Source organism: Zhouia amylolytica, from assembly GCF_900116365.1.
GTDB classification, from domain to species: Bacteria; Bacteroidota; Bacteroidia; order Flavobacteriales; family Flavobacteriaceae; genus Zhouia; species Zhouia amylolytica.
The window spans coordinates 173,014-220,632 of sequence record NZ_FPAG01000009.1; the positions used below are offsets into that span (position 1 = coordinate 173,014).

A 47,619-nucleotide genomic window follows, 5' to 3' on the forward strand; every position below is an offset into this window, starting at 1 on the left:
ATAACTGGCTCACCATGGAATTATCGGGATTAGCAGTTATTGCTGCTCATTTTCCAGAATTTAAAGGTGCAGATGAGTGGTTGGATTATGCCATAGATAAAATGGGCAAGAGCATTACGGAACAGGTATATCCTGATGGAGTGCAAAAGGAACTTAGCTCTCACTATCATTATGTAACCATCGATAATTTTGAACAGTTTAAATCCACATGTGAGATCGCTGGTAAAGCCTTACCGGAATTCTATCATGAAACATTGCAAAAAATGTATAATTACCTGGCCCAATCCATTCGACCGAATGGTTATGGGGTATTGAACAACGATAGTGACCTGGACTATAATTTCGAACGATTGGAGAAAGCCAATCAAAAATATGATATCCCTAACTGGAAACATCTCCATAAACACACCGATAAATACATAAGTAACCCGGACGAGGTTTCATTTATTTTCCCATGGGCGGGTCAGTTTATATCCCGAAATCACTATGGTATTGATGCCCACTGGTCGTTCTTTGACATTGGACCCTGGGGAACAGGGCATCAACACAAAGACAAACTCCATCTATCGGTGGCTGCTTTTGGCAAGGACTTTTTAGTAGACTCCGGAAGGTTTGCCTATACGGGAGCGGTGGCAAAAAAATTCAGAAAATATGCGCAAAGCAGTGCAGGACACAATACATTGTTGATCGATGGTCAGGGACAGGCTCCGGGGCCTAAGGAAACGGAAAATCCTTTATCGGCGTTGCACTATAAGATCACCGATGTCTATGATTATGCCTGGGGTTCGTTTGATCAGTTTGACGATCTCGAAGGGACGGCAGAACACCAACGGACTATGCTATATGTTCGCGATGAATTTTGGATCATTACAGATCGTGTGGTTAGTGATCAGCCCAGAAGCATCGAAACCCTTTGGCACTGGCATCCGGAGCATCAAATTCAGGTGAAGGATCAAATCGTTTCTACAAATAATTCAGGTGGTAACCTGGCTATTATTCCTGTAAATAATCAAGATTTCGAAATCTCTAATATCAGTGGTGCTGAGACGCCAAACATTCAGGGTTGGTATAGTTCGGAATACAATAAATTTCGACCTAACACGACCACCATTTATAAGACTACGGTCAGGGACGCTCAACCGCTTGTTTGGATTCTGTACCCATTTAAAGGTGAGAAAAATGAATTAAAAGCTAAAATCAAAAAAATTGACAAGAACGGGGTGTATCTTAAAATAAAAACCAATAATGACCATTTCGATATTTACGTTCCGTATACAGATAGCAATAAGGTCGATTTTAAAAAGAAATGATTCCAATGATTACTATTTAAATGCTTTATAATTTTAGATTAAATAACAAAGCCCGCTATTAAAGCGGGCTTTGTGGTTTTTAAATCTTATAGTTATTTACTGCATTGTATCTTTAGGAAACACCATCAGATCAAGAACGTCTGCGTCTTTTAAAAAGGTTTTCGCTGCGTTTTCAATATCCTCGGGCGTTACGTTATCTATAATATCATCATAATACGATGATGCCAGCATATTTTCACCATTTCTATAATACGTTCTCAGGGCATTCATCCAAAAACGGTTACTTTCCGTACTGTGTTCTGAATTTTTCTTCATGTTAAACGCTACCTTATCCAGATCATCTTGCCTTACATGCGTTTTAACTTTTTCCAATTCATTATACACAAGAGATTTTAGATAGTCTGCTCTATCCGGATCGCATTGAAACGATATATCTAGTGATAACATACTTTCCGGAATACGGGATCCTCTTGATTTAACACTCACTCCATAGGTACCTCCTTCTTTTTCTCTAATATTCTCCGTAAAACGTAAATTCAAGATTGAGCCTAAAATAGAATGATAGATGATTTTTTCTCGGGAGTATTCTATATCGGTTCGCATTTTTATTTGAACCCCTGATTTAGGTGTTCCCATTTTCACCATAATTTTATGTTCGTTCTTCCCTTTAGGGAAATAATTACCGTGATTGATTATAGATTCATTCCTACCCATATCGGAAATGGCACCAATGTATTTTTCCACAAGAGGCTTAATAACCTCTTCCTGTACATCTCCAACTATAAAGAAGGTAAAATCACCCGCATTGCTAAAACGGTCTGAGTAAATTTCTTTTAACCGATCAAAAGATATCTGATCCAAGTACTTTTCATCAAACTTCAGCATTCTTGGATTCCCATTATTAACGATGTTATTTACCGTATCTTTTACGAAAGAGGTTACACTTTTTACAGCATTTTTTACCGATGCCCGGTTTCTATCTAAAAGTTCATTAAATTTTTCTTTATCAAATCTAGGCTCTTCAAAGCGCATATACACCAATTTCATCATAGTTTCAACATCTTTAGTTGTTGAATATCCTGAAACTGATTCTGTAAAGTCTCCTATGGAAAAGCTTGAGCTTGCTGTTTTACCTGCCATGACCTTTTTATAAGTAATCGGATCTAACTCACCTATTCCAAAATACCTTGTGTATTGCGAAGCGGCACTATAGGAAGGTATATCTTCAATTCCATAAACTGAAGCACCTCCTTCACTAGCTGCGTATAGTGAAACTGAATTTTTTTGATAATCAGCATATCGATATACCACTTTGGCTCCGTTAGAAAGTATCCACTCTGTTGCTCCGAAAGCATCTACCGGCTTTTCCGTAATCACCTCTCCCCCTATAGGTTCATTTGCCAGCAAATTATCTGCTATTGGGGCACTATCGGTAAAAGGCAACAATTTCTTTTTCTGAACAATTGATGTAATTTTTTGTAGTTCGTTTAAGCTTGGCAGATCATTTTTCTTATTACTCGGACCTGTAACTATATAGACCCTGTTTTTTTCCGTTAACAGATTAACCATGAAATCGTTCACTTCTTTTAAGGTAATTCCGGGTATTATAGATTTAGCAAATTCATAATTAAACCTCTGGTTTGTTAACGAGGCTCCATCTAAATAAACAGATTTCAATGCTTTGGCATAGGAATCGGAACTTATTTTATCGCCCTTTAAATAGTTATTTTCGACCCTTACGAGCATATTTGCTTTCAACCTTTCAAATTCTCCAGCTGTAAAACCATGATTAACAACACGTTGTAATTCCTGATAAACTGCTTCAAAGGCTTCTTTAGATTTTGAAGGTTCTGCAATAGCAGTAATCTTAAAAGTTTTATATCCTCTTACAAAATTCGTGTACTTAACGCTTCCGGATAAAAAAGGAACATCCTCCTTTGCTTTTATTTCGCTATATCGGCCTGCCATCAAAGCATTGAAGAAGCGATTGATGTATTTATTCCGCAAGTCATTTAATGTATTACCCGATTTTTCAGGATGTCTGATATTGAGGGATATGTTTACATTTTTAAGTTCCTTATCGGTTCCCAATGTGTAGAGTGGGCTTTTATTATCCGGAATGTTAATAAACTTTCGTTTTTTAGGATTATCAACGGCCGGAATAGAAGAAAACAGGTCTATCACTCGTTTCTCCATTTCATCTACATTGAAATCCCCTATAATGGCTACCGCCTGGAGATCTGTCCGATACCAATCGTGATAAAAATCACGTAAGGTTTCAGGATCAAAATTTCTAACCACATCCATACTTCCTATAGGAGGGCGATTTGCATAAATAGTATGGTTGTATTTGATATCATTCACCTGCTCGGAAATTCTTGTTCCCAAACCTAATCGAGAGCGCCACTCTTCCTGGATCACCCCACGCTCTGCATCTATTTCTTTTGTTGTCAAGGTCAGTCCGTTACACCAATCACGTAAAATATACAAACAAGAATCCACTACCTTTTCATTAATAGTAGGTACTTTACTGATGTTATAAACTGTTTCATTATGTGCGGTGTAGGCATTAATTTCCTTACCGAACTTAATTCCGTTTCGCTCAAGAAAATCAATCATACTATTTCCAGGAAATGTTGTCGTACCATTAAAAGCCATATGCTCTAAGAAGTGAGCCAAACCATTCTGATCATCATTCTCTAAAACAGATCCAACATTTTGAATAATGTAATAACTGGCTCTGTCTTTAGGGACTTCGTTATGTTTTATATAATAGGTAAGTCCGTTCGGTAAAACTCCTTTTCTAACTGACTTATCGAATGGGACTTCCTCAGATAAGTTATGAAAATCCTGAGCTAAACTTAAAGAAGTAGTAGCCAGCATAGCCAATAAAATTATTGATAGTTTCTTCATGATTTTTGTATCTAAGAATAAGGGCACAAGAATTAGGGTTAGGTTTTACTTGTTTTGCTTAAAGCAATATGAATTTATGTGCCCTTAAGTTTTAATTATTTGTAGAATGCTTACAGGTATTCTGATTATTACAATGTAATCGTCTCACCTGCTTTCATTAGGTCTAAATCTGTCTTTATCGTTGAGAGTCTTTTAAGTTTTTCTTTTTCACCTAGTTTAAGGGCTGCTTCTTTTAGTTCTATCGCCTGGCTCTTATCGCCTATCAAATAAAGTATGTTTGCATAATTACTTGTATTTCTTGCTGATTCGGGCCTGATATAATAGGCAACCTCCATCCAGGACAACACTTCCTTTTTCTCCTCTTCAGTATTTACAAAAGCCACATAATCTTTAACCATTCTATAGATATCCTCACTATAACGTACGGAGTTAGGTCTAATCAATCTTAAGGCGTCGGGATCTCCTGCCGCTCTTTTTTCCAACCAATCGATATAAAAATTCCTTAAATGTTCCTTATCTATCGATGCTACATATTCTACTATATCATCATGTACCAAAGACTTATATTTTTCACCCTGCCCTGTATTGTAATAATAATAGGTATATGTTCTCTTCTTTTGTTCCGCATTAGAAGCAAGACCCACATCTTTTGCGTGCTCCAATGCTAACTCGAGATAGGATGTATCGCGCTTTAAAATGGCATACGCTATAGTTGTACCAATCATTTCTCTTGGAATTTTTTGATAAACTTCTCTGATATCCTTTCTCACATACTTTTTCCAGGCCTTGGTTTTTATATTTCCCTCAATAATTCGGTCAGCCCTACCACCTATAATAATCTGCTTATAGTGATTTGCCAATAATCTTACCATTGTCTTACTCGAATCCGGAATACTTTTTTGAACACTCAAAAAATGCTCTAATACATCGGAATAATTTTCTTCAGTTTTTACCTCGAGTAACTTATCTAAATACTTGGAAATTAATGCTTCGTCATCCTTGTTTTTAATATACAGTTCTGACAAGCGCCCTAAACTATTAGGGTCATTTGCAGAAGCTACTGCTAATTTCGCTTCATTCATAAACTCATCAGCAGGCATTGCTCTTGATGATCTGTAAACCACTTCATCATTCGCATCGATAAACACATAACCAGGGAGGCCATTTATTCCATATTTTTCTTTGAGTTTCGGGCCATTTCCTTTTTCAATATCCAATTTAAACGACACAAAATGCTCATTAAAATATGCGCCTACTTCTTCTTCCATAAAAACAGTCTTAGCCATTTTTTTGCATGGGGCACACCAATCGGCATAACCATCTACAAACAAGATTTTATTTTCTTTTTTGGCCTTGTTAAAAGCTTGTTGAAAATTCCCTTTTTCAAAATGAATACCTTGTGCTACAGCCAAAACAGGTAACAGAAGCAGTATATAAAAAATTGTTTTTCTATTAATCATGAACATATTTTATTAGTTTAAATTGACTTTCCTTTTTTCATTTGTTCAAGTTCATACTCCTTATTTACAAACTTCTTGTCTCTCCTGGGCCAATTCTTAATCGCTCTTTCTTTAAGCTTTACTGCTTTTTTAGACTTTCCATTTATATAGTATACTTCAGCTTTAAGATCGTCCATAAAACAGTTTTCTTCCCTTAGGTCATAACCGTATTCAATCCATTTATTTAGCTTTTTAAATTCTTCTTCAGAAGTAATACGATCTAAATATCCCTTTCCCTTTGAAGCTACCTCTTTAAGAATTTTTGTAGCGCCAAGACCTTCTTTGGTTGCCAAAAGCATACGTTCTCTTTTTTGCACAGGATCTTTGTCATAAGCTTCTTTATATCGCTGGTACATTTCTGCATCTGAAGCCTGAGTTTCGGCAATTGACTTCTCATTTAACAGGCCATTTATATAGGTCTCGGTGAGTTCTTTATAAGCAGTATAATCCTTAACCATATCAAAATAGGCTAACTGCGCATCAATTAAATCCTCTTTATTAATACGTTTTTCAGGTTGTTTTTGATAAGCTTCTATATAAGCTTTCATCAGCTCTGGATCATGTCTCTCCCAGGCTACCTCTTTTGTATTAATAAGTATTTGTTTATTTAACCTTGGTAGTACTTTTGCCTCGTATGGAGAAGCATTTTTCATGTAGGTTTCCAAATTTTCATTGAGGATCTGCTCTCCTTTACTTCCCACAACAAAGTTTCTCACATTATGAATCACATAATCTTTCATTTCGGGGCTCGATTCTTCCATTTCTGTTTGCACCTTTAACCATGCCTCAATAGGATCAGTTAGGTCCTGGCCAAATTCCTTCATTTTTACGATATACATTTTAAGGAACTCTTCGTCATTTAACCTTTTTGGGTATTCGTTTTTAAGATTTTCTAAACTATACCTGCTGTTGATTGATGCTACAGCTCTTTGTCCGGATTTTAAAAACTCATCTTCTGGATTAAATGCTGTGTCTTTAAGAAGTACCTTACCATCAGTATCTAAATACAATAAAGTTGGGTACCCCGTTACGTTATACTGATCGGCAACAGTTTTACCTTCTTTCTCTGCATCTAATTTTAAATTAATAAAGTTTTTATTGTAAAAATCTCCTACTTTTTCGAGTGGAAAGACGATTTTTTCCATTTTTTTACACGGACCGCACCAAACAGTGTAAAAATCTATAAATACCAGCTTATTCTCTTTTTTCGCTTTAACCAATGCTTCCTCTAAGGTTATTTTTTCAAAATTAACGCCTTGAGCAATAGCTATTACAGGCAAGACTAAGAGGCTTAAGAATATTATTTTTTTATTGATCATGAATTCTGAGGTTTAGTAATTAAAGTAATTCTCCTTTTTTCATTTGCTCTAACTCATATTTTTTCGCAGACAATTTTTTGTCATTTTCAGGCCAACTTTCCAAAGCCATTTCCTTAAACTCTATAGCTTTTTTGGTTTTACCTCTTTTATAATACATTTTCGACTTGAGGTCGTCGATTAAGTACTTACTTGAACCTAATTCATAACCGTAACCTATCCACTTTTCTAAAGTTTTGTATTCCCTTTTTGTATTTATATAATCGAGGTATGCCCGCCCTTTTTGGTGAATCTCTTTAGCAATCGATGCTCCTTTTACTCCATTTTTATATGCTTCCAGCATACGTATTGCTTCAGGGGCTTTATTCCCTTCCAAAGGTTTGGCACGTTTCTCATAAATCTTTTCATCTAAGGCTTTAATCTCAACTATAGATTTATCTGCCATCAAACTATCAACATAGACCTCCACAACATCTTTGTATGCGTTCTCATCTTTAAGCATTGCGTAATACACCATTTTATACTCTAATAGATTCCCTCGCTTCTTATAGTTTTCCGGCAACTTGTTAAAACTCTTCATAAAAGTCAACCATAACTCCGGACTTCTGGACTCATAGGCAAAGTCTTTAGTGTTTTGAACAATCTGAACCTGGAAACGCTCCAAATCTCCTTCTTCTTTCCTGGTTGCAATATCCATGTACTCTTCAAAATTTTCATTTATGATATCTTCTCCTTTGGATCCTGCTAAAATGTACTTTCTATATTTTAATAAAAACTCCATCATATCGACATCATCTTCTTCTATCTCATTCTGGACTCTTAACCATGCATCAATCCCTTCGGATGGGTTTTGACCATATTCCAATAATTTTGTAAAATAAATCTTTAAGAAATCAGCATCATCTTGCTTATCAGGAAAATCAGTCTGTAGTTTTTCGAGGCTGTATTGACTATTTGCCGAAGCTACGGCTTCCCGACCAATTTTAATAAAATCATCTGCCATTCGTGCTCCAGACTCTTTATAAACAAGATTGCCATTAGGGTTTAAATATATATAGGTAGGATAACTGTTTACCTTGTATTTTTTAGCTGCCTCAAGACCTTCTTTTTCGGCATCCAGCTTAATATTGATATATTCTTTATTGTATACTTTACCAACTTCCGGTAAAGTAAATACATTTTTTGCCATAGCCTTACAAGGTGCGCACCATGTTGTGTAAAAGTCTATAAACACTAATTTATTTTCTGAGTTAGCTTTTTTCAAGGCTTCTTTTAAGGATATATGTTGAAATTCTATACCCTGTGCTGCTGAACTAAAAACAGCAAAACTGACAAGGGCAATAATCATTAAAACATTTCTTTTCATATATTTTTAGTTTAGTTTACGGTTAATCTATGGATAACTTACTACTATGTAAGACGCGTGATTTTTGTCTAAGAGTGACAACCGGATAAAAAAAAGCTGTTATATTTTAATAACAGCTTTTAATTTTATTACAAAAAGATCTTTACAACACTAATTCCCTGAAAACATTACTTTTGCTGTAGCAGTATGATGTAATTATCCGGGTTGATTAAACGTCTCATTTGATCTTCAATATCTTCTTCAGTTATTGTGCGTATTATTTTTTGAAAATCTTGCATGGTATATAATTCACCATAGTCTAATCCCCATTTTAAATAGTCTGAACTTACTCTATCTGTTTCATAAAAAGAAGACACATAGTCCTTTTCCAGTAACGCCTTAATCACCAAAGCATCGTGTTCAGATAATATACCTTCACTCATTGAAGGTAGGACTTCTTCAAGCATAGCCCTTTGTGCTGCATCAACATTCGTTTTATCTTCCACGATATAACGGATACTAACCGCTGATAAGTTCTGTGACACATTAGCATACCCTGAAGCTCCGAGAGAATAAACAAATCCATATTTTTTCCTTAAAATCTGAAACATCCTTTTATAACCGTATTCGGCTATGCCTTCACTTATCAATTTATCTTTAAAGGAAACTGGTTTATCCTTTACATTTGAAAACATAAAACTAGATTTGGCTGAAGTCTTTCCCCAGGCTATTTCTTTTACAGTTGGTTTTTCAATAAACAAAGGTGATGCTTTTTCATTTACTGAAGTATTAAATCGGACCGGCTCAATACTTGCTATGTAAGTGGAGATTAAGTCATCTACATTTTCAGGTAATTCTCCTCCAACATATACATAAGCGTCCTTTAGACTCCGTTTGAACATATTATTATATTCAAAAAACCTGGCTACAATAGCATCATCAATGGGTTGACTTGTTAATGCAGGCACTTCTAATCCCTTCCCTAAAATATAGTTTGAATACTGATCATATTCATCCTTATTCTGTGTTACACGCTTTAAATAGCGCTTGAGACTTTCAGACAACTCCCCTGCTTCGGGTTTTGAATTATTCGTAATGATGAGGTTGAATATTTTTATAAGTTGCGAGAAGTTATTGTTGTTACCTTTTAAACTAAGTTCATAATTATAATTACCAAATTCTACATCCTTATATATTCTTAGCCTACGCCTTAGATCTCTCGCTCCTTTTTCGGAATAGACCCCGAATTTTTCATCGAAGTGATCCACAACATATTTAAATAATGCCCGGTCTTCCTGTGGAATGTTGTTTAAACCATGTTTACTTACAATTTTAATTTGCGTATCTGATTTGGGTGCATTATTCACAACCACCTTAATACCGTTATCGTATTTTAGCACGTAGAGATAATCTCCGAGTTTTACCTTTTTTTTGATTTTCCCTGCCTCTTTATCCTCAATTTCAACCTCTGGCAAATCGTTAGTACTGCCTATTGCAAATTGACTTGATGGTTCCGAAAACTTATACGGCATAACCTTGGCATTTTTTTCAATATGCCTTAATGAAGCTAAAATATAAGATTCGTCAAAACCATCTTCAAATGCCTTTGCAGTATTATCAAACAAGATTGTTTTATTATATTCAGTAAAATGATTCAACAAGTCGGAAAAGTCTTCTGGTGAGATTTCATTTGAAATTTGTTGCGTGTATTTCACCTTATCTATCAATGATAACGGAACATCACCTTTAAGAAAATGCTTTTTAACATCACCAAGGTAATCTTCAGAACGAGTTGCAAGTCTTTTATAGCGTTTTAAAAAATCATTCACATAATAATCGATCTCTTCCTGTAAAAAACCAAAACGTCTGGCCTGTGCTATAACAAAATTGAAATTGTCAAGCATTGTTTTATAAGATGCTCCTTCCTTGGCTTCAAGCCTAAAATTAAACCACAAATTACCTGTAAAAGGCACTGCAGTATTTGCAGTAACTTTTTTAATATCAGAATCAGGTAATTTACTCAATCTATTACTCAGCATTTCACAAAACACTTTGTATATGAAATCCTTTTTAAAGGACGCTACCGTATTTACGGGGAAATCACGGGTTTTAAATCCTAAAACCAACATGTCTGCCCTTTTATTTTTATACTCACCACTAACAATAGTCTCCTTACTCAAGTCAAGATACTTGTTCCTATTGTCTGCTATGGTTCCAGGAAGTTCTCCAAATAATTTATCTATATACCTGATAATATTTTTCTCATCAACTTTACCATGAACAACCAATGCAAGTTGATCTGTAGTATAGTATTTTTTATAAAAGTCCTTTACATCTTTGGCAGTTACACTGTTTATCTGTTCAGCTGTACCTAAACCATTATGACCTTCTAAATAAGTACCAATTACGAAAGGGGTACCCCCTGAGCTCCTTAGTTTAATTTCTTCAATAACCACCTTTTTCTCTACTTCCAGATCATTGGCATCCATTTGAAGATTAAAACACCAATCATTCATCATTCTCAGTGTTTTCTCTAAAGTAACCTTATTATTTTCGGGTATAAAAACACGATATTCAGTAAAAATATCATTAACCGATCCGTTATAATCTCTACCAATCCGAAGTCCCAAACTCTCCAGAGTGTCTGCAGTTTTGTTTCCAGGAAAGTTCTTACTTCCCTTGAACACCATATGCTCCAAAAAGTGAGCTACACCACGTTCTTCCCTTTTTTCTACATAACTACCGGTATCTGAAAAAAGGTATAATCCAATTTTTCCAGGCTCCCCATTAGGTAGAATGTAATATGAAAAACCATTATCTAACTGCTTATGGATAATATTTGATGGTATGGGTAGCTGTTGAGAACTCAAGTTTATTGAAAACATCATCAAATATAAAACTACAGCTACCCTATCAAATAACCTCTTAGACATCAATCTCATCTAATCTATCTTTTATTAATCAATATGATTACTCATAAAAAAACGAGTAAGAGGCTGATTTTCCTTTTACAAAAGAGGTTCCTGAGGTATACAGCTTGACAATTCTTGTAATATTACCATTATTGTCAGTTTCGTATGTATATGATGGCTCTCTTAAATAAGTTCCGCTGTAGCTCGGATCTGTCGGCACTGTTTTGGTCATTATATACTTATGCCAAAACAGGTCGTTAAACACTTCAAACAAAGCCGAATTACCTGAAACAAACGGTGGTAAACCTTCATTAAATGTTGGCATTAAAACCGGATCATAATCTTCTCTGTGCTGTCTTCTGATTGTATTACTTGACATATAGCTGGTGCTTTGCCAGAATTCACCAAAAATGTTTTCTCCTAAATTGAAGGGATCGCTATAATATATATTATCTACGGTTGAGTTGGTATTAAATGATAATACCGTGCCCTTTACAGGGTCATAAACAAAATTATCTGCCTCTACCTCGACATCTCCTATAACCACATTACCTTCTTCATACTCAAATGATTGAGATTCTATGTTTTGAATCTCTGTTGAACCCGGAATATAATTAATGTACCTGTAATTTTCGAAGGTAAAACTTCCATCAACCTCAGTGCTTCTGTACAACAGGGTATCGACCATTTTCAAATCGTTGTACCTGAATTCATGGTAATAATTTCTACCATTCGGAAATATATAATCCAGGGCTGTCATATTACCGTTTTCATCATATTGAAACTTAATTTGAATTAAAAGGTCACTGGTCGTCAGGTAATTAATCTGCACCGGTCTTTGTACTGATTCCCCTTTAAAAACTTTAATGGTGGTAGTTGACGTTTGTCCTTTTTCGTCAACAATGACAACATCAATGTGATATTCTACATCAAGTTCCAAATTCCCTAAAAAAACCAATTGTTTGAGAGGCATTTCATATAAGGGTTCTGAAGGATTGGATTCGAATAGATATTGTTCTTCACCTTCAAACAGAACCTGTACGGAACTAATTGCATTTAATCCTGTTGTGATTAATCCTTTCACGACATATGCCGGTGCTGCAACTGAAATATTATCTCCACCGACTAATTTAATCTCAGGAAAAGAAAACCCTTTAACATCAATTCGAATACCCCGGTTAAAACTACGATCGTCTGCATCCGTTACCTTAACAAGATAATTTAGTACCGTATCCTTTTCGAAGCTTGTTAAATCTACTCTATATTGAAAATCGAATTTTGTCCTGCCATTATATTCATCGATTTTCTCTAAAACTTCATAATTTGTAGCATCCAGTATATTAATAGAAGAAACTCCATTAGGAACATCCATTTTCAGATTAATATCATAGAAATCTGCGGTATCTCTTCTGATTTCAACACGCGTATCTTCTAATTCAAACCCTGGATCTGGGAATACAGGATCACTCTCACAAGATTGCAATGCAAAAAGGCCAAGGCAACCTATTAATAATATATATATTAAGTTATTTATTTTCATGACTTATAGATTTAAATTACCTGGTTTATTTAGTTGAGTACATTTAAGTCTGGATTAATACCGACTATATCAACTCCCCAGCTCATTAACAAATCGCGTAATAAAATTATGTTCTCCTGAATGTTTTCAGGATACTCTAAAAACTCAGCTTCATTTCTGTGAATCATCTCTGTTAGATAACTTCTTACATCTATGGCCTCATTTCCGACAAATTCATAACTCGGTCTTAATGCTTTGGGATGAATTATTCTTGTAGGCAACCTGTTTCCATCTTCATCGAAACTCTGATAATAGGTTCTTAAACCAAAGCTATTGAAGAAGTAATAGGCATCAATAAACCCTTTTGAATAAAACCAATCTTTATCAATAACATAAACATTCTTGTCTTCGGCTATATTAAGTTCTTCTCTGTAAACCACATCCATATTCTGATTGTAGTATGCACTTTTACCATTAAAAAAAGAAGCCGGGACCTCATCATATAAGTTATGCATTGACATAATTCTGGATAACAGGATATAGAAATTATCTTTTGTATACTCATCAATATCTTTAACGACCTCATCTTGATTTACACTAAAGACAATTGAATGTTCATTAAATACTGTTCTCTGCAGGTTTCTTGAGCTTCCCGAACGACTGAACCTGGATTCAGATTCAGTCATTACTGAACCCGGTTCTCCGGTAACCAGCAGAGGGGCAAAAACAGATTCACTCAACAATACCTTGTACGGCATTAAACCTGCAATTTTACTGTTAGGCTTAAAGTACTTGAATAAAGTAGTGTCTATAAAAGTGACTGCTGCCTCCGTATAGGCCTTATATGCTGGTATATCTTCCGCTGCCATTACGTCAAGCGTATCCGTAAATAAGGTTCTGATTTGCGGAATTTCTACACTTTCCCATAATTCTGCAATATTATCTGACGAAGCTACATATGCAAAATCAAGAATATTATCATACTCATAAAGCACGCCCGTATTAAAATCGGAATACAATCTGGCTATAGTTGCATTGTTTAAATCCAACTGCCCTGAAACTCTATCTTCATCTTTATTGGAAGGTCTTATTTCCTCTTGCGGCCTTTCACATGCATAAATAAACAATGCCGCAAACACAACGTATATAAGAAATGGATTTTTCATATTTAATAGTTTTTGATTAACTACTGATCTTTCTTTAATCAATAATTACTTCATTATTTATTTCAGGTATTTTCTCATAACGCTCATTATTTCTAATTAGCGGGTTATTTTGTCTCTCTTTAAGAGGAATTGGCAGTGTGTAGTTTAGATCATCTGGTAATAGGGTATAAGTTTCTGTTCCAAGTTTAGTACCATTATCTTCTATCAGAGAATAAACATGTTTAATTTCAGGCCTGTTCTTCATGCGTCTTAAATCGAACCATCTATGATGATCTTCAAAACAAAGCTCTTTTCGTCTTTCTTGCAAAACATAAGCTAATACCTCACTGGATTCACCAGGATAAACTACAGAAGATGCATCTGAATACCTGGCACTATGCAAGCTTCTAATATCATTCAATGCGTTTTCAACATCTTGTTTTTGAGCATAGGCTTCAGCACGATTCAAATAAGCTTCTGAAACTCTAAAATTGGCATAACCTAAACTAGTGTAAGTATCACGCTGATATTTTCTAGGCATATAGTACAGCTTCCCTGTACCGTTGTCAATTGCCGTAAAAAAGGCTTCTTTTCGAATATCATTATCATCGTAAAGATCAATCAATTCCTTATTTGCAATATACGGCTCCGTATCACCTCCAAATAATGGTCTTAATGTACTATAAGAATATAATAGTTCGCTATTGTCTTCTGTAATAAATGGAACATTGACAGATATTCTTGACAAACTAGCCTCAGCTATAACTTTATTCGAGTAGTCGATAGCTTCATCCCATTTTTCCTGGTATAATTTAACTCTTGACATTAGCAGATTACAAGCAGCAATATTTGGGTGCCAAATACTTTTCTCTATACCACTCATTGTGATGAGTTCGATTGCACTCATAAGGTCTGCTTCAATTTGCGAATAGCACTCATTAACCGTATTCCTGCTGTAAACCTCTTCCACCCCGATGTTATCTCTGACAGGTATTCCCAGAGCAACATCAGCACTTGAAGAATTATAAGGTTGACCATATAGATTTAATAAATTGAAATATGAAAACGCTCTTATGAAATATGCTTCACCTTTTACAAAATCTATTTCACTTTGATTACCTAAAGCATCATCGATAAGTTCAATTACATAATTTGAAATAGCAATATCTTCATATATATTTCCCCAGGTCTGATTCACAGAATTATTTTCATTTCCATCCTCATCTATTTCAATTTCCCGTTGCCAGGTATAGGTGGTTTTACTGCTAAACTTTTGTGATGATAATGCCTCAGGATTTTCGACAATATTATCAGTCATGTGATCTACAGTTAAGAAAATCGGATAATTCCAATTAAATTCCTGCAATAGCATGGCTGCATAGTGATCAGTTTTTTCAGGCACTAATTTATCCTGATCCACTTCATCAAGAAAATCACTACAACTGAAAGTCAATAAGATTATCGGTATTATTAAAAATAACTTTTTCATTTTTTTCTGTTTAGAATGACATATTTAAACTTAAGCTGTAGTTAGGCAAGGTTGGCATTCCTATTCCAGACACCTGCTCTGGATCCTGTCCTTTTAAATCACTGTCGAATGCAAAGAAACCAAGGTTACTTCCCTGAACTCCAATATTTAAGCTTTTTACCCCAGCTTTCCCAAAGAATTGGGAAGGAACATTGTAATTAACTGTTAAAGACTGAAATCTGAAATGACTTGCATCTACTGTTCGCTCATCGCTGTAATCGTACATCCACCATGCACTAGTTCCGTCTGGGACTACGGTTCCATGATTAGTCATATAAACTCTTGAATAACCATCGGCACTGGTTGAAGAAGTAAATGTCATATTATGATTAGATATGGCCGGAATACTTGTATTAAGTTCATCTCCAGGTTGCCTCCAACGCCTATTAAAATCGGCATGCATATTCTCATATGGAAGCGGCAAGTTTTGATTTCCGTTATAGAGGCTCAATAATCTTGTTTTATATCCTAGTTTGTAGGTAAAATTGGCTGATATTGTAAAATTCCCTGATTTTATTTGGGTACCAAACCCTCCATAAAATCTAGGTGTACGGCTCCCTTCGTAAACTAAAGCAGCTTCTAATTGTTCTTCAGGTGTCATATTTTCTTCTACCAAATGTTTAAAAGTTGGCAGTCCTTCTTCACTTAAACCATCAAACTGATAAGAAAAGAATCCACTGGTAGGAAAACCTGCCCGATAAATATTCCCCTGTAAATAGTTATACGCTGTTAGGTTTCTTTGTGAACCATCTTCAAATCCTTCAAGAACGCGATCTCTGTCGTGTGAAAAATTGAAATGAGTACTCCATGCAAAATCATCTTTCTTAACATTTACTGTTCGAATCGCGAACTCAAAAGTATTCACATCCTTACTACCTGAATTAAAAAGCTGAACTGCAGTTCCGTTTACTAAAGATACCGGGCGAGCCTGTAACAAGTCTGTACTCTTAGAGTAAGCATAATCAACAGCTCCACTTATTCTTCCACCAAGAAAACTATAATTCAATCCAACATTTGTAGTATTTGTTTTTTCCCAACGTAAATTTGCATTTGGAAGCGCCGATAAGTCTGCTGTATTTTCAGGATAATATATTGAATTGTTCTTCCCATAATTAGCTATTACGAGATAAGGGCTACCATTCGGCATGGTTCCACGAATACCATAAGATGCTCTAAGGGCAAGTTCATCCAAACCTCCTGCATTCTTCAAAAACTTTTCATTGTGAATATTCCATCGTGCAGAAGCAGACCAGGTAGGCTTAAACTTATATCTTTCGTATTGTCCAAAAGCATTCGAACCATCGCTTCGCATATTGAAATTCAACACATAACGACTATCGTAAACATAATTAATTATTCCAAAAAACGACATTGTATTTTGCAGTCTGTCTGTAATGTTCGGATAAACGGATAACCCTCCTCTATTGGTAAGCCAATAGAACATAGCATCGTAATCATACTCACTAAAATCAATAAAACTATTACCGTCTTCTCTGCCTATACCAGGATTCGGAAGGGCTACAAACCCTCTTCCCTGGTAGTGATTATATCCTGGCACTGTAAATCCTGTAGCCCCCCAATATTGGATAGACCTTGCTTCCTGACCTAAATTAACATTGAACGCATGACGATTTCCAAATACGCGGTTATAGTTTAACTGATTGGTAATGGTATAAGTATCCTGACTTACCATACCTCCATTGTACACACCTCCAAATGGTAGGGTAGACCCTACATTTTGTCTATCCTCTATTAAATTTTCAAATGCATCATATGTACGTAATTTTGCTGCATAAAATGAATCTTCAGTGATCCACTCTTCCGTTAAATTGGTAGTATTACGGTAGCTACCCTGACTGGTAAAACGAAGGTTTTTCATGAAATCCCAGCGTAACTGAGCAGATACGGTAAAATCTTTATTGGTAATATTTCTTTCAGAATTATTCATTTCATGCAGAATATTATAGCCTGCATATTCTTTTCCATAACCATCTGAATAAATTTCCTGTGGCTGGAAAAAGTAATCACCATTTTCATCATAAATCGGAATTGTTCTACTGGTGTTATAAGCTGTATCGAACAGGTTTATTGAACTGTGATTATATTTTCCTTTCTGTACAGATCCACTAAATCTAAAAGACAGTTTAATATTATCTCTGATATCTAAATCAACATTTGAACGGGCAGTAATTCTATTCAGATCTACGTTATTTTCTGCTCCTCTTTGATCATCATAACCTAATGAAAAGTAGTAACGTGACTTTTCTCCACCTCCGGATGCACTTACTGAATGACGTTGACTGAATGAATTACGATATAACTCACCAAACCAATCTGAATTCAATGTTTCTAAATACCCGACTCTATCTTTAAATTGTTGATAATTATATGTTCCGTCCCACAAATTCATTAAAGCTCCTTCGTACCCTAAACGACCTACATTATCATAAAAGCCACTATATCCAAGGTTCTTTTGATACATTTCTCTGGAAACATCTATACGCTCCAAAGATGTCATTAAATTAAAATCAGAATATCGTGGTGCCTGAACGAAACTATAACCACCTGAATAGGTTAAGGAAGGCTGTCCTTGCTTTCCTCTTTTTGTAGTTATAACAATAACTCCATTTGCAGCGCGAGTACCATATATTGCGGTAGCTGACGCATCTTTCAGAATGTCAATTTTAGCTATATCTGAAGGATTAATACCTGTTATTGCATTTCCTATAATATTGATATTATCAAAACTATTTATCTGATCTGCACTAAGTGGCACCGGGTCTTCATAAACAACTCCATCAACCACCCAAAGAGGACTCTGATTTCCTGTAAACGTACTTCCACTTCTAATTCTGATTTTAGCAGCTGCACCAGGAACTGCGCTTAGATTACTTACTAACAATCCAGTCGCCTTACCCTCTAGCATTTTATCTACACTAATAGCTCCAACTATGTCCAAATCTTCCGAATTAACCTCAGCAATTGAGCTGGTTAACTCTCTTTTATCGATAGTCTGATACCCCGTAAGTACTACCTCTCCCAAATCTAATGTTTCCAACTCCATTTTAATTTGAAGTTGCATTGATTTAGATACTTTTATTTCTTGTGTTTTATATCCAATGTAAGAAATAACTAATATGGATTCCTTGGGCGGTAAATTCATACTAAACTTACCGTCAAAATCTGTAGAGGTCCCGAGCCTGCTATTTTTAACCATAACATTTACACCCGGAATCAAGGCATTACTTGTAGCATCAATAATGGTACCTGAGACGGTAATCGATTGACTCTGGTCTACCTTATCATTTTCCTTCTCTACAATTATTATTACTCCGTCTACCATACGATATGATAAACCGGTTCCGTATAGCACCTCATCCAATAATTGATTGACAGAAATATTCGTTTTCTGCACAGATACTTTCTCTAATTCGGCAATTTTATCCTCATTAAAGAAAAAGCTATAATCTGTTTGCTTCCTTATTTCTTCAAACAAATACGAGAAGCTTACATCTGTTAAATTTAGACTCACACGCTTAGACTGCGAATAGGTGGCAGCATTGAGCGTTAAAACAGCACTTAAAATTAATACAATCGACATCCTCATAATCAACTCTCCATTTTATATAGCTTCACATTACCATGAAAAGCGGTTAATAACTTTATTCTCATAATTATTTAATTGATTTGATTAGTAATAAAAAAACACTTCTAGAAGATATAATCATCAGGAAAAGTTGCGCTTTTCTCTTCCTTTTAGTTAGTTAATTAATTATTTATCAGACACATATACTTTCTTGTTGTCCTTGATCTGTATATGAACAGACATTTCAGTCTCAATAATCTTTAAAATGCTAGTCATATTATTATACCTGGGAAGGTCTCCGGTGAACCTGATATTTTTAATTGAATCATCATTAAAAATAACCTCGACATCATACCATCTTGCAACTTTTGAAAGGAATTGCTCCAGAGTTACGTTATTAAACACAAAACGCCCTTCCTTCCAGGCTATATAAGGATACACGTCTACATTGCTTTTTTCCATAAAAGCTGTATTTGTATTAAATACTACCTGCTGGTCTGGGACTAAATATTCAGCAACATCCGATTCATCGGCGTTTACTTTTACTTTTCCTTCTACCAAGGTGGTGGTTATTGTATTATCTGCTTCATATGCAGAAATATTAAACTCAGTCCCCAACACAGTCACCTCCTGATTTCGTGATGTTACTACGAAAGGAACCTCTTCATCCGGAGCTACATCGAAGTATGCCTCTCCTTTAAGTTCAACCCTTCTTTTTCCACCCGTAAAGGAAACCGGATATGTTAATTCAGTTTCAGCATTCAACCATACTTTCGTACCATCAGAAAGAACAAGTTGATATTCAGCTCCGCGAGGCACTCTTAGTGTATTCTTTTTAACTTCTATTGCTGACTTTTTTTCAATATCACTATACTGTAGCGTTCCATTAATATTTTCTGCAGTAACAGTTCCCTGACTAATCTTATCTTTTGATTCCGTTTCTAAATCAACGACCTCTCCGTCAGACAACACCAACTCAGCATGCGAAGATCCTGGTTGAATATTTGCGTTTTCTACAGACTCATACCCTTGATCGATACCTGAAGTCTGAAAAACAGAAAACAATACAAATCCAACAAGAAATATGGCAGCAGCCGCAGCAGTCCATTTTACAGCTCTCATTACTACTACTCTACTGCGTTTTTCTGGTTTTTGCTCCATTTTCACCAAAAAAGAGCTCCACTCCTTTTCAGTGTCCACACCATCTATCTTTTGAGTCCATTTCTCAAAAGCATCGGCATCAAGAATTTCATGAACCAACTTTTGATGATGAAGTTTCTTTTCAAATGCTTCCAGTTCTTTTTTCTGATCTTCCGTTAAAGACCCTAAAACTTTTGCAGCTAAGAGTTCTGAGTATTCTATTTGACTTTTAATTTCGTCCATTTAACCATTAATTTACAACATATTACGATGCTGCTTTTATTAAGGACGCAAAAATTTGGAAGGAGAGTGACAAGGAATGTTAAAAAATCTAAAAAAAATCGAAAAAGTTGGTTAACAGAATCGCTATAAATTGATTCCCAAGCTTTGTCCTTAATGCTTTATACGCTCTTTTTTTAACAGTTTTAACGGTATTAACAGTAACATTTAGTTCGTTAGCGATATCCTGATTTTGATATCCCTGTAATGTTAACTTTACAACGTTTTCTGCTTGAGGTGAAAGTTCTTTTATGGCAATATGCAAAAGCTTATAAGTTTCTTCCCTAAGTATTTCATTTAAAAAAGCCTGTTGACTAATGGTAAGTCCTTCTTCTAAGATTGTGCTCTTATGCTTGGCTTCCTTTCGAAGTTCACTTATGCATGCATTTTTTACTAAAACATATAAATAAGCCTGTAAGGCTTTCTGATCAGTAAACTCTTCAGTATCCTTTCGCCATAATTTCACAAAGGCCTCCTGAGCGATATCCTTTCCTTTATCTTCACTCTTTAAAATACGTGAAGCCAACACACACATAGATGGAAAAAGATGCTCAAATATAGTTTTGAACTCTGCACTATTATACTGAATAGTTTTACCTGATACCTTCATCACATTTACTGCCAGTTACTTACATTAATCGGATGGAAACCAAATTTAATTTCCATAATTGCTTAACCATTAATTAATTCAACCTTAACGACTACGTAAGATGACTGCAAGTTTAACAAAGTTATATAGAATATCATGAATTTTTGCTAAGTTTCTTGATATAAAACGCTTTATATTCAAGTCAACCGTATTAAAATTATATTTACTTATTTTCATTAATCCGTATATAAAAAGGGCCTACTTTCCAAGTAGACCCTTATACAAAAATCAATCAAAAAACATCAAGGTAACCGGGAGTATCCGTGTTTGGTTTTCCACAGAAAATATTTCTCAAATAAGACCTTGTTGAAGTCGTAAAATATGTTTGGGATCATGATGGCAAACTTTCTGGGTTTAAAAAGTTTATCACTTAAAATGATTACCTCTTTTTTACCGGCATCCATGATACAAATACCTGGTATTTTACCCCATCCTTTTTTCTTAAGTTCGTTTTTGCCTTGTTGTACTCGAATAATATTTTCTGCTACAATCTTCCCGGTCTCATCGGAAGGGTATCCTGTTTTCGGTCCGGAGAATGGAACTTTTCCTGGTTCGAACGGGAGTTTTACATCGACGGCAATTCCGGCAGCCCATACATTAGGCAGTGTTACATGTCTATAATCGTCAGTTACGGGTATATATCCCGCTGCGGTAGCTTTAAGTCCCGGTGAATTCTGAACAAAATCAACCCCTATGAATGGAGGCATTAACATGGTAAAGCTACTTGGTAATTCTTCTCCACTGCTTAGTTTCACCTTATTTTCCATTACTTCTTCCACCCCTACTTCAGTTCGGTAATGAATATTAAACATCTTCATAAACGATTTCAACATGGTCTCACCACCTTTAATCCCATCAATCCCAAAGTGTCCTAAGAAGGTTTCAGGGGTTATCCAATACAGGTCAACCTTCTTACGTATGTTTTGTTCTCTAAGCCATTTCTCTATATTGAATAAAAATTCGTAAGCTGCGCCCATACATCCGGCATTTTGCGTAGCGCCTATCACAATCGGTCCGGGGTTCTTTTTAAATTCCTCCAGTGCTTTTCTAATTTTCATTGCCCCGTTTGGGGTACCTACATAGTGAGCGTATTTTTCTACTCCGGGAGCCACATCATATTTAACTTTTGGTCCGGTTGCAACAACCAAATCATCGTAATGAACATCCCCCTTGGTAGTCTGAACAATTTGCAATTCCGTATCGACCTTCAAGGCTTCTGCCTGCATAAATTCCACTCCTTTTTTCTTCAATATTTCATCTTTTCTAAAAGAGATATCCTTAACCTCTCTTCGGCCAAAAGGCACCCAGATCAGGGAAGGAATAAATAAGAATAAAGGTGATTTATCAATCATAATGACCCTTTGTTGGTCTTTCCCTTTACGTTTAAGTTCTAGTGCAGCGGTCATCCCTGCAAAGTTGCCTCCTATAACTACTGATGTTTTCATGACTTATTGATTTTGAATACTTAAAGGTACTACAGAACCCCATGTTTATCAGTAACATAAGTTACAGTTAGTAAAAATAACATGTAACAATTGGAGTGGTTTTGCGTTATATAATTAAAGTTGGTTAGAGTTTCATTGCACGATCACAATTTCAAATCGACAATTCGAAATATTTTCTAAAGAAAATGGTATCCGGAATAGCTATGTTTTTGGATAAGCTTCATGTTTTCGATTCGATGGGTAGGAGTGCATTTCTTAAACCGGCGGATAGATCAATCAAAAAACGTGTTATTATGTTAAAGCAATTCTTCTGGATGTGTTCCGGCGCTGATACGGACCTCCTTGAAACCTGTTCAAAATCTGAACAAATCAAGCAGGCCGGTATAGGCGGTACTGTGTTTTTTACAGCCGTTATGGCTTTTATCGCTTCTTCCTATGCCTTGTATACGGTGTTTGACAGTATATATCTGGCTATTTTCTTTGGATTAATATGGGGACTGCTTATTTTTAACCTGGACAGGTTTATCGTTTCCACAATAAAAAAGAGCGGGAGCTTTAAGAGTGAATTTATCCAGGCGGTACCAAGAATTCTATTGGCCATTATCATTGCTATTGTTATTGCCAAGCCATTAGAGCTAAAAATATTTGAAAAAGAGATCGATCGGGTTTTACTTGAAGAAAAAAATGAACTTACGCTTGCCAATCAAGAACAAATCGGACTCCAATACCAACCGGAAATTCAGCTATTGGAAAATCAAATCTCTGCACTGAAAAAAGAAGTCACTGACAAGGAAGCGGCAGTTAACGAATTATACGACACTTATATTGCAGAGGCAGAAGGACGTGAAGGTACTTTGAAAATAGGCAAAGGTCCGGTATACAAAGAGAAACGTGAAAAGCACGACGCGAGCTTAAAGGAACTCCAAACACTACGTGAGAACAACACTGCTAAAATAGGTGAGTTAGAGGGGCAGATCGCCACCTTAAAAAGCAACTACGACAAGAAGGTTACTGAAACACAACCCGTTATAGACGGATTTGATGGTCTTATGGCACGGGTAAATGCACTTGATAAGTTACCCTGGTTACCTTCATTCTTTATTTTTCTATTATTCTTTGCCATTGAAACTGCCCCTATTTTTGCAAAATTAATGGCTCCCAAAGGAGCCTACGACATCAAACTTTCTGATGCCGAAGATGCCGCTAAGACCTGGGCCCAACAAAAAGCCTACCAGCGCAAAAAACAATTGGCCACTGATGCTGTTATCAATGATAAGGTATATGAGGACTTAAGTGAAGAAGACGAATTATACACTTATAAGCGTAAATCTGCACGTGAGATCATGCAACTACAAGCAGACGCTTTTTACAAACAACAGAAAAACATACTGTAGGGTTTTGATTGTCTAATACATCTAAATGTTTCTATATTACTCAAAAATTCATCTGTTTTAGAAACATTTACCCTTTAAATTATGTCTAAACTTTATTTACCCATTCTTGTTTTAATTGTTCTTGTGAGCAGTTGTAACCCAGCGAAAAATAACGAGGAATTACAGACCCTGAAACTTTGGTTTGATGAACCTGCAAATGCATTGCAGGCAGACCCTGAAAACGGCTGGAAAAACAATCCTGAATGGATGAAAGCTGTACCATTGGGAAATGGTAGTCTGGGCGCCATGGTTTTTGGCGACGTACATACCGAACGCATACAACTCAATGAAGAGAGCATGTGGTCGGGGAGTCCCGCTGACAACAATAATCCTGAAGCTCAAAAACATCTGGATAGCATTCGAAAGTTATTGTTTGAAGGCAAATACAAGGAAGCCACCCTCCTCACCAACCAGACTCAGGTATGTAGTGGGAAAGGATCAGGACATGGTAATGGGGCTAACGTTCCTTTTGGATGCTTTCAGACCTTAGGAGATCTATGGATAGAGAATCATTCAAAGTCACCATATACTGATTATTATCGCGATTTAAACTTGCACAATGCGATCGCTACGGTTAAATATGTACAAGACGAAATAAGCTATACCAGAGAAATTTTAACCAGTCATCCGGATCAGGTATTGGCCACTTCATTTAAAGCAAGTAAGCCGGGAAGCATCTCATTTGATGTTAAAATGAATCGCCCGGAGCATTACAAGACTTATACAGAAGACCATCAGCTTATCATGACCGGTGAACTACCGGACGGAAAAGGAGGCACTAATTTAAAATATATAGCCAGGTTGCAAGCGGTAGCTAAAAACGGTACTGTTTCTTACGCTGATGATGGCATTGAAATTAAAAATGCTGACGAAGTAACACTCTACCTCACCGCATCGACTGATTACGTATTGGAGCATCCACATTATACCGGTCGTGATTATAAGAGCGTTAGTTTAGCAAACCTCAACAATTCCGTTAAGAAGGGTTTTGGAGCTATTAAAGCTGATCATATTAAAGACTATAAACAATATTTTGACAGGGTTCAACTTGACTTAAGTCAGGGTAAAATAGCGAACATCCCCACTGATGAACGCGTGGAACAATTCAAAGATTCATTAAATGATCTACACTTAACTGAACTGAGCTTTCAGTACGGTCGATATTTATTGATCTCATCATCGCGACCGGGAACGCTTCCTGCTAACTTACAAGGTATCTGGGCCAATCAGATACAGACCCCATGGAATGGTGACTACCATACTGATGTTAACATTCAAATGAATTACTGGCCTGTGGAAACCACCAACCTATCAGAATTACACCTCCCCGTTTTCGACTTATTACAAAATCTCGTAAAACCGGGAAGTGTTACCGCCGAGGTACAGTATGGGAATAATGGCTGGGTCTTACACCCTATTACCAATGTCTGGGGGTATACAGCTCCGGGAGAAATGGCTTCCTGGGGAATGCATTCGACAGGTGGGGCCTGGTTGTCTCAACATATCATGGAACACTTTGAATTTACCAGGGACACCAGTTTTTTAAAGAAAATGTATCCTGTTTTAAAGGGATCTGCCGCCTTTTATAACGATTGGCTTACTGAAGACCCAAAGACGCAGAAGTTGGTTTCGGGACCGGCAGTTTCCCCTGAGAATACTTTTATTACCGAAGATGGTACCACCGCTCAAATCAGTATGGGACCATCACATGATCAACAAGTAATCTCCCAGCTTTTTAAAGACCTTATCAAGGCTTCAGAAACACTTAAAATTAGTGATAGCTTTACCGCTATTACCAAAAGCAATTTAGATCGATTAGCTACAACGAAGATCGGAAGTGACGGAAGGCTTATGGAATGGGCTGAAGAATTTAAGGAGCGAGAACCTGGTCATCGCCATATTTCCCATTTATTTGCGGTTCACCCGGGGGCTGAAATCAATTTAGTCGATACGCCTGAACTTGCAGCAGCAGCTAAAAAATCATTAGACTACAGGATTGAAAACGGAGGTGGCCATACGGGATGGAGTGCCGCATGGCTTATTAGTCAGTATGCTCGTCTGGGTGAAGCTAAAGAAGCTCATAATGCTTTAAATACGGTTTTAACTAAAAGTACAAGTAAGAATCTATTTGGGTTACATCCTCCATTTCAAATTGATGCTAATTTTGGAACTACGGCCGGAATTGCTGAAATGCTACTTCAGAGTCACACAGGTAAAATAGAACTGTTACCAGCCCTTCCTGAAGATTGGCAAAGCGGGAGCTTCTCAGGTCTTAGAGCCAGAGGTGGTTTTACAGTTGACCTAAGCTGGGAACAAGGTAAACTAACGTATGTTAATATCAGGTCTGATTACAATCAACCGTGTAAAGTTTCATATAACGGACAAGATATAACCTTTGATGCAAAGGCTTCCACTGATCATGAAATCATGGAATTATATTGAAAAAAGATGTTAACACAATTGAATACGGGGATCATCATTGACTAAATCTACCGTGTTTATTCAGATCGAATTCATAGGTAAAGATGCTTGCTCAAATTTAAAGTTAAGCCTCTTTACCTTTTTTTATAAGCATATAAAGAAGTCCGATGAAGGCTATTGCACTGATGGCATACATTACCACAGGTATATTTCCGATGTTTCCCTGGTAATACCAGCCCGAGAACAATGCTCCTAAACCAATACCGGCCTCTAAGGCTATATACATGGTCGCCACGGCTTTTCCCCGGGCATGTTTCAAACTCATATCTATGGTCCATGCATTTAAAGAAGGTGATAGTATTCCCATTGCAATACCGTACAGAACGGCTCCGATAATAAAAATGAGCACCGATGAGGCCATACCAAGCAGCAGCAAGGCAACAATCAAAAACACCAATCCTATAATGATTAGTATTTTTCGTCCGTAGGTGTCGGAAGCTTTGCCGGCAATAAACCGAATCAACAGAGATGAGACGGTGAATACGATAAAGAACATTCCTTTATTAGCAATCCCTAAGTGAGCTGTCCAATCGGGTATAAGGGTTAAAATGACCCCAAATGAAACGTAAACGAGTAATACAACGAAGGCGGCCGGTAACACTTCAAATGCAATAATATCACTGCGTTGAATTTGCAGAAGGTTCCATTTAAACTTTTGCTTTGACTCTAAGGTTTCTTTCATGTTTAAGATTACCAGCATAGAGAGTAACGCACAAACTGAGGAAACATAAAACAATATATTATATGAATAATTCATTTTTATCAGGCTTCCCAGAGCGGGTCCTACAGCCATTCCGGTACTATAAAAAAGACTTTGCATACCAATGGCTGTTCCCCAAAATTTAGCCGGTGTGATATCTGCCACATAGGCTGAGGTGGCTGTTGGTTTAAAACCGGTAGAAAATCCATGCAACAATCGCAAGAGTAAAAATCCAAAAACGGTGTGAAGTAAAGGATATAATAATCCACAGATCACACAGACCACCGTACCAAATATCATTATAGGAATTCTGCCAACGGTATCGGTCAGCTTTCCACTAAACGGCCTTGACACTCCTGCTGTAAGGGTAAACAATGCAATAATAAGTCCTATATACCTGGCTCCTCCTAATGAGGTAAGATATGCCGGAAGTTCCGGAATAAGCATATTATAGCTTGCTGAAAAAAGCAATGAACTCACACATACCAATCCTAGTTTAAGGTTATAAACCGGGTGTGAGTTATTTAAAGCAGGTATTTTTTTCATTGATATTGACTACTGATCTCGAACTATTTGTTTGAATAAAAAATTATTCGACCTTTATGCAGGCAAAGTAACAATAATACCCAAAGCTCTAAAAGGACATTTGTCCCGGTAAAACAATGATTCGTAAAAATCCAAAATTATTACATTACTTAACAGAGACTCTCATCCAAGAGATTCCAGTTGATATTATGGTTAATACCTATAAAGCCGGAGCAGTCATTCTCGATCAAAACAAGCGTGTATCCAATGTATATATAATAAAACAGGGAGTCACAAAGTGTTATCTTACCGAGGATAACGGAACTCAATTCATACAGGAATTTTTTGGTGAAGGTGAACTATTTGGTGAAGTTGAAACTTTAAAAGGTGGCTTAAGTTTTTGTTGTATTGAGGCGATCAATCCGGTGGAGATTATACAAATCCCTGCAAAGGTTTTTATGACATTATTGGATACGGATAAAAAATTCAATCGTCTCATTTTGGAAGCCTTGACCAATAAAATACAGTACAAAGCCATACGACATGCCTACAACCAATCTCATACTATTGAAGATAAGATCCAACGTTTAGAAAAAGATTTTCCTGAATTATTTCAAAAACTTGCTAAGCAAGACATCGCAAATTACCTGGGCATTACCCCCAGAAGTTTAAACCGTGTTTTGAATAAAACTAAACTCTAAAGTTCTTTAGTCCATTGAAACCCCATTATTTTCAATGCTTCAAAGTAAGACTTGCCCTCTACAAATTCGTAGCAAACTTTCGATAACAACCATCAGTGCCTCCCACTACTAAAAACATCTACTCATCACACTATTAACAAGTTATCGTTAATAACTTTACAAGCGACATCAAATTAAGACTCTAATTAATCGAATATTTTCCCTACATTTATCATCCCCAAGCATCGTACACAAGACCGACCAAGTCTAAAAAAACGAACTAAACTATGAACATAGACTACCTAAAAGAGCGAAACTCATTGGTGATTCATCACGATCTTACGGCTCAGTACAAAATTGTATTTATCATCTTTATTTTAAACATCATCAATGCTAGTATTAATCTATACATTCTAAAAGATAACCAATGGGGCGTATTTGAAATGTTATGGGTAACTATTGCCACTTCATCTGTTATTATGCTCATTTATTATAGTTTTTCCTTCTTTCAGAAATCAAAAATTAATTATGTGGAGCTCAATGATATTGAGGCCTTAATAGAGTACTCCGTATTAGGAAGAAAAAAATATAGTTTACTTCTTGTCGATGGCAGCAAACGACATTTTTCTAAACTTGTTAAGGCTCATGACATGATTAAAACCAAGGAACTTTTCAAAACTATTGGTGTTAAAACAATTCTTAAATAAAACGCTTTTAGTAAATATTATCAGTACAACTTTCCTGGTCTAAACATAGCTTTTTTAGTTCATCTGAATAAGTTTCATTAACTTAGAGTATCTATTCAAAACTCAAAAAAAGCTGTGAATCAACCAGTTTAGTCATGGAACCGACGACACCGCATGAAAAGATCAGAAAAACTATTTTATGGCTGGCGCGGATATCTGCCGCACTGGTCATTGCATTTATTTTATTTTTTCTACTTACTCATTTATCTAACCAGGGCAATACAGATAACCATGCCATTCCAACCAAAGATATCTTTGCATTTATTTTATTTCCCGTAGGCACTTTATTAGGTCTTATTGTGTGTTTTATTCGGGAGCGAACCGGAAGTATTATTGCATTGATGAGCATGATTATCTTAATGATCATTCGACCTGACCTGGTTTCCAATCTATTATTATTAAGTCTTGCATTTATTCCCGGGGTTTTATTCCTTATCCATTCTTTATTACGCGAAGAAGCTAAATTCTAAGTTTCCTTAGCTAAAACAATTTACTCCGAATTTGTAACTAGCTGATTTTTAATGTATTTTAGTGTACTCTGAAGAGATCACTTTACCTACACAAACATCTCGTCTATGAATTCTAAAATCATATTATCCGTTATTTTTCTGTTTATTATTTATCAGGTTTCAAGTGCACAGGTCATTGATGTTCATATGCATAGTTATACCCAGGAAGATTATTGGGGAGTTAATGGGCATCCCTCAGGGGTAACCGCGCCTAAAACGGCTGCCGAGCACCTTAGAGAAACCATTATGCTAATGAATAAGCATAATATTAAACATGCTGTAGTCAGTGGATCTATAGCAAGTATCAAGCTTTATTCGGCGGCTGATCCAAGATTTATTCCCGGATATTCCGATGAAGAAAAACTCATACCCATAGAAACTTTTGAAGCCCTCATAAAAGACGGAACCATTAAAGTTTTTGGTGAAGTGGCAGGCATCTACTATGGCCGCAGTTTAAACGATCCCATTTATGCTCCATATCTGGCCATTTGTGAAAAATATGATATCCCGGTAGCCTACCATACGGGTGGAGGCCCTCCAATGACCCCATACAATTGCTGTCCGAAGTTCAGAATTGCTCTGGGTGATCCATTACTCATAGAAGATGTTTTAGTCAGGTATCCGAAGTTACGTATATACCTGATGCACGGAGGTGAAGTTTTTTATGAACATGCTGTTCGGATGATGTCAATGTATAGACAACTCTATGTGGATCTCGGGGTTATGCTTTGGGTTGACCCTATAGTAAAATCATACGCTATAGACTTATTAAAAAGAGCCAAAGCAGCCGGACTTCTTGATCGGGTTATGTTTGGCAGCGATCAGATGGTTTGGCCGGGAGCGATTAGCAAATCGATTGAATTCTTAAATAACATAGCGTTTCTTACGGCTGAAGAAAAACAGATGATACTGTACGACAATGCTAAAAGATTTTTAAAATTACCTACGGAATAGCAATTTCTGCCAAAGTATTTATGAATAGGGTATGCTATGGGGCTTCAGATTCAGATTCACAAAAAAATAAATTCAACTACACTACAGTGATTTGCATAGTTGCGTATCTCATTATCTATGCATAATTTAGATATAAATGTCTAATACTGAATTACCGAAGTAAGAAGCAATTAACTATAAAATTTCCAGATACAGCATGCTTTCCATTAGAAATATAAGGTCGAATAAAAAGGTTAAGAAAGCTTTGCTTGTCCTTTCTGGCCTTGTGTTATTCTTTCTTTTGGGAGTATCGATAGTCATTAACTTCATTATCACCCCCGGTAAATTAACCCCGAAAATTCTAGATATTATTAACTCAGAATTCAACACAACCACAACTATAGATCGTGCTGAATTAACATACTTTTCAAGTTTCCCGAATTTTGCCTTAAAACTATCGAACGGAACTTTATATGCCAAAGACAGTATTGCAAATGATACGCTACTTCATTTTAACACTGCCAGGTTGAAACTTAACCTTGTCGGAGTACTGCAAAAAAGTAAAAAGGCTATTAAAAAAATACAGATTCAGGAGGCAGATATAAATTTTAGTTTGGACTCTATGGGGGTTTCCAACTGGAGCAGTTTACAAAAGTTACCTCTTAAAACTTCAGATTCCTCTGGTGTTGTTGATAAACTGGACGCGCTTTACATCCCTCAGATAACTATTGAAAAATCGCATGTTAACTATTATGACCATTCTTCCGGACTTCAGGGTCAAATTGATAATTTCAATCTGGAGATCGATCCAAGTGTACGTAGAACTGATATAGATATACGTCTTAAAAGCAATAATGATAAAATCACTGTTTATCATAATTCTCTGGGGGCATTTACAGTACCCGAAATAAGTCTTGATTCAAAGTTGAAATTTTCACCAACGGACACGCTCTTGCAAATAAAAAAAGCGGATTTAAGCATTAAGGACATAAATTTGAGGAGTGAAGGTAATATTGAGCTCTTACCACAGAAAGAAAAGATTAGATTGGCTCTCAAAACCAAACTTACCACAAATTCATTAAAAGATTTAATGGCTTATGTGCCTGAGCAATATTTAAAGAAAAAAGGAATTCGCACCAGAGGGAAGCTCCTGATGGCCTGCGAAATTAATGGCGTATTAAGCAAAAGTGAACTTCCTGATATTACCACCGATATTGTGTTAAATAATGGCTCTGTTTCTTTTGCCGGGTACGCTGGAGAAGTTAATGACATCCATGGTGAAATAGCTGTTGTAGTCAAACCTAAGGAACCGCTAAATTCATATGCAAGTATTAAAAACCTCCAAATAAAGGGGACCGGTATTGATATTAATGGATCTGGTAGTATCCAGCAGCTTTTAAAAAAACCAATTATAGACATCGACTTACACAGTGCCCTGAATTTTAACACGATCTCAAAAAACTTTCCTTTAAGTGAGTCATTGATTTTACAAGGTGAAGTTACATCAGAATTATATTCAAATTTTAATGCCACCGACCTTTTAAATTTTCAATTTAATGAGATCCCAATGAAAGGCACCCTCAGCGTTGATAAATTCTTACTTCATTCAAAAGAAGACAGTACATTAATCGAAGTGGAAAAAATTGAAGGAAGAGCTTTTAACCATGCTCAAAATATAAAGGACTGGGACGCTCTTCTTTCTGTAAAGGAACTGGGAGTTCATACCAAAGATATTCATTTTAGTATTGCCGAACTAAGTTCGGATTTTAGTCCTTCGAAAAATACTGATCTTAATAGTTACAGGGCACAAACCAAAGTACATCATCTCAAATTCAGTGCATACGATTCTATTGTTGCCTTTAGTAATAAGTCTGAAATGGCTATTGTCTATTTCCCAAAAACTGATACTGCCCCTCCCGGCATTAACTCCATCCTAAGAGCAGATAGCTTGACCCTTTCTCAGAAGAAAGTCTTTTTAACCGTTTTAAAAGGTGAAACTGAAATGAAAATCACCCAAAGGGATTCCGTTTGGGAACCTTCAGGCACCCTTTACTTTGACAATATATATGCACATGCACCCGAGTTTCTTTATCATATTCAAACCCCAAAACAAAGTATTTCATTTATTAATGATAACCTCAGCCTGAACCAGACTTCTATCTCTTTTGGAGATTCTAATATGGTTGTTAGTGGTGACATTTACAATACGAAGGGATTACAGACGGGTGACCTGGTATCCGCAAGTCTTCAAATAGCTTCTTCTTATATGGATGCCAATCAATTGATTGATGTTATGGCCCCGATGGACAATGGAGCCATCGTTAGTTCAGATAATAAAGTCATTATTGATACAACTTCAATAGCATACAAAAACAGAAAACGCAAATTCCGATTGCCTGAGTATTTTAAGTTTGAATTATACAATAACATTTCCAGGTTCCAGATGGGTCAAATGCAATTAAATGGTATTACCGGAAATGTTAGTGTTGAGAAAGGTTTATTTAAAATGAAGGATATGCAGTTTAGGAATTTTGTTTCTGACCTGGATGCTGATCTGGCATTTAACACTCCAAAAAATGAAGCTGCAAATTTAGATTTTAAAGTTTATCTAAGTGAAATAGAAATGGCTCATATTAATGAAGTGGTACCTGTAATGGACTCCTTATTTCCGGCAGTTCATTCTTTTCAAGGGAAGGTGGATTTCAGAATAAAAGGAAACGTAGAACTGAATGAAGAGTTAAAGTTCAAACTTAAAACAGTCAGAGGGGTTGCAGCAATGAAGGCTACTGATATTTTCGTAGTGAATGACCCGGCATTCAAAGATCTGGCTAATACATTTAAATTTAAACACAAGCAAAAAAACCCGATAGAAACCTTAGAGATGCAAATGGCATTTAAGGATCATGGTGTGGATATCTTACCTGCTTTGATTGAAATCGACAAATACAAACTTGTACTTGGTGGCACACAACAACATGACATGAGCTATCATTACCATATTTCCGTATTAAAATCTCCTATTCCTTTCAAGACAGGTGTAGATATTACCGGTGAAAATTTTAAAGACCATCACATCAAACTATCAAAGGCTAAGTATAAGTACTATTTTACAGATAAAGAACGTTTACAAAAAAAGGCTGATTCTTCCATTGTGAATGAGAGGCTGGCAATTCTTAAAACATTAGATTTTTAAAAACCAAAAAAATAGCAATTATGAACCCCAAGGTGGATTTCTTTTTTAATAAGGATACAAAATGGCAAACTGCTTATGAACAATTAAGAACCCTGGTTCTGGAATGTGGTCTAACCGAGAATTTAAAATGGGGCGTTCCGTGTTACACTTATAAAAACAACAATATTGTCTTAATACATGGCTTTAAAGATTATTGTGCTCTTTTATTTCACAAGGGTGCTTTACTACAAGACACGGATTCCATATTAATTCAACAAACCAAAAATGTACAAGCAGCGCGACAGATCAGATTCACAGATGCCCAACAGATAGTTGACATGGAAGCTACCTTAAAGACCTACATATACGAGGCCATTGAAGTAGAAAAAGCAGGGCTTGAGGTTCGTTATAAAAAGACTTCAGAATTCGATATGCCCGAAGAATTTCAAAATAAACTTGATGAAGACCATGCCCTGAAAATAGCATTTGAAGCATTAACACCTGGCAGGCAACGTGGTTATTTACTTCATTTTTCAAGCGCCAAACAATCTAAAACACGTGAAGCACGTATTGAGAAAAACATTCCTAAAATAATGGATGGTAAAGGGCTAAATGACCGCTGATTTTAACTTAAAGCATTCGGCTTAACACCTGAAGGATATATTGAGGTCTTTATGACTTCTTTACATATTTGGTTAAAATTACAATATGCTGTCCGTCTACTTTCCCTTCAATATGTTCCGGGTTATCATGGACCAATGATATCCTGCGAACCGCAGTACCTCTTTTGGCAGTGAAATTCGCCCCTTTAACATTCAAGTCTTTGATCAGTACAACGCTATCGCCGTCTTTTAATTCAGCGCCATTGCTATCTTTATGCTTTGGCTTATCGGGGTCTTCTCCATCCCCCATAGCTTTAGCAATTTTTAATTCATCTTCTTCCAGATACATCATATCCAATAAATCTTGCGACCATCCTTCACCTCTTAACCTGTTCAGCATTCGCCAGGCCATTACTTTTACCGCCTGGTGTTCGCTCCACATACTATCGTTTAAACATCGCCAGTGATTGGCATCTATTGTATCGGAATCATTCATTTGTTCGATACATGTAGCACACGCAAGAAGACTGTCATCTATGCCCTCTGAGGTTGCAGGGGGTACGGTGTAAACACTTAATTGTTCTTTGGCTCCGCACAGTTCGCACGAAGACTGACTTCTGTCCTGTAGTGATTTTAAAACGCTCATATGTATCTTGAATTGGCTGCAATATTACTGCTAATCATAACAGTTTACAAGTATTACATATAAAAAGGAGGCTAGCGCCTCCTTTTTTAATTCTGATTCGGCATAAAATTAATTCTTAGAAAGCTCAGGTACCGAACGATACAAGTAATCTTCGTGTTTTCCTGTAAAATATTTCCCCATCTTCTCCCCAAATTCTTTACGGGCGTCTTCGGTGGTAAAATGTGCTTCAAAGAGTTCTCCATTCCTTTCCAGAGCTGCTTGTACTCCTGCTAAATCTTTTACGACAAACACTTCTATAAAGTCGGTACGATCAGAACCCCAGGCGTGCATATGAGGGTAAAAGCCTATAACATGTTCGTTTTTCATCACTACGTTATCGAACCATTCTTTATAAAGGTCATTAAATTCCTTCATGGTACCATTTTCCGGAAATGCACCATGACTCACCCTTACATAAGATACTAATGATTCTTTTGCCTTTTCAGGGTCTTCAGGTTTCATATATGGAAAACTAACGTATATCTCGTCGGAGTGCGCATTCATATAATAAGAATTCCTTTTCTTAAAGTATTCCTTACGTGCATCACTATCTGGCCATGCCGCTTCAACTAATTCGTCATTTTTATCCTGTGCTTTTTCAATATTTTCCCAGGAATCATAGACTGTTACAAAAATTACCTCAGAATTATCAGGAGTAAAATAATGAGTGTAAACCCCTGCATCAACAATGAGGTCGTTTTTTTTGATTACATTTTCCAGGTACTCTTTTTCAGTGGCAATCCAATCTTCCATGGAGCCGCCATCTTTATCAAAATTCCAGTGGTTGGTAGTGACAGTAAGGTAATACTGTGAAGGTTCTTGTGCTTGGATAGTGAATGCATACAGACATAATAAACATGTCCATAAGATCAGGATCGGTTGTTTGGTTGTTTTCATTGTTCCAAAATTTAGTTAGTGAATAATTTCCACAGCAGTAGCTTCACCTAAATTTGGAGTATGCACTAATTTGAGTATAGATTGTGTTAGAAGTAATACAAATATACAATTAATTAACATATCTTTTTGTTTTACAACTACTTATACGCTATTAATTGGCAGAACAATAGGGTTAAAATTTCGTAAGAACCCTTACTAAATTAAATAATTCTTTTCCCTATATATTTGGAATTAAGCAAGGTTAAGGCTCCCATATAGTCTACCTTAAAACTCACTAAATCACCTACTTTAAAATTGGCCTTATTTTCATCGACATCAATAACAATCATATCGGAACTGCTCCCTACTAAGCCATATTTATCGTGATCTTCATCTATAATAGTGAGGTGCTTTGGATCTACATCAAGCAAGCCGATATCTAAAATAGCCCGATAACTGGTTTCCTTATAATCCATGATTTCAAAACTTGGTTTTTCTCCGGCAACATTAACACCTACCAGGCCCGTTGGATTTTTTGGTTTTTCGATGATTTCAATAATCTCCGCCTTCAATAAAAACACATCCTGTTTCATTTCAGGAATATTGGTGTGTTCGACAATATCATTGCCAAAATACAGGGTTTCACCAATTCTGAAATGATTGACTCCCTCAGGCACCAGTCCCTTAGTTAACAATGGAAAACTAATCGAAGTACCAGCTGATACCCATTTTATTTTTTTATTAAACTTGGCTTCGATAAGCTGTTCATACAAGCTCATCTGGATTAATTTATCATGGGATGGCATGATGCCATTCATACAATTCAGGTTGGCACCGAGCCCCACAACCTCAACCCCTTTCAAATTAAAAACTTTATCATAAAAATCTATAAAATCTTCACGCATGACCCCTTCTCTCAAATCGCCCATTTCTATCATGATCACAATCTGATGTCGTTTCCCTAATTTTAAGGCGCGGTCGTTAATAGCTTTAATGGTTGAGAACTGGGTATTGAAACTAATATCAGCAAACGCAAGAAGATCATCTATACTTCGTTGGGGTACCGGCTTGATATATACGGTTTCTACTGATGGGTCTATCTCTTTAATTTTTTTCAGATTACTTAACCTGGAATCTAAAACCGTTTTTGGTTTTAACTTGAGAAGCTCTTTCAGGAATAGCTCATTACCACACAACAATTTGGTTACCACACCCCATTCTTTCCTGTCCTTTTTAAATATTGCATCTAAATATTTAAAGTTGTGTTTTAACGATTTCGTATTAAGCTGTAAATATGCCATGGTCTCTGCTTTGCTTGGATATAAGATAGAAAATAAAAGCCGAAAGTAAAATTCCCGGAAGTATTGGATCGAACCCAAATGGTATATCGATTTTTAAAAAAGTCAGCAATAAAGTAGATGCTCCACCAACAATCATCGACCATAGTGCTGCTTTTCCCGAGGGTTTCCTAACATAAAGCATCCCAATGACAGGCACAAATAGCCCCGATACCATAAAGGCATAAGACATTAACATCAATTCCAACACATTTTTCATCAATGTCGCTAATAAAACCGCAACAGCGCCAATAATTAATGTTGCGAGCTGTGAATGGCGAATATTTTTATTGTTCTGACTGTTAAGGCCCAGAATATCCGTTATAAAATTCCCGGAAGAGGCTAACAGGCAACTATCTGCTGTAGACATAATAGCCGAAAAATAAGCTGCCAGCATGAGCCCCATTAATCCGGCAGGTAAAATATTTTTAAGTAAGAGTGGTAATCCAATTTCCGGATCCATTGCTGTTGCAGATGCAAAACCATCAGCTAAAAACATACCTTGTTCTGCTCCTACCCTTGCAAATAGGCCGAGCAGCACACCCATAAAGGCCATGACGGGATATTCAAAAAGTCCGGCTGTGAACCAGGCTTTTTTCGCTGTCTTTTCATCTTTACATGCATAAATTCTCTGGTAGAGTGTCATTCCTATAAACCAAATTGGTATGATCGTTACTGCCCAATTAATAAGTTGTACCCAGCTTACACTTGTCAGGCTTAAAAAACCATCGGGCAAAACCTTTACGATTGCCTCATAACCGCCGAGCTCTACATACGAAATTGGAATGCCTATCAGAATGAGTCCTAACATTAATATCGCCCACTGAAATGTATCGGTATAAACCACCGCTTTAATACCCCCAAAAACGGTATACACTACGGCAATAACGCCCATCATCAATACAGCTTTGTTGACTGATAATTCAGGAAAAGTACCAACAGCTAATTTAGCTCCTGCCAATAATTGCGAGGAGGTAAACCCAAGGTATCCGATAAAGGATATGATTCCTGCAAGAAGGGCCACTCTGGCTCCATATTTTCTTTTTAAGAGTTCGGGAAATGTTAGTAAGTTAAACAAATGGCCTTCACTTATGACTTTAGGAATGAGAAATACGGCACTGAGCCATGCTCCTAACAGCCCTGTAAACAACATCCATGAACCGGAGATTCCCATAAGAAAACCTAAGCCCCCCAATCCAATTGAAAATCCTCCGCCCACATCGGTAGCTACAACAGAAAGTCCAATATGCCAGCTTCCCATTTTATTACCGCCGGTATAGTAGTCTTTGGCATCTTTATTTTTGTAGTGGAAATAAAAACCAATTCCGAGAACGACTATGATGTAGACAATAAAAATTGCTATATCTATCGTACCCATACTATTTGGTTAAGCGCATTTCGAGGTATTTATTCGTAAACCCTAATTTTTCATATAGTATTTTAGCAGGGTTATCGGGTTCTACATGCAGTGCCAAACCTCCTTCAATGAGGCTGATTGCTTTTTCCATAACAGCTTTCCCAACACCTTTACCCCTGGCAGTTGTAGCGACTGCTATGTAAACAAGAATGTTTTCTGGAATATAGCCAGACATTCCTGTTTCGTTAATAATGGTAATTCCAACAATTTTTTCATGATCTTTCGCAACCAAAGCAAAACCTCCATGGGCTGTAACTTCATCCATGACAGCATAGTTAAGACACTTTAGGATGTCTTCCTTTGGATCTCCATATTGTTCGAGGTTATTAAAAAGAAAATCGACGATAACAGATTTCGTTTTTTCGTCGGGTTTATTATTGGTATTATACAAGATAAAACTCAGCATACCTTTGGTTTAAATAAATTAGACAATTACTCTTCCTGACCTTGCAGATATATATTTCGGTACCTGGCTTTTTCTCTGGTCTTACGACGAGCCATTGATGGTTTGGTAAATTCTTTTCGATCCCTAATCTCTCTGATCATTTTGGTTTTGTTGAACTTTCGCTTGTAACGCTTTAAAGCTCTTTCAATACTTTCATCCTTTTTCACTATAATTTTTAGCATATCTTTTTTTTAATTATACAATCATATCCTATAATATAACTAAAAAAAATAATTAGAATGTGTGTTAAGGAAGTATTAATCTTGGCGATTTAGCTCAATTTACATGGATCGTAAAGCCTTCTGATCTTTTTTAGGAAGAGAGGCCACTATAAGATCGTAAGAATGATCAATAAGCTCTTGTAAAAATACATCAGAGATATGTGTGTCAGAAAGTGAAATGGTGTTCCAGTGTTTTTTACTCATGTGATACCCTCCCTGAATGCCTTCATATTCTTCACGCAATTCACGAGCCCAATCAGGATCACATTTCAAATTTATTTCAGGTGTTCCTTCCTCCCACTTCATTAAAGACGATAAGGCAAACATTTTACCCATGACCTTAAATACCAATACATCCTCATTAAAAGGAAACGCTTCGGTTACCCCCTTTTTTGAGATACAATATGCTCTATAAGCCTCTATATGCATAGTTATTCTTTTAAGGCTTCATTCATTAGAAGTTTTTCATTTGTTGTAATCTCCAAAGCTGAATAATCCAGTTTCCAACCTATGGTTTCAACAATGTTCTGAATGATCAGAATAGTTTCAAGGGCTTCCTTCCTGGCTGTATCCATAAGTCCACTTTCAGGAATCTTATCCATCACAAATTCGCGGGCTTTCTCATTTAACTGAGATATCTCATCTGGTTTAAATTTATTCAATACACCATCTTTGATATCATAAAATTTATAGTTCGGCTCGAAGCTCAACACCTCAGGTTCTGGAAACGCATGTAAAATAATTCGTTTGCGCTTATTATCAGCTTCCATTTTTAGTTTTTGAAGGTTAAATCCTATATGTACCTTGGCTTTCACGATTAATAAGGCGCGTTTGGTGCTGGAAATCATTCCAAAGAAATACCCTTTATCTTGCTGGTGATCATAAATCTCAGCAAATTCTCCTTCTACAACGACCAATTTACATACTTTCCTTATTTTCTCAAGCAGCACAACCGACTGTGTATTGGTCACTTCTTTACTTCGCTTTAATCGATATGTTGAGAAAAGCCAATACATACATACCGCTCCAACGAAAAGACCTAAAAATATTTGAATTATATCACTCATTCGTATTTCCTATTTTCCCTAAATGGGTGTCGTGAAAAGATGTTGGATACTTTAGTCCATAACCCAGTGCTCTATCGAACGAGGCATGCCCAAAGATAATAATCCCAATTAACTGAATGTACTCATTAGCAAGATACAAGCCTAAAAAGAACATCAACACCGCTACAGCTTTGTGATGAAAAAGGTTATAGGTGAAGGCTCCCGTTTTCGGGTTAAAGACATAACCCAGCATTCCGATATCCGGTAGTAATATTAAAACTAAAAACCACCACCAGGCAAAAGACAAAGTACTAAACAAATATATTGCCAGGCCCAGCATCAGGAGTTCTTCTATTTTGATACTATTTTTCATCAGGTATTATTTCATATAAAACAGGTTTGCTAGGAGCGGCATCATTTTCAAAGGGGGCTACCTGTAAATTTAAAAAATAAGTGCCATCTTTAACTTCATTGGGTACATATATAAATTCTGTGATGGTAGCATCATACCTTCTCAAGCCATCAAAATTCCAAAAAGCTTTATGTGCTAATAATTTTCCTTCATCTTTTTCTTTATCTACAGAGGGCAAATCGATTAATAAGTGCTTTACTCCTTTTTCTCTTAAAAATGTTGCAGCCTCCTCTTCCAGGTAAGGCGGATTGGTGTGCGCGTATTGCTTCGTTAATTTATCAGAATAGTTTGGGAGGGTTCTGATAACCACGGCATCCGGTCTTTTTCCGTGTAAGGCAACCTTTAATTGTTGGGCCGGAATTATAAAGTCATCCTCAATTTTTCCCGGTGCAACCGTTACCACTTCGGCCATGAAGAAATACTTTTTCAAGTGTTCATTAATCGAATGAAACTCATGTGTTATGTGTCCGAGGCACTCGGTATGTGTTCCATGAGCATGAGGTATAACGTTTATGGCGTTGAAGTTTGTGGAAGCTCCTTCAGAAACTGCACCTATAAAATCTCCATCCTGAACAGGTTGAATGGTGGGTGGCCCCACATACCAGGCATTTACATTTTCGCCCCCATTTTTAATGGGAATCGAAATGTCTATAGGGTTATTAAAATTTATAGGGTATTTTTTGTTTTTGTACTGAATTGTAGCTTTCAAGTTTATTTAGGTTTTTAGTGTTTACTGTAAATTTAAAAGAAATAAATCAGAAGCAATACCATCGGCTAAAAATTTCCCTTTGGCCGTCGTTTTCAAAACAGGCAAGGACGGGTTGGAATTATCGATCTCCAATAAACCCTCTTCTATATACTTCTGAGACTGCTGTATCAGGTATTCCAGATACTTTTCTCCAAAGCTCTCTTTAACTTTATTGAGTGACACCCCCCAAATGGTTCTTAAACCCGTCATTATGGTTTCATTAAATCGATCGACCGTTGACAGGGTTTCAACTTCAGATGGTAATATATTCTCCTGAAGGCTTTTAATGTATTTTGAATTATTGGCTACATTCCAACTTCTGTGAAGGCCATCATAACTATGCGCTGACGGACCGATACCAAGGTATTTCTTACCGAGCCAATAGGCAGAGTTGTTTTTACTAAAGTATCCTTCTTTCCCAAAATTAGACAACTCATAATGAATAAAGTCGTGCTCCTTTAGGGTATCTACCAGAAGTTGAAAATGTTGTTGAGCAATTTCATCATCGACTGGTTTAACAATTCCTTTTTCTATAAATTTTTCTAAAGCTGTTTTGGGTTCTACGGTTAAGGCATAACTCGAAATATGTGGAATATTAAAACTTAATGCTGTTTCGATATTTTGCATCCAGCCTTCATTGCTCATTCCCGGAATCCCGTAGATCAGGTCTATGGTGATATTATCAAAAATGGCTGTAGCTGCTTCAATACACTTTTTAGCCTCTTTGGCATTATGAGCGCGGTTCATCAATTTTAGGTCTTCCTCAAAAAATGATTGTATTCCAATACTCAAGCGATTGATTCCGATGCCTTTGTATGCTTCAAAAATAGTTTTCGACTGCTCTCCAACTAATGATGCTTCTGTTAGGTCATCAGGATTAGCTTCCAGCGTAATTTCGGGATCTGCAATCACCTTAAAATTTTCATAAACTGCGGCGATAAGGGATTTTAACTCTTGAACAGATAACAAGCTAGGTGTACCACCTCCAAAATATATGGTCTCTACAGGTTCATCCTGCAACTCGTTTTTACGCAATTGCATTTCTTTGACCAGTGCAATTACCAAATCATCTTTTTTCTTTAAGGAGGTCGAAAAATGAAAATCGCAGTAATGACAGGCCTGCTTACAAAAGGGAATATGTAAATAAATTCCAGCCATATTTAGTATTCAGTGTTGAGTATTCAGTGTTGAGCCTTATTATTTTGATGTTTTCACCCCAAATTTATGCAGGTTCAACATCGTGTAATTAATAAGCTTAATCACTTCATAACTTTCATTTATAAATTCATTATACAGATTTTCTGTTATATAATCACATCTAAATGAGAATTCTATCCAAACCTGAGTTTCAGAATTTTCTGCATCACTATCAGGGCATAAGTTTCCTCTTTAGGGAAAGCTTTGGTCTCTTCAAAAATTCTCATAGCCAATTCAAACTATTTCCTATACGAATAAAGATCTTGAAACTTCATGTTTAATCTTGGTTTTAGTGAGTTACTGCTACTGAATACTGCCAACCGCTATTTAATCTTATCCTGATTCTGCTTAACAAAAGACTCCCAACCGGAATAGCTTTTTGTTTGCTGGGTTTTTCCGGAATTAAAAAAATGACAAACAGCAGCTGCCAGACCATCAGTTGAATCTAAATTTTTAGGCAACTCTTTTATACTAAGTAAACTTTGAAGCATTCTTGCTACCTGCTCTTTACTTGCATTACCATTCCCGGTTATAGCCATTTTAATCTTCTTGGGTGAGTATTCTGTAACGGGCACCTGACGTGATAAACCCGCTGCCATGGCCACTCCCTGGGCTCTCCCTAATTTAAGCATCGATTGAACATTCTTACCAAAAAAAGGTGCTTCAATGGCTATTTCGTCAGGATGATGTGTATCGATTAGTTCGATCGTACGTTCAAAAATTAATTTTAGCTTTACGTAAGGGTCAGTATACTTTTTAAGCTGTAATTCATTCAACTGCAGTAAGGTCATTTTTTTATTAACGACCTTAATCAAACCAAAACCCATAATAGTGGTTCCGGGATCTATTCCTAATATGATCTTTTCTGTGTTCAAAATGTATAATATGAAGCGGTGTCCCTTTTCTACAAAGCTACACTAATCCGCCTTTAAAACAATAGGAAGTTTAATTTTGGTGCTCACCGGAATATCTCTTTTAATAGCAGGATATAATTTTGGCAATTGTTTTAAAGACTCATTGATAATACTATCGAGTTGTGGTATCTGTTTATTGATCACGTCTGTTTTCTCGATCCCCGTAATTTTAATGGTTCCGGTATTTGAGATCAACATATGGACCTTTACGGTATCATTCAGACTCTTATGAACCACTATGTGATTGTTTTGAAGGGTTTCAAAAACCTGATTCGTGAAGGTCGTCTGGAAACATCTTCGTTGCTGCGTTTTGTCAGCTGTTTCATCGCAGGCCTCAAAAAGAGGGTACTGATCTACTTCATTCCAGTTAATGCTTTGCATCTCTCTATTGACCAATTCTTCCTTGGAAGGCTTACCTCCAAAAATATCGCATGAGACACATAATACTATGAGTAAAAAAGCAGCTGTTAGACGCATGAAAATCAATTCTGTGACGAATTTACATAATTAATCTTTATCAATGAAAAATTACATTTTTTTCATCAATCAGCTGCAAGATGAATTTCGGCTTTTAATTCGGATATGCGTTTTTCTGCATGTACCCGATAACGTTTGCCAAACCTATGGCTTCCAAACTTATCCAGGTAGTTTTGATAGTATTTGATTTTCGTTTTTGGATCTTGATAATAATGATCACTTACAAAACAGATATTGTAATAAGTGATGTAATCATCAGGATTTTGTTCGTAGGTTAACCAATAGTAATCCAGGGCCTTTTTATAATCTCTTTTGGTTCTAAAGGAACTTGCTATAGCATGGTATTCTCTGGAGAGGTCTACTCTTTTCACCGTTATGGCTTCTTTAAAATAAACGATTGCGCTATCTGCCTGCTTTTCCTTTCTGTAAATATTTCCAATATTAAAATAAGCATCGCTATTGGCATTGTCGATGCCGATCGCTCCCAAATAACTGTCTATAGCCTCTTTATTTCGCCAGTCTTTTTCATAACAATGTCCTAAATACATAAAAATGTAGGTTTCCAAATAGCGTTGTTTGATAAGCTGTTCGAAATATGGAATTGCGCTGTTGTACTCCTGAAAATTATAATGAGCTAATGCCTTCAGGTTGAGTAATTGCGCATTTGTAGGAGCTACCTTCAGGCCTTTGTCTACCACGAAATGAACCGAATCCATATACTTTTTTTTAAGGTAATAAGCCCCTAATTCTTTAATGTTATTTATATGAGTGGTATCGAGATGAAAGGTTTTTTTAAAGCTGTCTTTGGCCTTATCACGTTTTCCCAAAGCCTCTACCGACAACCCATACCTATAATGGTTATCCGGATTCAATGAGTCTTTCTGTGTGAGTAGAAGGAAGGTGTTTTCGGCCTTTTCAAACTGTTTGGTTTTAAAATAAAGCTTTCCTAATTCTTTTTGCGGAAGCAACTTCTCCGGATTATTAGAAACAATACCTTCATATTGCAGGATCGCTTTATCCAGGTTTCCCAACGCGACGTATGCCTGGGCAATTTTTAACTGATTAGTATAAGATGGGTTTCGGGCATATAAATTAATGGCTTTGGTATAATGACCATTTTTAAAGAGGTTGTCAGCTTCATTGGAAACCGGGGCTTGCGCCCCGGCTACTAAAACCCAAAACATTACAATTAATCGAACAAAAGTTTTCATGAATTCAGATTACATTATAATCTTTAAAACATTATTATCAGCAATCTTTACTTCAGTATTTGGTAAACCTTTATATTGAAAAATCAGTTTTTGTCCTTTCTCTACCTTGATTGCAAAGTCACCATCATAATTAGTTACAGCTCCCTTGCTGGTACCTTCAATCACAATTGCCACGCCCGGTAGCCCTTTTCCATTATTAGATACATTACCCTTAACTATACCCGATTCCAATGAGGAATCGTACTCTTGGTAAACAGCACGAGCTCCTGCGTTAGGTTTTACCATTGAAGTTTGTTTATCTGACACCTTTGTAAATTTAGTTTGATCTGATAACCTAAAAACAATTGGATAAGCAAAAGTCACAGGCACGGCATTTCCATTATCATCTCTTCCTGGTTCAATTACCGGTAATGCATTAATGATTCTTTTGGCTTCAGCTTCTAATAACTCATGTGGCCCCCTGGTTCTCATTACCGTAGTAGATCCGTCAGGATTAATTTTAAACTGAACATACACTCTTCCTTGTACTCCTTGATCATGAGCTTTTTTAGGATAACGAAAATACTTTCTTACATGGGCATCGAGCTGGTCCTTAAAACACTGAAATTGTTCTTTTTCAATTATATCAATACAAGTTGGAAATGCCGGTTTTTGATAAGCTACGTTATAAGGCACCTCAGGTCCTCCATCTTGTTTATTCATGGGCTTATTTTCGCCAGGAGTAGGGGTGTCTAGACTAAAAGATATAGGATAAGCAAAACTTACAGGAACGACATTGTCGTTTTTATCTCTACCCGGATTCAGTTGTGGAAGCTTTTCAAAAATTCGTAGAGCCTCTCCTTCTAGTAATTTTGTTGGCCCTCTTAGGTTCAAGACGGTAATATTGCCACTTGTTTCAACTCTAAACTGAACATACACCCTCCCTTGCTCACCTTTTTCCTGAGCTTCTTCAGGATAACGGAAATTTTTTCGAATATGATTATCTAACTGTTCTTTAAAACTTTTAAATAGATCTTCATCATTTTCATAACCTTTAAAAGAAGGTTTTTGAGCTACAACTGTAAATGGAACATCCTCAGTATTCAGGACCGTATTCTCCGGTGTTGATTCTTCTTTAGCCTCTTTTTCACATGAAGTATAAACCAACATGCCTAATACCAAAGGTACCATTAGCAAATACTTTAATTGCCAGACTTTTCTAGATCTTGTTTTTTGTAACATAACGATTCGTTTTTTGATTAATGAATGATTAAAAAATTGATTGATGAATGATATATGTTCTGTATTGAACACTTGTTCCAATAACAGCTCATACGATTGTTTCTTTGATTTCTTTGCCGTGTGCGCATCGGCTATAAACTCATGCAACTCTGAAACTCGTGCCTGATAGATATAGATGAGTGGATTAAACCAAAATACGATGCGTAAGAGTTCGAACAGCATTAAGTCCCACGTATGCTTTTCTTTGATATGCACCAGCTCGTGTTCGATGATATGCTGATGATTCTTCTCTTTAATACTATCTCCGAGAAAAATATGCTTGAAAAAGGAAAAGGCGACTTCACTCTTGGTCAAGAGCACCTCAGTATATTCCTGATACCAGTGGATCTTTCCTTGTCGTTTTAATTGATATATCTTATATAACTTATATCCAAACCAAAGTACACTTAGCAAACTTCCTGCAAGCAACAACCACTGCCACCAGAATAAATCTGGCAACAAGGAGGCCTGTGCAGCCTGGCTCTCTGTAACCGTGGTTTCCGCTAAAACGATAACAGGTAATTGCATCGCATATGCCTGGGGCACTACTTCTTTAAAGGAATCCAACTGAATGAAAGGCAGTGCTAACGAAAGTAGTGGCGTGATAATTAAATACGCCCTGTTCCAGTTAAAAAAGGTTTCTTTCTTTAGCAACACATCGTATACTAATAGAAATAGCAATTGGAACGCTATGGTTTGGATAATGTAGTGTAACATGATTATTCGTCTTCTTTGTTCAACTCTTTTAAAATGGCTTCCATCTCTTTCAGGCTGATGTCATTCTTCTTGACAAAAAACGAAACCATACTTTTAAAGGAACCCTGAAAGTAATTGTCCATTAGCTTATTAAGCGATTGATTGCTGTACTCCTCTTTCTTTAACAGCGGATAATACACATACCCCTTCCCTTCTTTTTCATGCCCTACAAAGCCTTTGCTTTCCAGGATTCGAATAATCGTAGAAACTGTATTATAGGCGGGTTTTGGCTCCGGCAAATTCTCAATGA

The 47,619-nt window shown here is 36.5% G+C and carries 39 protein-coding genes (1 of these 39 only partly in view); 9 read left to right on the top strand and 30 right to left on the bottom strand.

Annotated elements, in window-relative coordinates; genetic code table 11:
* A protein-coding gene (locus BM361_RS15415; RefSeq protein WP_083425973.1) for an alginate lyase family protein crosses the window boundary here: on the top strand, window positions 1-1,310 show its 3' portion. 736 nt of this gene lie to the left of the window's left edge; 1,310 of the gene's 2,046 nt are visible here — the last part of the coding sequence; its start codon lies off the left edge, out of view; its stop codon occupies window positions 1,308-1,310.
* Between the two features lie 96 nt (window positions 1,311-1,406).
* Here the strand turns inward: BM361_RS15415 and BM361_RS15420 are convergent, their stop codons facing one another.
* The 12 genes from BM361_RS15420 to BM361_RS15475 all read right to left on the bottom strand — a co-directional run bounded on the left by BM361_RS15420 (window position 1,407) and on the right by BM361_RS15475 (window position 22,586).
* Entirely contained in the window at window positions 1,407-4,223 is a 2,817-nt protein-coding gene (locus BM361_RS15420; RefSeq protein WP_074979973.1) for a M16 family metallopeptidase, read from the bottom strand.
* 128 nt (window positions 4,224-4,351) lie between these two features.
* Window positions 4,352-5,683: a thioredoxin family protein gene (locus tag BM361_RS15425; protein WP_074979975.1), complete on the bottom strand. Its 1,332-nt coding sequence runs from the start codon at window positions 5,681-5,683 to the stop codon at window positions 4,352-4,354.
* A gap of 17 nt (window positions 5,684-5,700) precedes the next feature.
* Window positions 5,701-7,041 carry a thioredoxin family protein gene (locus BM361_RS15430; RefSeq protein ID WP_074979976.1) on the bottom strand — a complete coding sequence of 447 codons (1,341 nt, stop codon included), beginning with the start codon at window positions 7,039-7,041 and terminating at the stop codon, window positions 5,701-5,703.
* A gap of 19 nt (window positions 7,042-7,060) precedes the next feature.
* The gene (locus BM361_RS15435) at window positions 7,061-8,404 is read right to left on the bottom strand and encodes a thioredoxin family protein (protein ID WP_074979978.1); all 1,344 of its coding nucleotides are present in this window, start codon (window positions 8,402-8,404) and stop codon (window positions 7,061-7,063) included.
* Between the two features lie 167 nt (window positions 8,405-8,571).
* Entirely contained in the window at window positions 8,572-11,316 is a 2,745-nt protein-coding gene (locus BM361_RS15440) for a M16 family metallopeptidase (RefSeq protein WP_175496594.1), read from the bottom strand.
* 37 nt (window positions 11,317-11,353) lie between these two features.
* Window positions 11,354-12,835 (bottom strand): hypothetical protein, encoded by a 1,482-nt coding sequence (locus BM361_RS15445; RefSeq protein WP_074979981.1) that lies wholly within the window; start codon window positions 12,833-12,835, stop codon window positions 11,354-11,356.
* Window positions 12,836-12,864: 29 nt separating this feature from the next.
* Complete coding sequence (locus BM361_RS15450; RefSeq protein ID WP_139226736.1) at window positions 12,865-13,980, bottom strand: hypothetical protein; 1,116 nt, start codon at window positions 13,978-13,980, stop codon at window positions 12,865-12,867.
* 34 nt (window positions 13,981-14,014) lie between these two features.
* Window positions 14,015-15,448 (bottom strand): RagB/SusD family nutrient uptake outer membrane protein, encoded by a 1,434-nt coding sequence (locus BM361_RS15455; RefSeq protein ID WP_074979985.1) that lies wholly within the window; start codon window positions 15,446-15,448, stop codon window positions 14,015-14,017.
* A gap of 10 nt (window positions 15,449-15,458) precedes the next feature.
* Window positions 15,459-19,094 (bottom strand): SusC/RagA family TonB-linked outer membrane protein, encoded by a 3,636-nt coding sequence (locus BM361_RS15460; protein WP_083425976.1) that lies wholly within the window; start codon window positions 19,092-19,094, stop codon window positions 15,459-15,461.
* Window positions 19,095-19,259: 165 nt separating this feature from the next.
* A complete protein-coding gene (locus BM361_RS15465; protein WP_074979988.1) occupies window positions 19,260-20,456 on the bottom strand; it encodes a FecR family protein in 1,197 nt (398 codons plus the stop codon).
* An 88-nt stretch (window positions 20,457-20,544) separates the two neighbouring features.
* Window positions 20,545-21,102: an RNA polymerase sigma factor gene (locus BM361_RS15470; RefSeq protein WP_083425977.1), complete on the bottom strand. Its 558-nt coding sequence runs from the start codon at window positions 21,100-21,102 to the stop codon at window positions 20,545-20,547.
* Window positions 21,103-21,383: 281 nt separating this feature from the next.
* Window positions 21,384-22,586, bottom strand: a complete 1,203-nt coding sequence (locus BM361_RS15475; RefSeq protein WP_074979990.1) for an NAD(P)/FAD-dependent oxidoreductase — start codon at window positions 22,584-22,586, stop codon at window positions 21,384-21,386.
* Window positions 22,587-22,879: 293 nt separating this feature from the next.
* Between BM361_RS15475 and BM361_RS15480 the strand changes: the two genes are divergently transcribed.
* A complete protein-coding gene (locus BM361_RS15480) occupies window positions 22,880-23,980 on the top strand; it encodes a DUF4407 domain-containing protein (RefSeq protein WP_074980031.1) in 1,101 nt (366 codons plus the stop codon).
* An 81-nt stretch (window positions 23,981-24,061) separates the two neighbouring features.
* Window positions 24,062-26,461 carry a glycoside hydrolase family 95 protein gene (locus BM361_RS15485; protein ID WP_074979992.1) on the top strand — a complete coding sequence of 800 codons (2,400 nt, stop codon included), beginning with the start codon at window positions 24,062-24,064 and terminating at the stop codon, window positions 26,459-26,461.
* A gap of 103 nt (window positions 26,462-26,564) precedes the next feature.
* On the opposite strand, the gene BM361_RS15490 is transcribed toward BM361_RS15485, so the two are convergent.
* The gene (locus BM361_RS15490) at window positions 26,565-27,746 is read right to left on the bottom strand and encodes an MFS transporter (protein ID WP_038267014.1); all 1,182 of its coding nucleotides are present in this window, start codon (window positions 27,744-27,746) and stop codon (window positions 26,565-26,567) included.
* 116 nt (window positions 27,747-27,862) lie between these two features.
* Between BM361_RS15490 and BM361_RS15495 the strand changes: the two genes are divergently transcribed.
* The 6 genes from BM361_RS15495 to BM361_RS15520 all read left to right on the top strand — a co-directional run bounded on the left by BM361_RS15495 (window position 27,863) and on the right by BM361_RS15520 (window position 34,388).
* A complete protein-coding gene (locus tag BM361_RS15495; protein ID WP_074979993.1) occupies window positions 27,863-28,426 on the top strand; it encodes a Crp/Fnr family transcriptional regulator in 564 nt (187 codons plus the stop codon).
* Between the two features lie 266 nt (window positions 28,427-28,692).
* On the top strand, window positions 28,693-29,112 hold the full coding sequence (locus BM361_RS16900) for a hypothetical protein (RefSeq protein ID WP_055725820.1): 420 nt from the start codon (window positions 28,693-28,695) through the stop codon (window positions 29,110-29,112).
* A 134-nt stretch (window positions 29,113-29,246) separates the two neighbouring features.
* Complete coding sequence (locus BM361_RS15505) at window positions 29,247-29,621, top strand: DUF7670 domain-containing protein (RefSeq protein ID WP_074979995.1); 375 nt, start codon at window positions 29,247-29,249, stop codon at window positions 29,619-29,621.
* 105 nt (window positions 29,622-29,726) lie between these two features.
* On the top strand, window positions 29,727-30,614 hold the full coding sequence (locus BM361_RS15510) for an amidohydrolase family protein (protein ID WP_074979996.1): 888 nt from the start codon (window positions 29,727-29,729) through the stop codon (window positions 30,612-30,614).
* Window positions 30,615-30,810: 196 nt separating this feature from the next.
* Window positions 30,811-33,786 (top strand): AsmA family protein, encoded by a 2,976-nt coding sequence (locus BM361_RS15515; protein WP_074979997.1) that lies wholly within the window; start codon window positions 30,811-30,813, stop codon window positions 33,784-33,786.
* Between the two features lie 20 nt (window positions 33,787-33,806).
* Window positions 33,807-34,388 carry a YdeI/OmpD-associated family protein gene (locus tag BM361_RS15520; RefSeq protein WP_074979999.1) on the top strand — a complete coding sequence of 194 codons (582 nt, stop codon included), beginning with the start codon at window positions 33,807-33,809 and terminating at the stop codon, window positions 34,386-34,388.
* Between the two features lie 49 nt (window positions 34,389-34,437).
* On the opposite strand, the gene BM361_RS15525 is transcribed toward BM361_RS15520, so the two are convergent.
* The 17 genes from BM361_RS15525 to BM361_RS15605 form a co-directional block, all read right to left on the bottom strand.
* Window positions 34,438-35,013 (bottom strand): PhnA domain-containing protein, encoded by a 576-nt coding sequence (locus tag BM361_RS15525; RefSeq protein WP_074980000.1) that lies wholly within the window; start codon window positions 35,011-35,013, stop codon window positions 34,438-34,440.
* A 108-nt stretch (window positions 35,014-35,121) separates the two neighbouring features.
* Window positions 35,122-35,949 (bottom strand): hypothetical protein, encoded by an 828-nt coding sequence (locus BM361_RS15530; RefSeq protein WP_038267033.1) that lies wholly within the window; start codon window positions 35,947-35,949, stop codon window positions 35,122-35,124.
* 200 nt (window positions 35,950-36,149) lie between these two features.
* Window positions 36,150-37,229, bottom strand: a complete 1,080-nt coding sequence (locus BM361_RS15535; RefSeq protein WP_038267036.1) for an alanine racemase — start codon at window positions 37,227-37,229, stop codon at window positions 36,150-36,152.
* Complete coding sequence (locus tag BM361_RS15540; RefSeq protein ID WP_074980002.1) at window positions 37,210-38,643, bottom strand: sodium:solute symporter family protein; 1,434 nt, start codon at window positions 38,641-38,643, stop codon at window positions 37,210-37,212. Before BM361_RS15540 ends, BM361_RS15535 begins: the two co-directional genes overlap by 20 nt.
* Window position 38,644: 1 nt before the next feature.
* Window positions 38,645-39,088, bottom strand: a complete 444-nt coding sequence (locus BM361_RS15545; RefSeq protein ID WP_074980003.1) for a GNAT family N-acetyltransferase — start codon at window positions 39,086-39,088, stop codon at window positions 38,645-38,647.
* Window positions 39,089-39,114: 26 nt separating this feature from the next.
* The gene (rpsU, locus tag BM361_RS15550; protein WP_038267045.1) at window positions 39,115-39,309 is read right to left on the bottom strand and encodes a 30S ribosomal protein S21; all 195 of its coding nucleotides are present in this window, start codon (window positions 39,307-39,309) and stop codon (window positions 39,115-39,117) included.
* A 99-nt stretch (window positions 39,310-39,408) separates the two neighbouring features.
* Complete coding sequence (locus BM361_RS15555; protein WP_038267049.1) at window positions 39,409-39,777, bottom strand: MmcQ/YjbR family DNA-binding protein; 369 nt, start codon at window positions 39,775-39,777, stop codon at window positions 39,409-39,411.
* A 2-nt stretch (window positions 39,778-39,779) separates the two neighbouring features.
* On the bottom strand, window positions 39,780-40,415 hold the full coding sequence (locus BM361_RS15560) for a DUF4230 domain-containing protein (RefSeq protein WP_074980005.1): 636 nt from the start codon (window positions 40,413-40,415) through the stop codon (window positions 39,780-39,782).
* Window positions 40,408-40,767 (bottom strand): DUF4260 domain-containing protein, encoded by a 360-nt coding sequence (locus tag BM361_RS15565; protein ID WP_038267054.1) that lies wholly within the window; start codon window positions 40,765-40,767, stop codon window positions 40,408-40,410. The genes BM361_RS15560 and BM361_RS15565 overlap by 8 nt, the downstream gene beginning before the upstream one ends.
* On the bottom strand, window positions 40,757-41,515 hold the full coding sequence (locus BM361_RS15570) for a cyclase family protein (RefSeq protein ID WP_082436151.1): 759 nt from the start codon (window positions 41,513-41,515) through the stop codon (window positions 40,757-40,759). Before BM361_RS15570 ends, BM361_RS15565 begins: the two co-directional genes overlap by 11 nt.
* 21 nt (window positions 41,516-41,536) lie before the next feature.
* Complete coding sequence (hemW, locus tag BM361_RS15575) at window positions 41,537-42,712, bottom strand: radical SAM family heme chaperone HemW (RefSeq protein WP_074980007.1); 1,176 nt, start codon at window positions 42,710-42,712, stop codon at window positions 41,537-41,539.
* Window positions 42,713-42,751: 39 nt separating this feature from the next.
* Window positions 42,752-42,889, bottom strand: a complete 138-nt coding sequence (locus tag BM361_RS17220; RefSeq protein ID WP_317039409.1) for a hypothetical protein — start codon at window positions 42,887-42,889, stop codon at window positions 42,752-42,754.
* 185 nt (window positions 42,890-43,074) lie between these two features.
* Window positions 43,075-43,626, bottom strand: a complete 552-nt coding sequence (gene ruvC, locus BM361_RS15585) for a crossover junction endodeoxyribonuclease RuvC (RefSeq protein WP_038267064.1) — start codon at window positions 43,624-43,626, stop codon at window positions 43,075-43,077.
* Between the two features lie 42 nt (window positions 43,627-43,668).
* A complete protein-coding gene (locus tag BM361_RS15590; protein WP_074980009.1) occupies window positions 43,669-44,142 on the bottom strand; it encodes a hypothetical protein in 474 nt (157 codons plus the stop codon).
* Between the two features lie 65 nt (window positions 44,143-44,207).
* A complete protein-coding gene (locus BM361_RS15595; RefSeq protein WP_074980010.1) occupies window positions 44,208-45,353 on the bottom strand; it encodes a tetratricopeptide repeat protein in 1,146 nt (381 codons plus the stop codon).
* A 9-nt stretch (window positions 45,354-45,362) separates the two neighbouring features.
* A complete protein-coding gene (locus tag BM361_RS15600) occupies window positions 45,363-47,330 on the bottom strand; it encodes a TonB family protein (protein ID WP_074980012.1) in 1,968 nt (655 codons plus the stop codon).
* A gap of 2 nt (window positions 47,331-47,332) precedes the next feature.
* The coding region (locus tag BM361_RS15605; RefSeq protein ID WP_074980013.1) for a BlaI/MecI/CopY family transcriptional regulator at window positions 47,333-47,619 on the bottom strand (287 nt) is incomplete at its 5' end.

Excerpts from the sequence above, each read along its gene's own strand:
- BM361_RS15595 (WP_074980010.1), bottom strand. The coding sequence starts at position 45,353 with ATGAAAACTTTTGTTCGATTAATTGTAATGTTTTGGGTTTTAGTAGCC.
- BM361_RS15460 (WP_083425976.1), bottom strand. The coding sequence starts at position 19,094 with ATGAGGATGTCGATTGTATTAATTTTAAGTGCTGTTTTAACGCTCAAT.
- BM361_RS15495 (WP_074979993.1), top strand. The coding sequence starts at position 27,863 with ATGATTCGTAAAAATCCAAAATTATTACATTACTTAACAGAGACTCTC.
- BM361_RS15430 (WP_074979976.1), bottom strand. The coding sequence starts at position 7,041 with ATGATCAATAAAAAAATAATATTCTTAAGCCTCTTAGTCTTGCCTGTA.
- BM361_RS15540 (WP_074980002.1), bottom strand. The coding sequence starts at position 38,643 with ATGGGTACGATAGATATAGCAATTTTTATTGTCTACATCATAGTCGTT.
- BM361_RS15545 (WP_074980003.1), bottom strand. The coding sequence starts at position 39,088 with ATGCTGAGTTTTATCTTGTATAATACCAATAATAAACCCGACGAAAAA.
- BM361_RS15505 (WP_074979995.1), top strand. The coding sequence starts at position 29,247 with ATGGAACCGACGACACCGCATGAAAAGATCAGAAAAACTATTTTATGG.
- BM361_RS15520 (WP_074979999.1), top strand. The coding sequence starts at position 33,807 with ATGAACCCCAAGGTGGATTTCTTTTTTAATAAGGATACAAAATGGCAA.
- BM361_RS15515 (WP_074979997.1), top strand. The coding sequence starts at position 30,811 with ATGCTTTCCATTAGAAATATAAGGTCGAATAAAAAGGTTAAGAAAGCT.
- BM361_RS15565 (WP_038267054.1), bottom strand. The coding sequence starts at position 40,767 with ATGAAAAATAGTATCAAAATAGAAGAACTCCTGATGCTGGGCCTGGCA.
- BM361_RS15420 (WP_074979973.1), bottom strand. The coding sequence starts at position 4,223 with ATGAAGAAACTATCAATAATTTTATTGGCTATGCTGGCTACTACTTCT.
- BM361_RS15465 (WP_074979988.1), bottom strand. The coding sequence starts at position 20,456 with ATGGACGAAATTAAAAGTCAAATAGAATACTCAGAACTCTTAGCTGCA.
- BM361_RS15470 (WP_083425977.1), bottom strand. The coding sequence starts at position 21,102 with ATGAAGGTATCAGGTAAAACTATTCAGTATAATAGTGCAGAGTTCAAA.
- BM361_RS15425 (WP_074979975.1), bottom strand. The coding sequence starts at position 5,683 with ATGATTAATAGAAAAACAATTTTTTATATACTGCTTCTGTTACCTGTT.
- BM361_RS15450 (WP_139226736.1), bottom strand. The coding sequence starts at position 13,980 with ATGAAAAATCCATTTCTTATATACGTTGTGTTTGCGGCATTGTTTATT.
- BM361_RS15475 (WP_074979990.1), bottom strand. The coding sequence starts at position 22,586 with ATGAAAACATCAGTAGTTATAGGAGGCAACTTTGCAGGGATGACCGCT.
- BM361_RS15555 (WP_038267049.1), bottom strand. The coding sequence starts at position 39,777 with ATGCATATAGAGGCTTATAGAGCATATTGTATCTCAAAAAAGGGGGTA.
- BM361_RS15600 (WP_074980012.1), bottom strand. The coding sequence starts at position 47,330 with ATGTTACACTACATTATCCAAACCATAGCGTTCCAATTGCTATTTCTA.
- hemW (WP_074980007.1), bottom strand. The coding sequence starts at position 42,712 with ATGGCTGGAATTTATTTACATATTCCCTTTTGTAAGCAGGCCTGTCAT.
- BM361_RS16900 (WP_055725820.1), top strand. The coding sequence starts at position 28,693 with ATGAACATAGACTACCTAAAAGAGCGAAACTCATTGGTGATTCATCAC.
- BM361_RS15490 (WP_038267014.1), bottom strand. The coding sequence starts at position 27,746 with ATGAAAAAAATACCTGCTTTAAATAACTCACACCCGGTTTATAACCTT.
- BM361_RS15530 (WP_038267033.1), bottom strand. The coding sequence starts at position 35,949 with ATGAAAACAACCAAACAACCGATCCTGATCTTATGGACATGTTTATTA.
- BM361_RS15590 (WP_074980009.1), bottom strand. The coding sequence starts at position 44,142 with ATGCGTCTAACAGCTGCTTTTTTACTCATAGTATTATGTGTCTCATGC.
- BM361_RS15510 (WP_074979996.1), top strand. The coding sequence starts at position 29,727 with ATGAATTCTAAAATCATATTATCCGTTATTTTTCTGTTTATTATTTAT.
- BM361_RS15435 (WP_074979978.1), bottom strand. The coding sequence starts at position 8,404 with ATGAAAAGAAATGTTTTAATGATTATTGCCCTTGTCAGTTTTGCTGTT.
- BM361_RS15560 (WP_074980005.1), bottom strand. The coding sequence starts at position 40,415 with ATGAGTGATATAATTCAAATATTTTTAGGTCTTTTCGTTGGAGCGGTA.
- BM361_RS15455 (WP_074979985.1), bottom strand. The coding sequence starts at position 15,448 with ATGAAAAAGTTATTTTTAATAATACCGATAATCTTATTGACTTTCAGT.
- BM361_RS15525 (WP_074980000.1), bottom strand. The coding sequence starts at position 35,013 with ATGAGCGTTTTAAAATCACTACAGGACAGAAGTCAGTCTTCGTGCGAA.
- BM361_RS15440 (WP_175496594.1), bottom strand. The coding sequence starts at position 11,316 with ATGTCTAAGAGGTTATTTGATAGGGTAGCTGTAGTTTTATATTTGATG.
- BM361_RS15535 (WP_038267036.1), bottom strand. The coding sequence starts at position 37,229 with ATGGCATATTTACAGCTTAATACGAAATCGTTAAAACACAACTTTAAA.
- BM361_RS15480 (WP_074980031.1), top strand. The coding sequence starts at position 22,880 with ATGTTAAAGCAATTCTTCTGGATGTGTTCCGGCGCTGATACGGACCTC.
- BM361_RS15485 (WP_074979992.1), top strand. The coding sequence starts at position 24,062 with ATGTCTAAACTTTATTTACCCATTCTTGTTTTAATTGTTCTTGTGAGC.
- rpsU (WP_038267045.1), bottom strand. The coding sequence starts at position 39,309 with ATGCTAAAAATTATAGTGAAAAAGGATGAAAGTATTGAAAGAGCTTTA.
- BM361_RS15445 (WP_074979981.1), bottom strand. The coding sequence starts at position 12,835 with ATGAAAATAAATAACTTAATATATATATTATTAATAGGTTGCCTTGGC.